Below are 56887 nucleotides of genomic sequence, written 5' to 3'. Positions count from 1 at the left end.
GATTTATAAAAACATCATAGTAAATAGAAATAATAAAAATGAAGGCTTAGAACTCACAAAGTGCGAGTTCTAAGGACAATTAGACAGTCCGCGTTGCTTCCGCTGGAGAGATATTTGCGGCTTTTAATGCTGGTTGAATAACGGCAATAAATCCAGAAGCGATCACTACTGCGCAGCCATATATCAAATACACAAAAGGTACTGGTGAAAGATCAAGATGAATAACTAATAGATTATTTGCCAGAATGGTTAATAACGTACCTATGAAAACCCCACATGAAGTTAAAAGAAGATTCTCTAATGTAAAGTATCTTATAATTTCACCACGACTTGCCCCTAAAGCACGCCTAGTTCCAATATGTTTTCTGCGTTTAAGAACTGAAAATCGAGTTTGACCAAATACACCCAACATGGTTATCAGAACAAGGCCAACGATAACAGCCTGTAAAGTTGTATACGCTGCATTTTGTGCTTGATAAGCCTCTTCTTTAAACTCTGTAATCGATTTAAGCTCATCAATCTGGCGGTGTGGATCCTGCATTAGCAACTCAACGACATCTTTCATGCTTTGTTCACGCAAACCTTCATGTGCTTTTACGAGAAAAGTAATATCCGTCATCAAAAATATCGTTGGAAAAATCATATTGTTTTTCTTGTGCTGCCAAAAACTCCATGGTCCAGCCAAATACTCTACTACCCCCCGAATAGTGTGAGGGGTTTGGTGCAAATAGATAGTGCTGCCCAATGCTTGATGCCAATCCTCAGGGAATAAACTTTGTGCAAGTGCTTTAGTAATAATTACACCTGTTACTCGTCCCAGGCCAAAATCCCTCCTCGCATCCTCATCAACCAAATCAAACCCCTCACCGGCTATTAACTTTGCGCCCATAGTATCAATCAAGTCAAAGCTACCTGTATAAATGGCGGCTTTAGTTACATACCCTGGTTCATCAGGATCCAGCCTGATATCAAAACCACCGCCTCGATTAGAGAGTGGCATAGAGTTGATAATACTCACTTGCGCAACGCTTTCAAGAGCTCTTATTGACTCTAAATCTCTGTACATGTTTGCAATTTTTTGTGATTGTTCTTCTCCTCGGTGTGGTATCTGAAAAGAAAAAAGAACATCTTCTGATAGGCCAGTGGGTGCAGTAATATCCGCATGCTTTTCAGCCATTAAATAGACCGAGTTTACTAAAACAGTAAAAGTTACCGCTATTTGTAAAATCAGTAATAATGGCGCCATTTTTGCGCGTAAAAGCGATACAATAATCGGCTTGAGATCTTTCATATTCGCTTCCTTACAGGCTCTTTAGTTGACCAGATGGCTCGATTTTACAAGCTTTGTAGATAGGGTAGAGCCCAAATAGGGTGCTTGTTACGATCGATAATAAAAGAGTCGTTATTACGATTTCCATATTCATTTTCATCAATTCAGTATTTAAATGGCTATACACTTCGGCAGTGACTAATAAGCCAATATTGGCAAGTACTAGACCCAAAATGCCTCCAATTAAACCTACCATGATCGTTTCAAGTCCAAACTGTAACGCTATATCCTGCTTACTCGCACCGATGGCGCGTCTTAACCCAACTTCGCCTCCTTTGCCATGAAACTTTGTCATCATTAAACTCATGCAATTAAGTAGGCAGGCAAATAAAAATGCTGCGGCTAACCACACCGCGACTTTACTCTCATTGCCCATTGTATTATTGCGACTTAATGATTCATTAACATTTAAAACCCGATTCATCTGCTCACGTTGAAAGCGCCCTAATGAACGCTGTTCTTGCGCATAGTTGTTCACAAAGTCCAGATATTCACTGCGACCCTCTGCGGACTCCAACTCTATCCAAAAATACAGCCACACGCACTCTGAGTTTATAACTGAATAAAAATCACTAAGCTCAAACTCTCCCCAGCAAAACATACTAGAGTCTCTGCTTGCAACCCATTCATTATTCATTTGAGTACGAAAAGGAATAAACATATCGCGTACTTCACTCAAAGCATCATATTCCTCTAAGTAAAATCTCGGGATCAATGGCCAATCATCAAACACCCCAACCACCCGATGTACAATGCCTCCAATTATTACTTCTTTACCTATGGAGTTTTGACCATCAAACAATATCTCATTGCGCTGCTTCGATAAAATAACAACCTGGGCTCCTTGCTCATCTTCTGATGCCGACCAACCGGAGCCATATAAAAAAGGCGCGTTAAACATGTCAAAAAACTCATACGTTGTTGACCTAATGCCAGTTGATATTGCTTCGTTAACTGATTGCTCACTGCTACGCGTCATTGCTTTAGAACTACCTATAATGGTTTGTTTCGATGCTTTTTGCGCATTGTATAAATTAATAGCATCTTGATAAGTAACAAAAATAGGAATGTCTTCCTTGCCATCTCGCATTCGATACATATTGTCCAAACCCCAGGAGCTCAGATGCACTGTAAATAGTCGCTCACTTTTACTTGGGATCGGATCTTTGTTCATCATATAGCTAATAGTGTAAGTAACCATGGTTGCCGCAATTCCAACAGAAATCGTTGCAATCATAAGAAAACTTAAAAGGGGAGTTCTGGTTAAACTAAAAATGGCAAGCTTTATATAGTAGTACAGCATGCTCTCTCCTAATAACTAGTCACTTTTTATATATAACAAGAAAATAAAACAGCTTCAGCAGCTGAATCCGTATTGTAAGTGGATATTGAAGTTTGATTCTGGAGCAGTTTCGTCGTATTTCCAGAGATAAGATTTGGTTTATGTAACATTATTATTGTTCCCGATAATTCCTTGATGCTTTGTTAATTAATCCATTAATCACTTATGAGTACGTTACTCTAAATTGCTCCTAACCCCAAAAAAGTAAAAAAAACATTAATTACATATTAAGTGACAAGGTTAGGAAAAAGAAAAGATACATAATAATTACTTAAAAGTCATCTCAGCAACCCCATAATTGTTAATTTCGAGTTTAAAATAATATTTTTTAAGCTAAGTAACACTCTATAAACAATACTGGGAAAGATTTAATATTGCGTAGGTAAACTATTGCGTAGGTAAACTATTGCGTAGGTAAACTATTGCGTAGGTAAACGATTCATTGCTATGCCCCATCGTCTCGCATAATGAGTAAGGCTACGCTCTTTGATAACACCATCCCTTACCTCGATAACCCGCTTACTCCGTTGAGCCAATTCCAAATTGTGTGTTGCCATTAAAATAGTTGTGCCCTGTTGGTTCAAGGTCGACAATAGTGCCATCACTTCTGCGGTACTATGTAAATCTAAATTACCTGTTGGCTCATCAGCAAGGATAACCGATGGCTCAGTCACAAGCGCACGTGCTATCGCTGCTTTTTGCTGTTGCCCACCTGATAACTGAGATGGTTTATACTTAGCAAAATCGCTTAAACCTACTTGCTCTAATAACGTCACTACCCGCTTTCTACGCATAACAGCATGCTCTCTGCTGTAGCGCAATGGCATCTCTATATTGTCGTAAATGTTGAAGTCAGGTAGTAGATGAAAACCTTGAAAAACATACCCGATATCCCGATTCCTCAAACGAGATTTTTCCTTGTCACTCAAAGCTAAAACGCGTTTTCCTGCAAAAATATAATCACCGCTACAGGGAGTCTCTAATAATCCCAATACATTGAGAAGCGTAGTTTTTCCAGAACCAGATGGGCCAATGAAGGAAATGAAATCTCCATCCTGAACTTGTAAATTAATTGGCTGCAAAGCCTGTGTAATAACGCTGCTATCTGTAAAGTTTTTTGAAACACCTATTAACTCAAGCATAAATAATTACTACCTAGATTGATTTAACTATTTAGGCCTATCACTTTTAAATTACAGCTAAATGATTATCTGCTTTACCATGTAATTTTTACCTAAAGTTTAAACTAAAATACACCAAGTCTTCTTTTAAGTACAATCAAGCTAGTTTTGCAACCACCATGAGTAAAACAATGCATTGAAGTGCGCTAAGTAAGAAAACAAAGCGCACATAAAGAATAATGATTAATTGTCATAACCTAAATTAGGAGATAACCATCGCTCGGCTTCTTCTAGAGACATATCACTTCTGCGGGCATAGTCTTCAACCTGATCTTTTTGGATTGCGGCAACGGCAAAGTACTTGGAATCAGGGTGTGAGAAATACCAACCTGAAACCGCAGCGCCCGGCCACATGGCATAAGAGCTGGTTAATTTCATATTGATACGGTTTTCAACGTCCAATAGCGCCCAGATTTTTTTCTTCTCTGTGTGCTCAGGACAAGCTGGGTAACCTGGTGCAGGACGAATACCTTGGTAATTTTCACGGATAAGCTCTTCGTTGGTCAGCGACTCATCCGCTGCAAACCCCCAGTACTCTTTTCGAACTTGTTCGTGCAAATACTCAGCAAAAGCTTCAGCTAATCTATCTGCAACCGCTTTGACCATGATCTTGTTATAATCATCTTGCTGCGCATCGAACGCATCCGCTAAGTCATCCTCTTCAAGACCCCCTGTCACCGCAAATGCGCCAAAATAGTCATCAATCCCTTTTGGCGCAACATAGTCAGCTAAACAGTAATTTGGAAAATCCGTTTTTTCTGTTTGTTGACGTAGCTGACAAGATTTTAGAATGACTTCTGAGCGAGACTCATCGGTGTAAATTTCAATATCATCCTCAACCCGGTTTGCTGGGAATAAACCAATGACGCCAAGCGGTTGTAATTTGCCTGTGTTCTCCAAGTCATCGAGCATGGCATTGGCATCAGCAAATAACTTTTTAGCCTCTTCACCGACAATGTCATCTTCTAAAATACGCGGATATTTACCCGCTAAAGACCATGTCATGAAATACGGTGTCCAATCGATATATTTGCGCAAAGTGGCTATGCTGACATCTTTAAATTCAGTAATGCCCAGCTTTTTAGGTTTTGGTGGGGTATAGTTATCCCAATCCAATTTTGTCGCATTGTCACGCGCCCGAGCAAGCGTCACCGGCTTTGAACGCGGCTTTTTACGCGCTTGTTGCTCACGTACTTTGACATATTCATTGGCTGTTTTCTCTAGGAACACAGGCTTTTGAGTATCACTTAGTAGGCTAGACACCACCCCAACAGCTCGGCTGGCATTGTTCACATAAATAACGCCTTTGTCATACTGAGGCTCAATCTTCACCGCAGTATGAGCTTTAGATGTGGTTGCCCCACCAATTAATAATGGAATATCAAAGCCGCGACGTGTCATTTCTTTCGCCACATGTACCATTTCATCCAGTGATGGAGTAATAAGGCCAGATAAGCCAATGGCATCTGCTTTTTCATCAATGGCCGTTTGCAAGATCTTTTCAGCAGGGACCATGACACCTAAATCAACCACTTCATAGTTATTACACTGCAGTACAACCCCCACAATATTCTTACCAATATCGTGAACATCGCCTTTTACGGTGGCCATAACGATTTTACCGTTACTTGCGCCCTCTTCTTTTTCCGCTTCAATAAACGGGTCAAGATAGGCCACGGCTCGCTTCATTACACGCGCTGATTTTACTACCTGAGGCAAGAACATTTTACCGGCACCAAATAAGTCACCGACCACATTCATACCATCCATCAGTGGTCCTTCGATCACTTGGATTGGCTTATCAAAGCTTACACGACACTCTTCTGTATCTTCATCGATATACTCAGTGATCCCTTTTACAAGGGCATGCTCTAGCCTTTTCGCAACCGGCCATGTGCGCCACTCTAAATCCTCTTTTTTCTCGGCTTGTGCCATACCTGAGTATTTAGGGGCAATATCTACTAAGCGCTCACCAGCACCTGGATCAGTATTGAGGATCACATCCTCAACAGCATTTCTCAATTCAAGTGGAATATCGTCATACACCGCCAATTGACTGGCGTTGACTATTCCCATATCCATACCTGCCTTGATGGCATGGTATAAAAAAACTGAGTGAATAGCTTCACGAACAGGGTTGTTGCCTCTGAACGAGAACGACACGTTCGACACACCGCCTGATACCTTACAGTGCGGTAGGTTTTGCTTTATGCGGCGCGTGCCCTCAATAAATTCAACGGCATAGTTATCATGTTCTTCAATACCGGTGGCAACAGCAAAGATATTCGGGTCAAAGATAATGTCTTCTGGCGGGAAACCAAGCTCATCCACAAGAATTTTGTACGAGCGCTGGCAAATTTCAAACTTACGATCTGCCGTTTCAGCCTGACCGACTTCGTCAAACGCCATCACAACAACAGCTGCACCAAAACGCTTTAATACCTTGGCCTGTCGTACAAAAGGCTCTCTGCCCTCTTTCAACGAGATAGAGTTTACAATGGCCTTACCCTGAATACACTTCAGGCCTGCGACGATGACATCCCACTTCGAAGAGTCAACCATAATAGGCACTTTTGAGATTTCAGGCTCAGAGGCAATCAAGTTTAAAAACTTCACCATCGCCATTTTTGAGTCCAACATGGCTTCATCCATGTTGATATCAATCACCTGCGCACCACCTTCCACCTGCTCTCTGGCAACTTCAAGCGCTGTTTCGTAATCTTCTTCTAAAATGAGGCGTTTAAATCGCGCTGACCCTGTGACATTGGTTCTTTCCCCAACGTTAGTAAATACAGCTGTAGATTGCGTCATAATGATACTTCCTAATTCAGATTACAGGCTTCAAGGCCTGATAAACGCATGCGTACTTCAAGCTCAGGGAGCTTACGCGGTGACACAGTAGCCAAGCCATCCGCAAAGGCTTTAATATGCTCAGGTGTCGTACCACAGCACCCGCCAACTATATTGATAAAGCCTTCTTTACCCCAGTCAACAATCTCTTTACTCATGTCATCGGCTTCTAAATCATACTCACCAAATTCATTCGGTAAGCCCGCATTAGGATGCACGGACGTAAAAGTTTCACATACGCGTGATAGCTCTTCAACATAAGGACGCAGTAGATCGGGCCCCAACGCGCAATTTAAACCAATAGAAATCGGTTTGATATGGCGAATAGAGTTATAAAATGCTTCTGTGGTTTGACCTGACAAAGTACGACCAGACGCATCAGTAATAGTGCCTGAAATCATTACAGGCAAGCGGATCCCCGCTTGCTCAAATGCCTCTTCTACGCCATAGGCAGCCGCTTTAGCATTAAGCGTATCAAAGATTGTTTCAATCAAGATAAGGTGCGCGCCGCCTTCAATTAAGGCAAGGGTTGATTCAATATATGCTTCCACCAGCGCATCAAAGGTCACATTACGATAACCCGGATCATTTACATCCGGAGAAATAGAACATGTTTTTGACGTCGGACCAAGTACCCCGCCTACATAACGCGGTTTACTTGGATCTTTGGCGGTAAATTCATCACAGACTTGGCGGGCTAACTTTGCTGACTCGAAATTAATTTCACGGCTTAAACTTGCCATGTCATAGTCTTCCATCGAAATGGTGGTCGAGTTGAAGGTATTAGTTTCGATAATATCAGCACCGGCTTCTAAATATTCACGGTGAATTTGCTTAATCACATCAGGCTGCGTGAGGCTCAATAAATCATTGTTGCCTTTGATCAACACATGCCAATCTTTAAAGCGCTCACCACGGTAATCTTCTTCTTCAAACTTGTGTTTTTGGATCATGGTACCCATGGCGCCATCTAAAATGACAATACGCTCTTGCATGGTTTTTTTCAGCGCTTCAGATACGGCTTGGCCATCGATAGGCTCAAATGGCACACTGTTATTCGGCATAATTGTTAGTCCTTACGTCTTGGCTAACGAGATTAATATCGTACGGAGTTGTTTGGTAAACATAATAGTTTAACCAATTTGAAAATAATAAAAAGGCGTGACTTTGCCACGTTTTCGATGGCTTGGCGTCAGCATCATTATTTGGAAAATAATTTTCAGGCATAGGGGCATCCGGACCATTTTGCAAGTCACGCAAATATTCTTTTTGCAGTGTATCAGCATCATATTCAGGGTGCCCAGTAATATACACCTGACTGCCCGTTTTATTTTTAAGCAGGTATGCCCCCACTTTATCTGAACCCGCAAGGACAACAAGGTCATCATTATTATTAATCTTATCAATGTCGATATGGCCGTAACGAGAATGCGGCACTAAAAACTCGTCATCAAACCCGCGTGTCAAAGCACCGTGATCAAAATACACTTGATGTTTAAATACACCACATAGCTTTTGCTCTTTAAGATCTCGCTTTAAACCATGATGATGATACATACCGGCATGAGCCGCCCAACAGGAAAATAAAGTTGAGGTCACGTGGTTTTCAGCCCAGTCAAAAAACGCTTGTAGTTCTTGCCAGTAGATTACATCCGTATATTCCAAATGTGCCAATGGTGCACCAGTCACAATCAAAGCATCGTAGTTTTCGTCTTTTACTTCAGAAAAGTAACGATAAAACATATTTAAGTGCTGTTCGGAGTTTTCCGAACTGCGATGCGTATCGAGACGTAATAAATCAACATTGACTTGCAGTGGGGAGTTGGCCAACAAGCGAATAAATTGAACCTCAGTTTCTACCTTATTTGGCATTAGGTTCAATATGGCTAAACGCATCGGACGGATCTCTTGAGACATGGCGCGGCTTTTTGGCATCACAAAAACATTTTCGTGACGCAGCCTCGCAATCGCGGGTAACTCGTCTTTAACAGTGATCGGCATGAGATCCTCCCCTAATTGGATAAAACTGACACTACTATAGTGGCTGACATTATGAACGAACGCCATAAAATATCAACTTCTAGATGTTCAGACGTCCAAATGAAGTTCACTCCTAAAAGGCAAAATCAGGAGGGCAGAAATAGACCGAAATCAAAGTAATAAAGAAACAGAGAGGCATGGTTCAAAAAAAGCCAATTTAAAGAAGGGGTAAGCTACATTTTGCTTAGTTGGTAGGAGGGAATTAGAAGAAAAGAATATAGGGTGCTCAAGCAATAAGCACCCTGTCATGCAAGTAGATGATCAACTGAAATAGCCATAACCTAAGACAACACTCGCTATCAACCCTGTCGCTGCAAAGATGCCATATTCAATGCCCACTTTTAAACGCTGCTCTCCTGCAAATTGCTTTGACTCCGTCATCGCCATAATGATGCATGAGATAAACATACAAAAGCCCAAAATAATTAAATTAATTTGAATTGCATCTAGGATCATTTCACTCTCCAGCACAAGGCCATAGGCCGATTTAAGCACACGACTATTTCAACGCAAATGAGTGTAACAAATTAAGTTCTGAAGTTTCAATAAAAATTGAAGCTTTATTTTTTAAGTGGGAAATGTAAAGAAAAGAATAAGGCACTTACTGGCGATTAAACTCAATTTTATTGCATATATATACAAAATAATTACAGTACCGCCACATAAATAAACAGGTAACTAAGTAACTTTGTGGGTATTGGAGAGATCGCTGCATTTTGTGCAGCTGCAGTATGGGCATTTTCGACCCTGCTCTATAAACGATTTAGTCATCATCTAAATCCATTAGAACTGAACGTTGCAAAGGGAGTTATCACGGCTGCACTAATGGTGGCCGTACTCCTTTTAACTTGGGATACGCAATTGCCATCTAGCCACACGAGCTGGGGGTGGCTAATAGCCAGTGGCATTGTCGGCATTGCCATTGGTGACAGCGCTTATTTTGCAGCACTGCGTAATATTGGTCCAGCCCGAACACTGGTGCTTGAATCACTCGCACCAGCCATCGCAGGGCTCCTAAACATCATTTTGTTAGGAGTTTACCTCTCTGCAGCAGCTTGGTTGGGTATAATTATTTCTACAATTGGCGTTATTATCGCGGTAAAACCAAACCAAAAATTGCCAAAATTAGATAAAGATAACTATCGAAAAGGGGTGCTTTTTGCACTTACTGCTGCCACTTGCCAAGCCGCCGGCCTAGTGCTTTCAAAAGGGGCACTCAATGACGACAATATCAGTAGCCTTTGGGCCGCAATGATACGGCTTGCTTCAGGCACCTTAGTCGTCGCTATGATAGTAGCCCTACTCAAACAAGCGTCACTGACTCGCTCAATTACACTTAGAGGTATTGATGGAAAAGCCTGGTTATTTGCTGCGGTGTTTTTTGGCACATTTATCGGGCTATGGCTGCAATTAATATCGGTCAACAATACAGATCCGGCAATTGCACAGACGATTTTTTCGGCAGCGCCATTAATGGTGATGACCATGAGTTTGATTCGAAAGGAGCATATTACACGTGGGATGATATTTGGTGGGATAACCGCATTGAGCGGTATTATTTTACTTTTGAGGGGATAAAAAATTAGGAAAGAGGCCATCTCAGCCGGTTTATGCATAGAGCAATGCACGTGAGCAAACCGATGAGATGGCCTTGGAGGTAGGAGGCTTGGAAGGAAAAGCACCGCATGATCAGCAGTGCGATATGAAATATTTAATATAAAAGAGGTAAAAAAGGTTATTCAGATAAGGTTTCGCATTGCAAATAGGATAAAAAGCCATGTCCATTGATGACATGCCTAACCTCTTTCACAAACCAAGATTTATCAAGCGCGCTTTGTGTGCCTTGTACTTCAACCACAGCGCCAGCCACAATATCTGGATTGCCATACACCACCATATCCGCACTCACATGTGCTCGATTAAGCTGTGCCAGCTTACTGTCAGCTGCATGTTGCGCACTTGCTTCATCTGCGTAGGTATAAGGTAAAGTTAAACTGGGTGTGCCGCCGCCTGCTGAAACCGTTTGTAACTGCGCGATATCCAAATCATGATATTTAGCCACCACTTCTTTGGTTAAGCGGTAATGCAATGTATTGAACTTCCAGTCAACAATCCATTTGGGCTCAAGGGTTACTTGTGGCAGGGGTTGTCCCGACAATGATCGCCCAGTGCCTTTTTTCATGAACACCAGGTTGCCATTGATGATTTTCATCACCGCATCATGCTGCACGGCTAGCTTACTCATCAACTGCATATCGCTTTCACTTTGCTCAATATGTGGCAAAGTGACGCTATCAAGCGCTGGGGCGATACGGGGGGTGAGCCCATACTCTTGTGCAATCTCAGAGATCAGACTGCCAAGCGTCAATGGGTTATCAGGATCGCTGGGCCAAGATTTTAACTTAGCCGCCTTTAAGTTTTGATCCCAAAACACTTTGTTACCCACTAACTCCAGCGCACGCACTGGGCCCACAATCTGATATTCACCAACTTCAAATTCACCAAGGACAACACTTGGCGCTTTTCCGTCTTCGGTGCCTTGCTTGTAGCCCATCGCGATTTCAAGCTTATCGGTCGGTTCTGGTAAGGTGATAGGCGCTTTTTCAAGGTTGTCGAATTTAACCACGCACATGTCACTTAGCAAACCTGTGCGAAGCGTCACACTGACTTCTGCGATTCTATCGCGTAGCTTTTCTGCAACTTCATTGCCATTGGCTTTTACTGAATATTGCGGCTGTAATTCCATTGCCAATTACTCCCAAATATTGATCTCGCGTTGCACTTTTGGTTTAGGTACATCCGGTAAGACAATTTTAATATTTTCAGGGTAAATCGGTCCCAAATCAGCAAGGCCATAATTGGCTTCGAGCACACGTTCAACCATTCCTGAGCTGCGACCATAATGGCGAAAGCAAATCAAATCGAGACAGTCACCATCTCGTGTAATGTAACTTACTGCACTCATTATTTATTTCCCTCATTACCATCGTAGCGTGACAAGCGCATGCTAAATTGGATCTCTCTCGGAATACCGTCATTCAAAAAGAGCGTGCGCGTCTCATTGATTGATTTAATTACCCACTTACCAAGCACACGCCCCACACTCGGGCTAGACTTACCGCTTTCTTCTACATAGGTCAGCGTTAGCGGCACACCTTGGGTTGCCTCATCACGCATAAAGTCTAACTGCTTTAAGCCGTTTTCGACCAGTTGTGGAAAGATAGTTCCATCAAGTTCTAAAGTTTGCTCACCGACCCCAATAAATTGCTTTACCGGGCTGTTTTTATCGGTTTGTGACTCAAGGTCTTTCCAGCGATATTCGGTATTAAACTGTAATTTTTGAAACGCCGCTGTACTGACAGAAAACTTATATTCGCCCAGCTGCATCATGTAATTGGCATGATTGATCTTTGCCATCGAAAGTCCTCGTATGAAAGCTTAAGGGGGCACCCCCCTTAAGCTACTTCGTTATAATATCGAGCACGATAATCGCGCATCGCTTGTTGCTGCTGTTGATCTAGCACTTGCTTCACTTGCTGTGCTATCTCATGTGCTTGCTGTTCAGACTGTGCATTCACCGTGATATTTGCATTCACAGTAATGTTGCCAGCGACATGTTGTGCTTGCACATCACTACTAATTTGCGAGTTTGATGTACCCGGCTCTGCAAGGGCCTGAGGTGTAGGCGTTGATAAAGGAGTTTTAGTCTTAGCCGCGTCCGTCTTTTGCGGTTTTTCATCACTAAACAGGTTAGCGAAGAAATCTCCTCCGACTTGAGACATCACAGCATTCGTTAAATACCCGGCAACTGGTCCTAGGAATTTGCCATATTTTGGCACCATGCCAACAAAGTGAGATACAACCTCAGAAGTCACCGCGCCGGTCGCAGTACCGCCGATAGCGCGTGCTTTTTCCTCTGTTGATAAGTCATCATTGACCGCAGCCTGATAAATAGTGTGACCATTTAATGCATGTCCGAACATTTGCCCTTGCTGAGAAGCCTTGTTCCACTTCCCATTTGGCTTACCCGAAGCTTGCTCAACCGCCGCCATAGTGCCAGTAAACATGTTGGCTTCATTGATGACATTGTCTTTGACAAATTGCAGAGGTGAATTCGCGGGCTGCGACGTATTGTCTGAAGTTTTTGCTACTGACTCTTTAAACTCAGTGTCAGCTTGGTTTTGTGCCAAAGTGTTTGATACTGAGACAGACTCATCTGCTTTGGCTGCTTCCTCTTTAGGATCATCTTCGAAGAGCCAACCGCCTAATGTATCACCAAGGGAGGAACCAAGAGATTCACCGCCAAATGCACCGATAGCACCACCAATAATACCACCGATTGCCGTACCAACAACAGGCACAACGGATCCAATCGCAGCCCCCGCAGCAGCACCAGCCAAGGCACCGCCAGCAGAACCAATAGCGCCACCTACAGCACTGGTTTTTTCACGCTTACTTAAAGAGTCATCGGTCAAAGCGGAGTAAGCATCAAAGCCACTCATTGCAATTGTTGCAGCTGCATTTAACCGACCAACACTTTTGAAGTTATTTTTCGCAAAGTTCGCTATGCCACCGCCTTTTTGACTGAAAAACTTACCCAACTTCGAGAAGACTGCATCATTAGCAGCCTTAGGCGCTTTAGATGACTTTCCAGGTTTTGACTGCTGTTTAGATTGCTTATCTTTACCTTGCTGCTTAGCGGGCTCTGTTTTACTGTCTTGGAGTTGCTGATCTGCCGGTTTTGCTTTGCCACCGTCCAAGATTTTCAATACAGGTTTAGAGCGCTTTTTACGCTTATCCTGCTTTTTCTCAGGCGTCTGATTTAGCTTCGTTTCTTTGCGGTTATCAGCAGCATCGTTATCAACGTCCGGAGTCTTACTTTGCTTACTCTTTTTATCTCGCTTAGATTTCTTTTTACGCTGTTTTTTGGTGTTTTTCTTCGATTTCTTCTTCGACTTTTTAGACTGCTCCTCTTCCTCTCCATCACCTTCAAAGAGTGACTCAAGACCTAGCTCGCCGAGACCAAACTCAGCTAATAAATCGGGAACAGCGCCAGTCAATGACGATAGGTCGCCATTTAAAATACCTTTGAAATCGAGCTTCTCAATCAGCGCAGAGTGCTTTGTGAATAAACTTGCTGCATCTTGCAGCCCAAATGCATTAAGCAGTTGCGGTGCTTGCTGCATCAATGAGCTTAAGTCACCCTCCAAAATCGCCTTGGTGTCTAGCTTTTGTAAAGCTGGTAGCGCCGCATCTAACGTTGCACCGATCTCATCTAAACCTGCCGCCTTTAATAAACCAGGCGCTGCTGACATCAAACTTGAAACATCACCATCGGCAATGCCCTTCAAATCAAGCTGCTGTAGCGCAGGCAGTGCCGCGCCTAACGTTTCGGACGCTTCATCTAGCCCTGCTGCTTTTAACAAGCCTGGTGCCGCTGACATCAAGCTTGACACATCCCCGCTGGCAATGCCTTTTAAGTCAAGTTGCTGTAGGGCAGGTAGAGCCGCTCCGAGTGTTTCGGATGCCTCATTCAAACCAACCGAGGCCAGCAAATCGGGCGCTGCTGACATCAAACTTGAAATATCACCACTGGCAATGCCTTTTAAATCAAGCTGCTGTAACGCAGGTAAAGCCGCTCCGAGTGTTTCGGATGCTTCATTCAAACCAACCGAGGCTAGCAAATCTGGCGCCGCTGACATCAAGCTTGAAATATCACCACTGGCAATGCCTTTTAAATCAAGCTGCTGTAGCGCAGGCAGCGCTGCACCTAAAGTCTCGGATGCTTCATTCAAACCAACCGAGGCTAGCAAATCTGGCGCAGCATTCATCAAACTTGAAACATCACCACTGGCAATGCCTTTTAAATCAAGCTGCTGCAATGCAGGCATGGCTGCACTGAGCGTGTTTGAAACCTGCTCAAAGCCTGCTGACTTTAATAACTCAGGCGCAATGCTCACTACTTGACTTAAGTCGCCGTCGATAACACTCGCCAAGTCCAACTGAGACAAGGCTGGAATATGCTGTGCCAAAGATTGCGTAGCCGCTGATAAATCAACCGCTTTGAGTAATTCAGGCGCCGCACTTTGCAACGTGCTTAAATCACCTTGCATCACCGCCGCGATATCGACTTGCTCAAGCGCTGGCAATGCCTGCTCTAAAGTTTGCGCGGCACTGGACATATCCAATGCATTGAGCACTTCAGGTGCCGCATCAACTAAGCTAGATAAGTCACCATTGAGTAGCTCTTTAACATTAAGCGCTTCAACAACAGGCAATGCGCCTTCGAGTGTTTTAGCTGCTTCTGATAAGTCAAACGCATTCAACAGCTCTGGCGCTGCACTTGCTAAGCTGGTTATATCGCCCTCAAAAACCTCTTTGAAATTAACCGAAGAGATGGCAGGTAACGTTTGCTTAACCACATCTCTGGCTTTATCAAAACCAAACGTTTCAAGTACCTGCGGGGCGCTTTGGATCAGCGTATTTAAATCTTCATTGAACGTCGCACTGCTGGTGCCTTGTGCAATGCCCTGGGTGGCACTGATGATATCGCCGCTCATTTGCGCAATACCCAGTGCATCAACCATAACGGGTGCAGCTTGGCGCAATGCATCAAGTTGCAAATCTAAGGTATTTTGCGCATCCGCATTTTGTACTTGCGCGGTTGCCGTGGCTAAAGACTCACTCAATGCGTTAATAGGTAAGCCATCATAAAGCTGTGGCAGTGCAGCCTGCAGCTGTGCAAGCTCATTGCTTGCTGCTGTTTGTAATTGCTGAAAATCTAACGCCGATACCTGCTCTGCCAGTGATTTAATGGCACCACTTAAACCTGTGCCATCACCAATTTTGGCATCCACTTGCGCTTTCAGCGTGTCCGCTTGTTGCTCATCTTGAGCCCCTTGCAGCAACTGTGCACTGTGCGTAACCGCATTATTTGACTTTGCTTGTGCACTGGAAAATTGCGTCAAATGGGTTGAGATTACCTGACTGGTATTGCCCAGTAATTCATTGACATTAACATTAGCTAATTGCCCTATCACAGCCTCTAATGCGCTGGTATCTAATGGCTTTTTAGCTTTAACCAAATTAGCAAGCAAACTGCCTAATTGAACATTTGGATCAACCTGATCCTGCTTAGGTAGGCGGTACTTTACTTTGTTCTTTGAACGGTCTTTTGCAGACAATCCTTGATGTTTCATAATCATACCTAGGAAGAGAAATAAGCGGGAATGTGTGGATTGCACAGCGCAACGAACGGCACTGTGCCAAGGTTGATAGCTCAAGACCCTAAAACTGCGCTTAAGTCCTTGAGCTATCAAACTTGCGCTGGTGAAAAAAAGGCGGGTTACCCCGCCTCTGTTGCTTCTTTATAATCAACCGCTGCTTCAAACCACTCGATGAGTTCGTCCTCAGTCAGCCCGTTGAGTTCTTGCAAGCCCCACCCTGTGTACTTAGCCAGGGCAATCACCATTGCTTTTAGACGCTTGGGCGGGATACGAGAAAAGCCTGGAGCGCCTCGCGTAACTTAACAAAGTCGCTCCAATCTAGCTCTTCGATGATATCTGGAGACACTTCACACAAATGCGAGAAGTAACGGATTTCACTTTCAGATTCGCTAATATCCGCTTTATCAACCATTAACCGATCGCGCACTTTAGGTCGTCTCATTTTTAGTTCTGCATACTCATGCCCATCGACCGTAACAGGGAAAGTCAGTTTAATGATTTCAGTCATAGATTAAGCTCCGATAGTCTTGCGTAGGTTAGCCATGTGATCAACACCCGCGATTTCGCGGATATCGTTGTACAGGTCAATGTTGTAGATAACTTCGTTGTTCACTTCTAACTTGTACTTTTGAACAGCGTATTGCAGCGTCATTTTCGCTTCTTCGCCGTCTTTCCAGCTACCCATGTCTACTTCTTTGAAGAAGCCATGTAATGTGACAACGACAGGCTCAGGTGCAGCACCTTGCTTTTGGATCGCGCCACGTGCAGTCAGATTAATTGTTCTACCAGTACCGCCCCAATCACCAAGTAGCTTAAGTACATCTGCGTTGTACTCTAGTAACGTGATTGAACCTTCAAGCTTTTCAAGTTGACCTACATCTAGCTCGATTGGCGCTTGGAAACCTGAAGTCACTTCACGTGTTTTAACTGTGACTTTAGGAAGCGAGATTTCGTCTGCAATGCCAAGGTAACCCTTACCATCTACAAACAGCTTTGATTTCTTTAGGATTTTAGGAGACATTGCCATTATACGATTTCCTCTAGGTAGTTGTTAGTTAAGATGCTCTTGAACGTGATGTGCTCAGCTGGTGTTGGCGGAGTGAAATCAAAGCTGAAGTACACTTTACCCGCTTGAATATTTTCAGGCGTGTTAAGGTCTTCATCAGCCCAGATTTGGCCACCTAAGATAGCGCCTTGCGCTTTTAAGCTATCAAGGTAAGCTTGAACGCTTTCTGTCACATCTTTGATGTAAGTTGACGTGATGTTGCGGTCAACAGCCCACATATGTGCACGAAGTAGCGAGTCGTTAATCATATCCGCTGTACGAACAACTGATAGGAAAGCCCATTTAGGGTCTGTCGCACAAGTACGGTTACCCCATAGTTTGAAACCGTTTTGGCGAATGATTGTAGATACTTCTTTTTCATTTAATAAGTTTGCACGCGCATTCTTATCACCAAGCTGGAAGTCTACTGGACGTGCAGTACCTACAATACCGTTCATAGCCGTGTTACTTGGACTCCACCAGAATCCACGGTCATTGTCAGATTTAGCAATCATACCAGCAACACGAGCACTTGCAGGCTCATTTACAACTGCGCCTTCTTTGAATACTTTCACCTGAGGGTCAACCACAAACACACGACGCGATGAGCAATCACCACGATATGCAATCGCATCTGCATCATTTGTATTTGGACCATCTGCAATGATCACAGCGCGAAGACGCTCTGCAATACCAACTAGCTCTGCAACAACAGGGTTAGCTGCGCCAGATGGACGCTGATGAGTAAAACCTGGAGCAACTAGAATACGAGGTGTAACACCTAATACAGACTCAGCGCCTAAGAAAGCGTATGCACCTTCATAACTGCCATCAGCAGCAACACCGCCTTGAATGTTAGTCATCACTGCATTGTCATCATCGCCGTCGACACGTACAACAACCACAACCGCACCGGCTTGATCAAATACACCATCAATCGCAGCAGGCAGTGTGCCTTGCTCACCTAACAACGCAGCTTCCGCACGTTTACCAGCAATTAAAACCGGTGTGTTAAGAGGGAACTTTTCAGCATCTGCTTGTGGAGCAGTACCAATCAGACCGATTACTGAGCTTTTTACTGTTTTAATTGGGCGCGTACCAGACTGCGCCTCGATGACTTCTACACCGTGTAGAAATTGCGACATAGATATCTCCTTTAAAGGTATGTCAATTAGCTAATAAAAAAGCCATGTAACCGAGCTTGAAAGTTCAAGTCAGTCGCATGGCTTAAGTTGATTAATTTTTTATCTGTACCAGTCAGTACAGAGTGACGTTAAGTGTGAATAGTTGACTGATATGCCAACCAATATAAATTAGAGCAAGATCCCTTCTATCGTCACCGGCTCATTGTTAATAAGGTAAAGACCTTCAATGGTAATATCGACTTTGCCTTGACCTGCTGGATGCACTGACACACCTTCTAGACGAAAGCGCGGCTCCCATCTATCTAGCGCATTGGCAATCGACATGGTGATATCACCAACTAGGTTGTGAGAAAACGGTCTATCGACGAGTTCAAATAGCCCACAGCCATAATCACGACGCATAACTCGACTACCCAGCGGCGTTGTCACAATGTCGCGAATACTTTGCTTTAAATGCTCAACGCCACCTAACGGCTTACCCGTTTGCGCGTTCATTCCAATCATCATTTATCTCCTACCGTAAAACTGCCCACACCAATCGCAATTTTACCGCCACAATCTGTGGGGTCTCCCAGTCGCGCAACCGCTTTGCCACCTATGGTAAAATTGGGGGCGCCCGCTTGCACAACCTTTCCTGAATGGTTAACTTTTGGGTCTGGCATATAAACGTGTACACTGATACTGTCTCCTTCACGAAGTACATCAATACCACCCACTGTAAATTTGGGACCTGAAGCAGAAATAACACCTGGGGCATACCCACCGTGAATATCTGTGATAGCACCATCAACTGAAATCGCGGGCATCATTTACTCCTGCGCACTGATATTTGTACCATTGAGTTTTAGCGTTGCTGAAGCAAGCACTTCAACATTGCTGCCCGTTGACGTCACGGCAACCGATTCTCCAGTCAGGTTTAACGCGCCTGAAGCAACGATATCGATATTTGCACCGCCATTCACAGACACGTTATCACCAACCGTGACATCCGCAGTGCCTGTCACATCAACTTGAGCGGCCCCACCTATCGCGACGGTGGCATTGTTACCTATTGATACATTTGCATCATTTCCAATCGTAATATTGGTATCGTTATGACACTCAACATTAATATCACCGCCAGAATAGATGTTAATCTTCGCCTGAGGGTCTGTTTGCGGCACAAAAATATCATAGGCATGATTTTCGCGGTCGTACTGTACAATAGCGCCATCTTGATAATGTGTGCGCTGCACATGTTCCCTAGATTCAGACGCAATGGCAGGTAATGCCTGCACAAGCGAACCACCTGCGCTGGTCGCATCCACCACATGGTTCATTTTAAAGTGCGGTTGCTCATGACCATTGGCATACAAACTACCCAATACAATGCCTTGTGCCATATCTCCGCTGGGCGCAAGCACTAACACTTGCTCACCCACTTCTGGGGCTTGCCATGTCATGTCTTGGGCAGCTTGATTGGCCAGCCAAGGTAATTTTGCGGTCAACCACTCACCGATACGTACTTTGACCCTCGCCAAATCATAGTCAACTTCTTCAACCGTGCCGATTGAAATCAATTTGGCAAAGCGATGCTGCATGTCAGAGGCAGCCAATTCGGACTGCTGTTGATTTGCTAACATAGTCGCTCCTAAGTTGTGGTAGGTGCTTTATTGATCAGCTTGTATTCTCCCCCTTTGGGCCCCAAATACACTTCGGTAATGGCAGGTCCAGGAGGGTCGTCTGGGTATTCCACTTGATAGTAAAAATCCCAGTAAAGCTGCGCTTTTGCCAGTGTTGAGCTGACTTGATGACTAAACGATATATCACTTTTTTGGGCGATAAAGTGCTGCCAATGGATGGGCATTTCGTCCACCATCACAAGCGCCTCACACTGGGTTATCAACTGATCAAGTCGTTGCAGCAACTGTGCGTTGTCGGCATCTTCCAACTCAATGTCTAGCTGCAACTGCAACACTCGTCTATCGAGTGAGTTTGGACTGAGGTTTTTGTTATACGACGGTCCATATGTGACACCTTTGTCGGCGCCTTTCGCCTGCAGTTCACTGGCTTGACGTTCGCCGAGCAGCTTGACTGTCAGTTGGGCTTGCTGCGTCAGATCTGGGTAAGGTTGTGCGGCTTTTAAGAGCCCCACATGTGCCACCCCTTGAAGTCCAGATGATAAGCATTCAAGCACCTTATTAATTAAGGTACATCTTTGCATGAGGTTATTTACTCTTTGAAGTTAAGACTTATGATGGTTATGACTCGAAGGAAAAGGCGAGTCGAGATGGACGAAATGCCCAAATTTAAGACAATTAGCCTAAAGTAGGCCAAACGACTTCTGAAGGCGTTGGATAATGAGTCGGTAAATCACGCAGTGCTTGGCGATAATCACTGAGCTCAGTGGGCACCGATTGCGTATTTTCCAGTGCGCGTAATACCAATAAATCTGACTCTACTAACAAATTATCACGCTTAGATCTCACCGTAACCCAGGTAACATCTTCACCGTGCGGCTCTGTTACTATGTTTTCATAGTCCATGCTTATTGCTCCCAAGAAGGCTGATTATGAGAAACCCGTTCAGCACATGGGCGGCCATTCACTGAGGTATATTCACACGTTGCGGTGAATGCTCGCTCAGAACCACAATGCGGACGAGTATCAACAAACAAAGAGACACGCGCAATACCATTACCATATCCTTTGCCTATTTGCCGGAAAAATACCGTGAGTGTTTTGCCCACATCAGCTTTAGTAATATCAATAAACCTAGGCGCTTCACCAGGTTCAGAAATAAATAACTTCAATGCAACATCATGCATAATGTGCTTCACTTCGATACGCGCAGAGACGCAATCATGAGAAGACGCCCCATGTATCACTAGGTGATCATAATAAGTTGCCATGCCTCTGTGAGACATTAAAAAGTCACATTTAAATGAATCGCCATTTGAACCAAATGAATTTCCAATGTGCTGCGCATCAAACTCAATCAAATTAACGTAATACGGGTCTTTTGGCGCTGCGCAGTACTTATAAACATCATCTGGGCCATCAGCGGCAGATGTGTAACCTCCAGCTGACAAATGCTGCTTGAATGAAAAACGCTTAGTCAAGCCTTCTTTGTAGACATTCAGTCCATTTATGCTCTCAACCATGCCAGCTTTAAAGTTTTCATACTGTGTATCAAGTTCAGCCGATTTTGATGCCAATGCATGATTAATTTGGCCCATTTGATTTTGAACGGTATCGCACAGTGCGTTCGCACGCTCAGAGACGTTAGTGAGACGTTCTGTGATAGTTAAGTTGTTACTCGACATAATGATCTCTTATTCAAATCTAAGATGCTTTAAGTACGTCTGGTTTTTGTGGCCAAACTACACTTTCAGGGCTATTGAACTCTTGTGGAATATTTCTTAACGCTGCACGATAGTCCTTAATTAGCAGCGATTCCTGATCAGAAAATGGGTGATCATTAACCTGTGTCCAATCCGTTTCTCTTAATAAGGAGTTACGAATATTTTTAATTTCTAACCATTGCTTTGCTGTAAACAGTTCATGTTCCGTCATCTTTTATACTCCTAAAATAAAATTATTCGCTGCAACATGTGGCTGAACTTCAGTGATTGGTGCCAAGAAGTAATCCGTGCTCGCAATACGTTCTACCACTTGTGTTTCTGACTCAATAATTACTGGTCCTTTGCTGTATTGACCATTTAAGTAAAACTTATAAGACCAGCCGCCGCGTAGCCAAACAGAAGATGTATACGGTGTTGACGCAGCCGCTATTTTGCCAACGAATGCTCGGTGAGAGTAAAAGTGGTGAAATTGCTTAGCAAAGGTAAAGTCGCCACCATTGGACCAGTTTTGCAACTGCACAAAATAATCCAATATGCCGCCACTAGTAATATCGTCATGCACGTATCGTTCGATACGTAAATCCAACATCTTGCAATGATGAAGTGCCACAGGGTAAAACTTTGTGTCGTCTAAATGCTTTAGGTCTACAGGAACAATGAAATCGCTTTTAGACAATGTTTTTTGGTAACGGTTATCACCCGACTCAATAAAGTCGTCCATTTTTCCTTGATACTGGCTAATCGAGCTTGCAGCTTGTGCGTCAAACTGCGCCTTTTTAGCTTGTAATGCATCCTGCTCTGCTTTTAATGTATTTTTTATGTTATTGATCTGCGCATCTACGGTATTGCACAGCTCGTTAGCCCGCGTGGCTACTTTTGCCAAGCTCTCTGTGATGGTTGTATGTTCGTTTGACATCAGTCTTCCTTAATTCCTATTGCCCGTTTTCTAAAGCGAGTAATCGTAGTTCTTGTTTTAATTGTCGGTGCATTGTATCTAGCTGCACCAAGGTTAAATCTGCAAGTTCGTTATCAAGCAATACATTAAAATTATCGATACCGGGTTTGACCTCTACACTATCTGATGGCAGCTGAGCAAGGCTCAAGGTCACGCTTTGCAGAATTTTCACATCTGGCGTGCGATAGCCCAGCGTGCGGTTTGACTCTGAATATACGCCCAGTAGCACTAAATTTTCGTCACTGCCAACCGGTTCATCAATTTGGATAAACACACCCACTTCACGAATAGCATATTCAGGTGCAGACATGGCTTTATCAAACAGTGCGACTACTGTCACTTGGTGGTTTTCATCTGTCTCGTAGTTGTCATCCCGAATTGGCTGAAGCTCTTTAAGATTGCGCAGACTCGTTTGAGTTTGCGACGGCGTATAACTTGCGTCACCAAATGCCATATGGCTGATCTGTGCTTTTTTACCATTGGCTTTCGCTGCTAACAAAGCATCTAAGCCAACTTGGGTAAACTGCAGCGTTAATGCAGACATTAAGCAGCTCCTTGTAAGTTAAAATGTTGATAAATAATTTGCCTCATAACACTGAATATCCCCTCATTCCCAGTGCTATTTGGAGGTAGAACAATGTGGTTTTTCGAATTAAAGTGGCGCGATTGATTCATTTTAGACAGACCAAATACACCATAAAGGCCTTTAATATTGCTGGGTTTTATACCGCTCCCCGCAACTTGCCAACTACATAATGTATGAGAATTAGTTGCACCAAATGAATGATATGTCCCACTAGGTTTTGGCGGCTTGACGCTCTGGCCTGCTATTGCTAAATGCCTAGCAGAACAACTTGCATTCACAGCAAAAAAAGCTGCACCACCTGTATTTCTTGGAGGGACAACTCCCTGACCGGCAATAGCTAAATGTTTGACGCCTCTGCTTTGAGCGGCTCCAAATGCCGCGTTTTTTTGCATTGCTTCATTGGGCTTCACACCACAGCCAATGGGTGCATCCATACGCTGTAAAATAGTTGACGGCATGGCGCAAATTGCGCCTAGGCGTTCGTTGTAAGAAAGCCCCAGCTGCACATCCACATGAATAGAACCCCGTTTAACCGCTTCAATAATCCGGCGCACTCGCTTTAACATTTGGGGGGTCAGCATTCCTTGCTGCTGCTCATCCAAATTACTATTGATAAGTGCCCACACTTGCACAGTGCCTCGGGGCAACGCTTCTAAATTGTCTCCTTGCCACCACTCTTTAATTTCGGTTTTGATATTTAAACTATCGAGCGCTTTTTGCAGCGCGTAAGGCGTGCCTTTCACTTGGTGTACGGCGAATGCGTCATTAATCACTTGGCGCTTTAAAGCTTCGCTCCATGCCTCATCCCACTCATCCACAGATACGGACCAGGCTAACCAAGGTAGCAATTCTGCTGGGCACAAAAAAGGGTCCCACACACTGGCAAGCAACAAGCGACTATCGTTTAGCACGCATGCTGATTTAACTTGGGCACGCTTTATGGGGTCAGCCTCATCTGGCTGCCAGTTTTTAATATTAAGCTGCTCTGCAAAATCATTGAGCTGCTGCGTATCACAAAACTCTGGGAGATCCACCAGCACTAACAACTGCTGTGTATTGCATTGCAATAAAACATCTGGATTTGCTAATACCTTATTGGGTTGCATGCCACAAAGCTTTGCTAGCCAAACTAATTGCGCATCACTTCGAGTTGAAAGCGCTAATAAAGAGATCAATAAATTACGAACAGCTTGATTGTCTGGAAATTGCCGGCTGAGTCTCTTTACCAGCTCACTGGCATTGGTTGGGATCAGTTTATCCATAGACATTTTCCATCAATACAGAAATAGACTCGCAATAAGGTGCTTCAGTCGCCTGACACACAATATCGTCAATTGGGCTCAGTAAGGTCACGTCCTCCACACCCGATTGGTGCAGGGCAGCATAAATCCCTGCCCGCGTAACTTTTTTACCAAGATAATGTCGTGAATCACAATACGCTTGTACTGCTTGCTCAGCCGCGGCAACAAGCGCACTGCCGGATGGACCATGCAAAATAGAGAGCTCCGCTTTCACCGAAAATGGTTTTATTTGTGCCTTATGCACCGTCACTCTATCCCCTAATGGGCGCACTTTCGATGCCACTTTGTCGATACCAACTTGCTCATTGTCTTTTGCAGAAAAGTAATCCTTCACCTTATCAATTAACCCGTCCTTCGGCTGTCCGGTATCAAGGTGACTCAAAATAGTCAGTTCAATATCGCAAGGCGCTGGACTAAGTACTGCGACATCTTTTATCTGTGGATCGCATGACATTGAGTGATAAATGTATGACTCACGACTGCCAGCCGTATTAAGGCCATCAAATGCCAATTGTATACGCTGCCTAAAAGCAGTATCAGACTCATCTGGAGAGGTTTTGCGTGACAGGTTATACCTTGCTGCAATGGCATCTAAATCATGCCCTTGTGCTGAGGCCAACATAGTGCCCTTTACTGCATCATTGAGCTTTTGTTTTTGTAATACTTGTTGATACGCTAAGGTTTGCAACAAAAGTGCAACCGGGTCACTTTCTAAGGATAAAGCCGCTTGATACTGTGGGTTTTGCAATAAAAATTGGGCTTTGAGTTGCTCATACTCTTGTTCATAATCAAGCGTTGCAATAACGTCTGGAACAGGGACTTTCGATAAGTCTAATTTAGTAAAGCCACTCATAATCTTCCTATCTAAAATAAAAAACCCGCACTCATAGAAGTACGGGTTTTGATTCATGGGATAACTGTGTAAAGCTCTTTCAAGCTTAAGGTCATTTTACTGATTTTAAGGGGTTGAAACAGGTCATTTATGACCGCCTTAAAACCGCTAAATTTGTGCTTTATACAAAAAACGCCAAGTGCTCATTTATCTTAATAAAAAAGCGACATGGCGTTGAAACTGTTGGGCCTTTGTCAGCTTAGTAGCAATCATAAGCTGTTTAAGCTTTTCTCAAGCTTAGGTGTATTTTACTGATTTTAAGGGATTGAAACAGGTCATTTATGACCGCCTGAAAACAGCTAAATTTATGCCTAACGCAAAAACGCCACGTGCTCATTTATCGAAATAAAAAAGCGACATGGCGTTGAAAATGTTGGTTTTTTGTCAGCTTAGTAGCAATCATAAGCCGTTTAAGCTTTTCTCAAGCTTAGGTGTATTTTACTGATTTTAAGGGATTGAAACAGGTCATTTATGACCGCCTGAAAACAGCTAAATTTATGCCTAACGCAAAAACGCCACGTGCTCATTTATCTTAATAAAAAAGCGACATGGCGTTGGAACTGTTGGGTCTTTTGTCAGCTTAGTAGCAATCATAAGCCGTTTAAGCTTTTCTCAAGCTTAGGTATATTTTACTGATTTTAAGGTTTTGAAACAGGTCATTTATGACCGTCTTAAAACCGCTAAATTTATGTCTAACGCAAAAACGCCACGTGCTCATTTATCGTAATAAAAAAGCGATATGGCGTTAAAACTGTTGGGTCTTTTGTCAGCTTAGTCGCAATCATAAGCTGTTTAAGCTTTTCTCAAGCTTAGGTATATTTTACTGATTTTAAGGCTTTGGAACAGGTCATTTATGACCGTCTTAAAACCGCTAAATTTATGCCTAACGCAAAAACGCCACGAGCTCATTTATTGTAATAAAAAAGCGACACGGCGTTGAAACTGCTGGGTCTTTTGTCAGCTTAGTAGCAATCATAAGCTGTTTAAGCTTTTTTCAAGCTTAGGTGTATTTTACTGATTTTAAGGCTTTGGAACAGGTCATTTATGACCGCCTAAAAACCGCTAAATTTGTGCTTCATACAAAAAACACCAGATGCTCATTTGTCGTAATAACAAAGCGACATGGCGTTGAAACTGTTGGCTCTTTTTCAACTAGATGTGAATTATAAGCTGTTTAAACTTTTCTCAAGCATAGGTGTATTTTACTGATTTTAAGGGATTAAAACAGGTCATTCCTGCCCTAATAGCAATAAATTAAATACGCACTTAAAACTCAATAAAAGAAACCCGCTCGGCACGGCTAAGCGGGTTTAGGTTGTGGAATAACAAGTCTGTTGCTTTCGCAAGCAACTATGATACTAACCCGTTTATTGGGAATAAAACGGGTCATTGCATCAAGTTTATAATGAAATATTTACATCAAAGGTAAATTCTTCCAATTCTTCGGATGTTGAGATATCCGCAAGAGTTTGCTCTGCCTTATCACTTGCTAAACGTAGCTGCTCACGCTGTGACAATAATTCTGCCAAATGCGCCTTGCTTAAGCCTATCTCGGCCTGATCGCCCGCAAGCTCAGCCATCAATAGATGCTCTTGTGCTTTTTGCACACGCCACTGCTCATCATTAAGCTTATTAAATACCGCCTCTTTTATCGTAGCAAGTTGATCAGCCTTTTCAGATTCCAACCTTTCTTGTGCCAGCAAGATTTGTTGCGCTTCATACGCTTTTTTGTAATCCTCAATCGAAGTGCTATTCCAGGCAACACCTGTTTGAGGGTGAACCAACCAATAGTTTCCATCAATTTTCATGCCTTTATCGGCAAAATATTCACAACTCATGTTTTCTCCTTAAAATGCGCGACAAGTACGGCCAAGGCCATAATGATTATAGGTATAGTGCTCGTTGAGAATTCCAGCACCTGAGTAAGGGTTAATACAGCTAATTGCACCACCTAAAATACCGCTATCATAACCGGCATGGTAAGGCCTAGCTCTGTACGAATACATACCTAATATTTCACCAGACATACTTTCCAATACAACTTTCACTTCCGCGCCAGAAGAATATGCACCGGCAGAACTAGGAGTTCTATAATGACCAGTACTACAATTGAAGAAGAAATTTACCGGCTCCAATCGACGTTCATGGGTAAAACGATAATGCGCACTATATTTGTGCTCACCCATTTTTGTCACACCATTGTAACGACCGAAAAAGCCATAGTAGCTAACTCCATGACCATTCATTATTGACTCTGATTGGTTATAATTATGGTAACCATGGGTATGCTGAATATTGTGATAAATAAACTTAACAACTGTAAAGTCGCCTGCATCTACATAGGCTTGTAACTCTTCTGCATTTGCAATAGCGGTATTCGTGACGATATTACCATCACGATACTTCTCTACTAATACTGAAGTTCCCTCATCCACCATCACCAAGCAATGCTTATTATTATCGTATAAAACACCGACCTCATTATAGTTATGAGATGTAGATGTGCTTATGCCATATTGATCCGTTGCATCTAAATTTTGCTTCGGCTTAGTAATAGAGGTAAAACCTGATGATTTACAGAACACGCCACCATAGTTTGCCACTGCCGTCGTTTGAGAGTCTTGCGTGCTATAAACAATTTCATATTGAATATCAGCTGCGTTATTTTTACTCGCAAGCGGCAAATAAGCACTTGTACCATAGTAATAAATCTTACTGGCGGGGTTTTGCTCAAAAGCATTAGAGTAAATAAAGCTCGTATGCGTCGTCGTTTTTTCAGCACCATTGGCATTGAGTTTTAAATACTCTAGTCGACACTGCTCAGTATCTGCATTATGAGTAAAACCTGTTCTAACTAAATAAGTCTCGCCACTATTATCATACACGGCGAATACGCCAGTCGCCCTTCTGTGCGTTGCGTTAGAGCTTGGCGTATCAATCGGTGTCATTGGAAATATAGGTCGAACTTGTAATGCATTATTAGTAGCCTGTAAAGATTCTACGCGGTTTAAGTTTGGCGCCATCGAATCTAACAAATCTAATTTACTAGACTTTGTATCGAGTGTTGTACTGGTTTGCGTCAGAGAGTTCGTTGCCGTCTGTAATGCTGCACCAGTAGATTGCGAAACTTGCTGTAGTGTCGATGTGGCATCATTAATATGTGACTCTGCAACTGCGACAACTGCTTGCTCAAGCTTTGCATTATCGGTCAGTTTGGTAATAGCATTACTTACTAATGCTTGTTCTTCGGCTGTAAGCGGCTGGCTGCCTTCCATATCGGCAACTAGCTTATCTACCATGACTTGCACGGCATTTTGAATACTCGCCATAATATCCTCTTATAAAGTTAATAGTGGTTCGCCAAGTAACTGGTTAAGCTTGACTCGTCTAAGTTTCTCGTTCAGCAGCGTATCTTGCTGCTGGTCAAGATTGGTTTGCATATAGAGCAACTGGTCAATGTCGATAATCGCTTGTCGAATTCGCTCTACATCTTGCTGTAATAAATTGTCTGGGTGTGGGAGAGGTAATGCATAAGAAAGGGTTTTATCGTCTATCATACCCCCTCCTAAATTGAGAAGGTTCTGAGAGAACGTACGCGAGGCCTGTCTATGTGTGTACCAGATAACACCAGCTTCACGCGCGCTTGTGATTCACTCAGGTTAGAAAACTCGTAATTGCACAATAACCAACCATCTCCCTGTGGCTGAGTTGTTTTCTGCGGTATGTTTACCCATTGACCTTGTTGCTGAATAAACACATCCACTTTGGCCGTACCGGGCAGCTGCCCTTCGAAACTCACTTTCAAACTGCCACCGATTTGGCATGGAATGGCACGGGTTACATAATCAGCTTCATTACTCACTTTACCCAATGCAGTTTGCACACTATCGAATAACACCGGCGTTTGCGTTTCGGTTCCCGTTAATCTCGCGCTCACCTGCAAAGGCTCCTTCACCTTGTTGGCCAAACGCAGTGCTTGCCACTCTTGCAGATTAAATTGACCTAATTGCGCACCGCTGAATTCAAAATGCAGTTGAGTTTCACTGCTTGGACGCTCAATCACTGCCATTGCTAAAATATCGCTGTGTTCATCCAGCTCAACTTGACCAAGGGGGACTGTCTGCGTTGTTTGTGTAAAACGAGCCGCTTTTAACCTAAAGGTTAAATCTCTATTTTGATGTGGTGTCCAGGTAGACGCGTTACTTGATGAAAGTAATACGCCAACTTGATATGGCTGTGTGGTCACCCAGCCACTTTCACTATCAAACTTACCGAGTTCAGCAATCGCCACTTCATGATCGGGGTCGTCCGTTAACACCACAATGGCATATTCTTGCCCCGCATTAAGCGAGACCGGATCAAACTCAAATAAGGTTGGCTCACCATTCACTTTAAACATAGAGCGCTCAAGTGATGCTTCCGCCAAAACGGTCTGATTGGGAATACCCACTTCGGTTTCTCTAATCTGAACGCGAACGGGTTTATCACCCCCTATTTTTTTAAACCACAGCTCAACACCCGCAATAAAGCGTCTTTGTGGCAACGTAAATGTTTGCGCTAAAGGGTCAAAGCGTACCGTTGTAATTGTGGTAATACGGCGTGCTGTTTCACTCACGATGGTGCCACTACCAGTGTAAGTTGCCTCACCGAATGAGCCTTTTTCTCCCTCAAACCTCACTGTTTTACTGCCAACAGGAATGTTTGCGGGAATATAAAAACGGCCGCTTAAGCGGCCGTTTGGATCTGCGTTAATCATTATGTCTCCTCTGGTGTCACCACAATGCCATCAAAAATTACCCGTTTCAGTGCTTCACCTTCGCCAAAACCAGACAAGGAGAAGTTCACCCAACGGCGGCGTAATAGTTCAGCACTTCGCGTTGTGCGGCCAATCACCTGTGTTTGCGTTGATTGCGTGGTACGAGTGCGCCATCCTCCACCTCGAGTAAACCGTTGCGTAATCGGGCTCGTCCAACTGCGCTGCGTTTGTGTCCAGTGGTCAAGACTCGGTGTCAAAGTAATCGTGGCAGGGATAGGCTCAACGGCTTGATAAGGGTTTATTTTCATACTGCCCGTTTGCTTGGGCTGCTCGAGCACATTTTCTAACTCATAGGGTAAGGTCAGTAACCCATCGTTTGGTACTGGCAAATCTGCAATATCCGCACTGAGGGGGAGTACTAACTCGCCATCAACAATGGCAGCCGTTTGTACGATGCCCGCATCTCGCATATCGTCATCGATGAACGGATCTACAAACACGCCATATTTACTGGCTGGGTCTTGGCTATTGGCATCATTGCGAAGACGCTCAATTGCCAGCAATTGGTAAAGGTCACCAATTTGATTTTGCATTTGCTCAAGCTGTGACATAGAAACCGCGCGTACAGCTAAGTTTTCAATCGCAGGCGCTTGTTCACTTAACCAAGATTGGGTAACTTGCGCCAAAGCTAAATGATGCGCAGGCGCTTTAGGCGCAATAGGAAATTGATGTGCTGCCTGCCCTTTAATCCGCTTTATTTGGCCAAAGCGATCAAGCACAATTAAATCAATGCGTGGACGGTGCCACTGGTAGTCAATTGTCACTAAGGTGTTATCGACAATTACGCCACCATCAACCAACTGCCTATCAAGATTAAAACCGTATTCATCAAAGTCGAGCATAAGCTGCTTTCTATAACGGTACGTTACCTCATATTGACTGCCGCCAGCGGGTTCCTCGCCACTGAGCTGCCAACTGATGTGGTTTCGCAAAAAGATAAAATCCGTTCCTTGAATATACGTCGTACTCTCTTGAGAGTTTGTATCGCCTTGCGTGATGCTTAAGATTTCTAAAACAGAATCGTCCGGTAGTAGATCTTCACCACCAGCCAGTTGACCCCGGGTAAGCTGAGTCGTTTTTTCGACAGTCACATTGACTTCTTCTATCTGTTTAACAGGGAAAAAGTCCGTATCAATACGCATGATACCTTGGCCATCGGATTGGAAAGTTTTCGGCTCTTCTTTGACCTCACCTACATCAGGATCATAATCAAATTCAGCCGTTCTCGAGGTTGCAAACGCCACTTCATAGCCTTCGATATGGGCTTTACCCTCTTCTAGACTAAAGCTCTGAACGGTTTGATCTGCACCTCGATAACTTAAAGACATCCCTTCAACCACATAGCTTCCGCCGTTTGACTCTCTGTCATAACGTGCAAGCGCTTGTGTAACCGCATCAAGCTGCGGTGGCGGTTGTTTTATGATTAACGTGCCCTGCTCTATTTTATGCACAGGGTAAAATGCATCATCAGGGCCAATCGCATCACTGAGTAGCCCCCATTGGCAAACTTGTTGCAAACGTGCGGCGCCAGGTTCATCAAAGTTAATTGCATCAACAGCAGGGTCTCTTAGGCTTGGATCTTGCTCCTCAGTCACCACATTATGCGTGAGCCACACACCAACATCGACACTGCCAGCCATATCGATAGGTACAGCGCTACTTGATACCGGCCTTACTTGCCCGGCAATGTACACTTCACCGTCTGTTACTAAAGCAGTGGCCAACTTTGCATCAATGATCACTTCGCCACCTTTGACCAAATCACCATCTTTTAAGAGTACATCCGCAACCCCCTTTATTTGGTGATTGACTTGTGACTGTAAATCATTGAGCTCTCTGCTTTGCAGTCCCTTACCGGCCCTGAACAGTAATCGTTCATAACCCGAGTCCGCATGAAATTTTTCATAATAATCGTCAAGCATAAACACCTCTAAAAGCTGACAACAAATTCGAAGCTTTCTCGCACGCCCTGCTCACGAATAAGCGGAGCACGATGTTCAAGAAGCAATAAAGTGCCAGGGTTAGCTACCTGTTCCGGCGTCAAATATACCAAGCCATCGGGGAGCTGAGCATCTGCTTGCAAGCCTGACATTAAGCCAAGTTCGCGCACGGTTTCTCCTGCGCCATCAGTAAAATCAAAGGTAAATTCACAATAAATATGCTGAGTTGGCTCAGAGGATAAGCTAAAGCGACCACCTTGAATAAAGATGTCACCTTGATCATCGGGATAACAAAATCCGACTTTTTTTGCTTTACGATAACCTATAGGATCAGCAAGACTTGTCGCGGCAATAGGTTCGGCAGGTGGCGTTTGCCACTGAGACGCGCCGCGTCCCCAAGCCAAATAAATAGGAGTTTGTGCAATTGTTTGAGCGAGCATAGTTCGCCCTGCACGGGTAAGAATAGCCAAAATATTTCCTTATCGTCCTTCACTCGGCCCATGTACCGCATTAACTCATTTACCAAGTGTCTCAACGCGCCTTCCTAGGCATGACATAACTATCCTTGCAAACACTCATGAAGAGTTGCATAAAACCAAGCTCAAGATTTGTTAATATTTGAAAAAGTTAACGATTTTGCTGGTGTGCAATAATCACTTGAGGTGATTGAATTGCGGACCAACTGCTCGCTTGCCAATGACCAAACCACTGCGCTTGGTCAAGAGTATAAGCACGACTCGACTGACGACTGTGCACCGAAGTCGCCCCAAATTGATTTATAAGCGGCTCACTAAGACGTAAAACGCCTAAAATTTCAGAGGAGTAACTCTGCCAAGCGCTATTATGTTTGCGAGTTAAACCACTACTGTGCGTATCACTGCTAAAGCTATAGTGTTCTGGGTGCGTACGCTTAGTGCTTATTCGCAGTAGCTTGCCATTTTTGAGGTGATGCCTAAATCCGGAGTGATCACTTAACAGCGAGCCAAAAGGTTTTGCTGATAAAGTCAGTTCTCGGATATCAAATTGATAGGTGACACGGGTCAGCTCACTTCTTGCGGGTGCACTAAGCTCAGCCAGTTGAGACATGCGTTCAACATCATTTAAGTTGGGCAATTGCTCAAGGTGACATTGGTAGCGGTAAAAGTGACGATAGGATGTTGACTCTTCAACATCTTTAAGTGAAAAGCCAAGCCATCCATACGCCATTTCAAGACTTTTTCGCGTCCCTCGGATCCGCTGCCAAGTCAGGCCTTGTTGTAGTACTTGGTCAAGGTCATCTAAGTAAGGCACCAAAGCACCTAAACCATATTCCCAAATGAGCCAAGGTAACAAAGATTGTTGAGGGTGAGATTTAAAGCCACGTAATAGCGATATGCCCTCACCCAGCATCAACTCTAACTGCCCGTGCTTAACAACAGCAGCTTGCAGTTCACTGTGGTTGTAAGGCAGTAATGCATCGCTATTTTTATCTAGGTGATCAGACATAATTGAATTTGCCCTAACTGAGCATATTGATTGGACTCGATATTGATCAAGCTATCTGGTGTATGTATTTCAACATGCTTTACCCCTTCGACATGCAGTTGAGCACTCAGCCAACTGGGGGTCATCGCAACGCCAAGCGCCATGGCGTCTTGCCAAGCAGCGCGGAGCTTTTCTTCTAACTGTGTAAATACCCAATTAGGTACATTGTGTTGCAGATAAATATCCGCTTTCACATCAACAGGCACTTCTTCTGCATGATTGACTTCTACCTGATCCGTTAAAACCTTAACTTGATCGCTCAGTACGTATTCTCGTACTTGCTGTAAAAGCGCATCGGCAGAGTCTGTATCTTGAAATAATATCGACACGCGAACACGTCCGGAGGCAGGGCTATCCACTTCTACATCACGAATAGCATTGGGGGCAGCGGTGAGCGCTGCATTACGGTAATGATCTTTGCTACCAGCGGTACTGGAAGCCAGAGTTTTCTGCCGAATGCGAAGACGGTAATTACCGTCTTCTTCACCCTCGGCACGCCCAAGACCATAAAATACACCAAGCTGATCTAAATCGCCGCCTTGCGCTGTCGCTAACAAATTAGCATACGCCGCTTCGTTGATACGCTGGCGCAATAGCAGCTCTCGATAGCTTTCCACTTGCAGGCAGACTGTCAATGGGTCACTTTCAAGCTCTAATGCATCAGCATATTGCGGCGCAATGGATTTAAACCTGTCTTTGCGGGCTTGGTAAATACGTTCATAGTCCAGTGGCTCAATGATATCTGGCGCTGGGAGCGCAGAAAAATCAAAGTACTGGGAGTTCATAGAGGATCTCTAGGGAAGGAATTGTTCAATTATTACTTAATAATATCAGTAACACCTTGTGCACGCGCTTCAATCTCAGCAAGCACGGTTTCAGTTCCTTTATGCTGATACGGAAAAGTCAATTGATCTGCATTTTGCTTATCCACTATCGATGTAAACAAGTTCGCAGATTGTAACGCTGCCGATTTGACTTCATCAAGAGAAGCTGCAGTTGAAATTGCCTGTGTTAGTTTGGCAAACTCAACCAAGAGCAAATGAGCAGTATCAGAGGTCGTGCCTATCAGCGAATCAGCATCTGCAACTTCATAGTGAATACGTGAGCGCTGCTCAGCTTTAACATGATTTAAACTAGTATCTTTGTAATCAAAAAAGTTTATCTCAGACATACATCACCTATTCTGGAATTCTAGGGTAATTAACTACACGATCAATTGAGAAGTTGCAGTTGCCGCCAAACTGTAAAACATTCTGTGGCAGCAAGCCTTGACGATCAGATGCGCCACTTGCTACTCCGTTCACTAACCTTACGAATAAACAACTGTATGGATGTAAGCCTGTGATATTCATACACGGAATATCTTTCACTAAAGAGCCGTTCCACCAGCCCCCCATTTGTGATTGACCTACGTTAACACCTTGAGACGCTATATTGTCATTTATCTGCTCGCTGGTCGCACTTTCATTGGTTAATATAAACTGCATAAATGTGGTGCTCCAGTCAGTTACATACTGCTCAGGTGATTCAGAATAACCTGGCGCATATGAATAACCCGACACTGTATGGACCTTAGTGAGCGCTTTAGCTGCTGGGTATGTATTGTGCCCACTCCATGCACCTCCATTTGGCACTCTTATCCAATTAGATCGAGATTCATCATTTGGATCCAGCACCAGACCATTGTCTTCAATCAGTGTACGTTTACTATGTAACTTACGGTCATAGTAGTTAATGCGCATATCTGCATGGCTTTGTGCCAAATCATTAATGGCTTTTTGAATACGACTGTCTCCAGCAGCAATTGCAGCACTCACATCCGCTTGCGCTTTTGCCACGGCCGCATCAATTTCACCTGTTTTATTAACCACTGTATTGGTTAAATCATTATTCGCTGTGATTAATTCACCATTGGTTGTATGTAGCTCTGTGATGAGCTGCTCAAGCGTTTTAGCTTGTGTAGACATAAATATTGTCCTCAATTTAATTTTAAATATAGATAAGTAATAAGAAGGGAAAAGTCGTTAGATTAGCTGCTTGTAGCAACTGGTGGCGCAATATGATTTAACCCTGTCACTTTGGAGATCAAGTAGCACCCTGCAGCCAATTCCACACCGGGGTTAGACAATTGATTGCAATGCATATCAACGTTATTAAATACTGCCAGTACGGCACCACCCACAGGAGCGGTATCCAAGCGGATATGTGGCATAGGCTCATAAACTGTCTCACCGGCAATATTAGAAATATGCGAGGCAAACGTGACATTGCTCATCGTCAGCAAGCCAACTTTGCTAAACTTGGCATAATTTGCCGCTACAAAGTAAGGAAAAAATTGCCCTGTCGTATTGCGATGAAACACCACCACAGGAAAGCTAGCACTGTCACTGGCTAGTGAATAAGCAGCCTTGCCTAAGTTTTCAAATAAGCGATTACCTGCCATCAACATGGTTTTTTGGAACTCTCCAAACAACTCAAGTGAAATTGATGCATTATCGCCTCGTGTATTGAACGCTATTGAGCCGGTAAAACGCATTTTTAAACCAATAGCCTGCCAACTATCCTCTGTATACGTATTAAAAATAACTGAGCAATCAGGGACCGTAATAGTTGCACAAACATGCTCAACATCGTTTGCAGCAAGCATAATGCGAGCAAAGCAGCCAGGTACCAGCTTAGCCGCCGCAGCTTTTATCGTCTTTAGTGGCGTTTGTGGGCTGAGACCATCGTTGCTGTCGCTGCCAACCGCTTGATCAGCATTCACATACAAGACTTGCTCAAATGTGTTTTTAATTTCGCCACTCACTTTGGAAAAAGCAGTATCAACCTTAGTATCCACATTGAGTAGTAACTGATTAATATCATCCGTCAGCTCACTGCATTGCTGGGTCAAATTCGCATTATGATTGGCCAGTTCTGCTACGCTCTTAGATAAACTAGACATTATCCTAGCCCTCCAAGTTTAAAAGTCGGTCATTGAAGTAAATTTGCCTCAAGTTAGACTGAATTTGCGCTGTGAGCGCTTTAGTTTGTGCAATCGTCAGTGCAGCAAACTCATCGGCATAATATAAACTTAAATCGCCCGATACATTAAAGTCTAAACTGTCAGGCGGAACCGCCGTTAAAAGCAAATCGAACCCTTGTACAATCTTTGCAATCGGTGTTTGAAAAAAAAGCACATTTTCAGGGTGGGACCAAACAGCAAACAAGGTTCGTTGGCTTTCGTCTTCATGATCATTAAGGTAAAAACCAACTTCTTTAACCGCATACTGCTTATCATCCGTAAACTCTGCAGTCACGTGAAATTGACCATTCCCTACTACTTCAGCACCTGACACAGGAGCCGTATTTTTTGGGCTTTTTAAAGCCGTTTGATTTCTGTCAGGTGTATAGCCCGAATCGCCCACAGCAATATGGCCAATTTGAATTTTAACCCCTTGCTCAAGGGCACTGACCGCTGCGTTTATTCCCTGTTGCGTCACAACAGGTGTATATACATTCATATATGTACCTCAGATTATAAATTAAGCGTGATATTTTGAATTGAAACGGTGTAAGCACCGCTTGTTAGTGAACTCTTTGATATATGGTGAGAGTTTGGGGCATCTTTTAAAAAAGCATTAGATAATGGTATCGCGACTGCGTTGGATGTCACACAAGTACCTGCACTAAAATATGCAGTTGCTTTATCTTCAAACGACTGTGTTCCAACATGACTAGATGTAGTCATCGAAGCCACATGCATTGAACTTAAGTTAAAATCAAAACTCGGTTTATCTTGAAGAGATTGCATTCCAATATGATTAGATGCGCTCATCGAAGTTACATGTATTGAACTCAAGTTAAAATCAAAACTCGGGTTATCTGCTAATTTTGATACATGCATACTGCCGGTTTGAGCTGCTGCAAAATGACCGACCATGACTGGTGAAAAATTAAAGATCGGCTCGTCACGATGTACAGCGACCTGCACCGATGCGCTTTGCCCGCCACCTGCCGCCTGTATGCCTGCGTTTACCTCTATGCCAATATCAAATTCGATGCTGGTTCGCATGGGCTTTGTGGCGACCACTGATTGCCACATTTGTGCCTGTAGTTTAGGAGTTAAAAGTGAGCTACCTTTGCTGTCCAAATTGTCATTACCAATGGCCAGCAGCTTAACACTGTGCGGCACCTTGCTATATTGCCACCACTCTTGCAACTCAACCTTCGTATTGAGTACTTTTAATGCATTGTTGACTGCACTGGTAGTCCCTTTATATCTATGCCTTGGCACACTATCTGCAATAACTTTGCGCTGTACATGCTCAGGCCATGCACTATCCCAAACATCCACACTTAACGCATCGGCAAGCCAAGGTAGAAACCGTGCAGGGCATGTCCATGGGTCCCACAACTGCTTATGGGATACTGGGATATTAAGTATACGGTCACTGCAATGTTCAAGCGCCAACTCCAAATCAGAAGTATTCCCCTGCAACGTGAAGTTAGACATGCTCGTCTCCCACTGAGATAGTCGCTCGAGAGCAAAACGCAGCCTGATGCGCCTGCACGGCAATATCCCATTGCGGTGCCAGTAGCTCAACTCGCTGCACCCCCTCTCGATGTAATACCGCATATAAACCAGACAGAGAAATGTCATGACCCAGTTTATGGTGTTCAGCCAACCACGCAGCTAAACTTGCTTTGGCTTCCTCAACCAGTGCAGGCCCATCCATACCTGGATAAATATGTAATACCGCATCTAGTTCAAACTCGATGATATCTGCAGATTTAATGTGTACTCTGTCAGTCAATGGCCTTACATTTTCCTTGTTTAACTGCGTTCGAACTTGCTCCATTACGTCGGTCGTTGCGTGACCATTTCCTTGACTTGTAAGCAACGTCACCACCACATCCCCAGGAGCGGGCTCTGACGGCTCAGCGCCTGACAATACTTCTGGCGTTAAACCTGCGTCATATGTACACACCAATAGCCGTGCACTTGGTGGTAGTAAACTCGATACTTGCTCCGGCAGGTCGACATACGCAAACTCGGGCGCATCTACAAACACGTCTTTGACATATTGCGAGCCCTTCAGCGCATGAAATGCATATGCGCCTGCTGGGCCCGCAGTGCTGAATCCTTCCAGCGCAAGTGCAATACGTTCACGATACCGCTCATCACTTTCATAAACAGCTAGTTTTGGAGGTATCTGTGTATTGTCAGCAGGCTCTAATATTACACGTTCAACTTCAAAGCGATTGCCCAAGTAATCAAGCTCGCTGCTTGTAGCATGTGCAAGTAATACCGCATGTGCACTGTCATTAATGCGCTGACGCAACAGTAACTCTCTGTAAGCAAATGACTCCACTAACTTAATAACAGGGTCACTGATTAGGTTAAGCTCTGCTTCGGGGAAGCGCGTTTTAAAATCATCTAAAATCTCAGCCCTAATCTTTTCAAAGCTTAGTGACTCAATGAGGTTTGGCGCCGGCAAACGGCTGAGATCTATGGCGCTAAAGTTTGTCAATGACATAACTAAGCCCAAGATTAAAGTTATGAGAAGTGCCCGGTTAACGCAAAGACAGGCACATAAGGGGGGTTAACAAGCTATGATTTAGGAAAACTTGCTTTAACATTGGCTCTGGCATCTAACCATACGCGCTTTGCGTCAATGGTTTTTTGCGCAGTGTCGCCAAATTCAGTCAGGCTTGCCATGTAATCTATGAAGAGATGGTCACAGACATGAGCATATCGTTCTCGACGATTTTCTTGAACTTCTTGCTCGGAGAAAATGAGCTGATAATCCCCTTCATCAACTCCGGCATTTTTTGCTATTTTCTGAGCGCTTTCTGGTGTAGTTAGTCCACCTGCCACAATGCGACCTGTTGAGATTTGTTTCAATAATGCCATGTTTATACTCCTACATATCCAGCTGCGTCAGTATGTGTATAAGGGAAACCTACACTATCTGCCCAAATCATATTATCGCCATGATTACCCGTACCAACATAAGGCAGGCACATTGCCACTTTCATTCTCCCCATGCCGATAAACAAAGGCTGATGACACCCACCCCAACCTTGTCGAACGGCGTGCTTGTACTGCCAGCCTTTACCGACATCCGTGTGATCACATGTAATGTGAGCAGAGCGGTTTGAAGATGGATGAAATCTTATCGTGCCTGAACTTTCCAACACATTTATCCAGCAACTGGCTTGCGTTAAAAACTCTCCTTTACTCCATCCAACATGCGTATCACAGCCTTGTGATAACACGAAGAAATAACCATTATCTGCATCGTTAGTGCGGCCTTTGGTAATTTCAATGTCCATCAGTAAAACACGATAATTAGAGCCATAATAATGCTCTCCACCATGGTTTTTTGACCCAATACCACGGCTCTGAAAATCCTGATTTGGTGTCAGGCCATATTCGTCCAATTTATCTAGTGTTAAGCGAGTAACAGTACCACTGCCTTCTGTTCCATCGTGCAAAAAAGACGTCCAAGGCGCTTTGTGTGCCGTCAATATATCTGTTGGGGTATTGTTAGCTTCACAAATAGAATTAAAATATTTTGAGTCCACAAGAGTGTTAGGTGCCAGTGGTAACGCCCTTTGAAACGCTTGTATTTTGGCATCAACCGCTTGCTCTTTCGCTGTTAAGCGGCTTTCAACCGCCGCATTTTTTTGATCAATCTCAATGGCCTTTTGTGCCACGCGGTTATCGATATCTTCAATTTTGGTATCGACGATATCACTTAACTTTTCCGCCGCTTCAACGACGCGTGTAATGTCTTGCTCTAAAGACATATGTTTACCTCCATTTTAAAAATAAAAAACCCACCGAATAGGTGGGCTGGGTTTGTTGATCGTTCTATTTGCCACTTAGCAAACTAAACCAATTTATTTCAATAGACTGCTGACGCCGTGGGCACGTACAACCGCTTCTTCTAAAGCGGCTTCCTGACCTTTTACTTGATAAGGTAACTCAACCTCACCACTGGCCACTTTCCCTTCAATTGCACCTATCGCATTTTTCAAAGACTCTGTTGAAGCGCGCATGTCTGCCAAAGAGTTGGCCGTTGATAGCTTATTTATAAATATGCTCAGTTCATGAAGGAGGATATGAGAAATATCCGATGTGGAGCCTAACAAACTCCCCTCGTCTGCCACTCGATTTGTAATTTTTTGCCTTCTCGACATCCTTTCATTTCTGGTAATAATCTGTCTCTCGTGATCAGTCGATAATTGCTCTGCTATCATTTTATCCATCATTATTTTCCTTATAGTTCTAATTCGGTACTCTCAATCACAGCGATATCGCCGGGTTTTAGCACCATGCCATTACCCACATACATAGAATCAACACTGAGATTTAAATAATATTTATCTTCGATAGTCAGACGCAAATAGACATGGTTATCACTGCCAACATATGAAAATGGTTCATGTGTACCCAGCTCTTGCTTAAAGCCAAGTATGTTGCCTTGGTTGTAACAATACCCAGCAAATGTTGTATCTACGATCTTGCCTTTATGAAACTCATACCCACTTACCTTGATATGGTACATTCGGTTGTCTCGATCTAATCGGTAGGGTAGCTTTAGATGAATATAAGTAGCACCAACAGTAGCTGTAAAAAAACGAGCGATATCAATACTTCTGGTTCCCCTGCCACCATCACCCAGTATTTGTTTATTCTCTAAGGCAGTATCAACACGCTGCACTTGCTGAGAAATTGTCGTATCAATTTCATGCGTTTTTACAGCAACTTGCGAGTTCATCTGGGCAACTTTGCCATTCACTGTGCTGTTAATATCTTCAATTTTTGTATCTACGATGCCAGTTAGCTGCTCTGCTGCACTGACTACATGTGCAATGTCTTGCTCTAAAGACATAATTTACCTCCAATTTAAAATAAAAAAGCCCACCAAATGGTGGGCTTCACGTTTGCGTTTGTTAACTCTGCATCAACACGGTGTGCTCAGAACCGTGTTATGCCTGACTTACTTTGCTTTAATAACAGTATCAACGCCGTTTGCACGTGTCATAATATCTGCCATCACCGCATCTTGGCCTTTGGTCTGATAAGGAAAGCTCAGCTCACCTGCTGAAACTTTTGTTTCAATATCGCCAATTGCCGCTTTAAGTGATGTGGTAGCAGTGCGCATCTCCGCTAAGGTGGATGCATCGCTTAATTTATTGACAAAGCCACTTAGCTCATTAAGTAACATATGTACTGTGTCTGACGTTGTACCCAGCAAAGACTCGGTATCAGCCACTTGCTGCTCAATAGATAAACGAACATCATCACGGCTTTTTTGCTGTGCTTCCTCTACAGATAATTCAACGGAGAACGTGCTGTCTTTACCAAAGTTTTCTTCAACCAGTTGAGCTACCGCGTACTGCTGCATATTGGCATCAAAAAACTGCTCGACCACCTGCCCATTTACGATTAATTTAGCCATTTAATTTATCTCCTTATCTTATGCAATCACGTCGTATGCACCGTCACCGATGTAAGCAAACTGACCCCAAGATTTATCCAAAGGCACATGACCTGTCACAACCGCTGGCAATGCAACCTGAATAACACCCGTTTGATCAGCCGGTAAGTTTCTGCCTGGCACATAAGGGTGGCAATGCGTATAGTGATTTCGACTATTATGTTGAATATGAAGTCCACATACTTTGGCAGGCTCTCCGGCTTTTAGGCCATGACACCAAAAGTTTGTTGGCACGGGTCCACGAATATGCTTAACAACGGCACCTGCTGTAATGTGCGTCGGCCTTCTTAAATACTGGTACATTAAATAGGCATCGACATGGCTGTTATCTCCGCCTCGGTTCGGCGCATATTCCAGTTCCCAAATATTAAAGTTCTGAGCAAACCACTTTGTGTCTGAATTAATGGCTTTTAAAAACTCTCTTGCCAGTGGCGTACGCTGAGTAGGCTCAACATTGGTTTCAACTTTTTCTAGCACTGTTGCTTTTGTTACAAAACCGCCAGCCCAAGCTTCTGGGAAGGTGCCCGCTTGGTTCGCCACCAAGGCTTGGTTTTTTGTCACTCGAAAGTGCGACTGACGCTCTTCATAAGAATTAAGTAAGGCATCAGCGCTGGCTAGATGGGCATCCACCTTGGTTTTCGTCTCAGCCACCGCGGTGTTTAATTTGTTCGTGATTTCACTGATCTGATTATCGACGGTTGCAGTCAACCCTTCAGTGGCCTCAACAACGCGTGTGATATCTTGTTCTAAAGACATTTACGTTCTCCATTTATGCAAAAAGCCCGCTAAAAGCGGGCTTTTTAAAATCTGTTTTGAATTATTTTCCATGAAATTTTGGATAACGCGCCTGCACAGACTTTCTTGAATGGAGCCACGCCTGTTTAGCATCACATGCTTGCTGGCTATGTTCACCATGCTCGGCTTTCGCCGCTAAATATTTAAAGGCCAAACCATCACTTTGTTGTTGATAGCCCAAAATGCGAGCCGCCTGACATTGCGCTTGTTGCTGCAATACTTTTGCTTCTTGCATCAACTTAAGGGCTTCCTCTGCTAATGTTTGTGCACGCTGGTTATCTACTTTTTTCATGAAATTTCCTTACAAAATACCTTTGTCAATTAATGCAAACTTTTGTTTTAAATGACGATACATATTCATGATCTGTGAACGCGCCATTTTGGCAAGCTCAGGGGCTATCAAGATATTAAAGTCGACCCCTTTATCAATAATGGTGATAGCATCGCCAGGCACACCTGTCAGTGTCAGGTCAAACGCCAATAACAGATCAATATCATTTGATTTATACGCAATCGGATCTGTTGCTGAATACACAGCAAATAACACATGACGTATTTGTCCGTTTACTTCTTCTTCAGTATAAAAACCGACCTCGTTGACAAAAAACCCGTCATCCGCCACTTTAGAGTCGTCGCGTACGGTTAAGTGAAGCTGTTTATTTGCTTCATCATATTCTGCACAGTCAATATCCAGACGATATCGCTCTGCTTTCAGATTGGTGGTGTTTTCATCCACTTGATGCACACCTGAGCCAATCCCGATTTTGGTGATTTTGGCTTTAAAGCCATTTTGCTGTGCTCTGAACACAGCAGCCAGTCCCGCTGACGTGATCACCGGTTGTAAAATCGTGCTCACTATTGCACTCCTTGTTTATCAAAATTTACGATGCAGACACTGCATTGAAGTACAAACGACAGACTGTCGTTTGCTTTGCGCTGTTTGACATAGCGCCCGTAAGACGGCTGCTAAATTCAATCAAACGCGAAGGCATGGTTTGATCACTGCGTATATAGGTCCTAACCACTTGGCCTGACCCAGTAGAAAGTGCCGCGCCAAACCCGAGTTTGGCACCCGCTCTTAACTTTCGCTCACTGGCAGTATTGATGCGCTGGCGACTAACCAAAGGCACCTTTTTTCTAATAACAAGGGCGCAGCCTGGTTGAGCTGATGATGTGATCTTGCGCTCAGAAGAAGAGGCTGCGTAATAGCGAGAAGAGGCTGTGCGATGCCCAGAAATAGCACCAGCGAGTGAAAGTGTATTACTGCCAGCACGCTCTTTAGTGTGCGGCATAACCTTGGCATAAAGTCGACTTGAGGCAAAACCGTGACCACTGGTGGCCGCAGCAATTTGCGACGACATCTTCATGCCAACTAAAAAATCAAAATGTGCCCGTTGAGGCTTGGTTTGGTTAGTCACACGATTTATTGCATCATACAGCTTTTGGTCAAGCACCACCGCGCGACTGGTATAAGGCACTGCGTTTGCCCACGCAATAAACGTAAACGTATGTGGCTCGCCACTGTGATGTGGCGCTATATAGACATCATCGATATCTTCAAACCATTCAAAAAATTCTATTTCGAGACCGAGCGATGCCAGCGCGCGTTTAACCGCGCCCACCGTCCCTTTGTGCTTATGCACAGATACCGAGTTAGCTATCATTGCCCGCTTGGTTTCTACAGGCCAATCTTCTTTCCATTCATCAACCGACAGCGCCCATGCTAACCATGGCAACAAAGCTTCAGGGCAAGTCAACGGGTCCCACTGCGAGCCAATATAATCCGGGATCACAGTGGTAGTATTAAATTGCTCACGAGTATGAGATAACTGCTGCTCAATTGTTTTTTCTAATTGAGTCGTATTGCGAGGCAAGAGTGACTTTTCGCTCATAGTTAAGCCTCATCTGGAAATTGTAAATTAATATCCAAGCTATATGCTTGATTAACCGCAGGCTGTAAGTCTTCCGTGGGCGTCAGTAACTTCACTTTTCGCACTCCTGGCTGATGCAATGCATCAATGATACCCGAGTGAGGGATCTCTGAGCCTAACTTACAATGCTCGGCAATAAAAGCGTCGAGTGCCTGCATAATCGCCAGTTCAACTTGTTGCTTATTAGCGCCTATATTTAAATAAATTTGTGCACTAAGCGTCTCAATTGTTGGCATTACCCACTGGGTGACAACTTTGTCTGTAATGGGTCTAATATCTTCGTCATTAAGCCTGTCATCAATATCGGCTTTAATTTCGTTGGCTTGCGATTGTGTCATGGTATCTATCAACGCGTATATATTTACATAGCCAGGACTATCCGAGTCTACATAAACATCTCTAACTTTATCGTTGGCAGAGAAGGTGTGATATTCATATGCTCCCTTAGTACCAGCCATGCTATAGCTTTCTAACGATAGAGGGATTCTTTGGCGATAGCGTTCATCACCTTCATTTTCAGCGCGTCCAATGCCAAACAAAGCACCTAAATTATCTAAGTCGCTGCCTTGCGAAAACGCCAGCATCACAGATTTTGCCGCGTCATTAATCCTTTGTCTGAGTAAAAGTTCGCGATACGACGCAACTTCAATTAATTTGATCGCTGGATCAGAGGCCAATAAAGCATGATCCGGCAACTTGTCGAGCAGAGCCTGCTCCATTTGCTTATAAATCTCATCATAACTAAGCGCTTCAATGACCTGAGGTGGTGGCAATTTAGCTAATTCGATGGCTGTACTCACAATTCGTCTCCTGATAATACGTTTGCGCACGAACGCACATGCAATCTCATAGCTTGTGCACATGGATTTAAGTGATTAATTACAAAAAAGGGATTTTTAAACAGTGGCCAGATAAGGCCTTATGGGTTAGAGCGCTTTGCGCTCAATAGCGCGTCCAATTTTTTATCAATTGAATCTAGGCGCTTTTCAATCCGTTTTTGATCTTCCTTGCGGATCTGTTTTAAGTGAGCTAACTCTTGAGAGTTAGTAGTAATGCGTTTATCTAAATCGCTTAGATACAAGATGCTTGATACAACCAAGGCAATCGTTGTAAGAATGTGGGCTAAACTCAATTCCTTTTTCATTTGCCAGTTTTCAGGTTGTCTCACTTTGCCACTCCTTTCAACTTTTCAATGGTGCGAAGGCCTGCTAGCCCCAACATACCTAAAGTCAATTCCAGCATCACTTCAAGTGGCAAAACGGGTACCCCTTGCTCTGGAAACAACCACTGTAAAATTGGGTTGATCACAAAAGCAAACAAAAATCCCAGTCCACATACCCACATCAAAAATGGTCTAGCACCCGCAACAAATCGACTTCGATGGCTTGCCTGTACTGAATTTATATGTGCTTGTATTTCACTTTGCTTATTAAGTAGCCTTGCTTTTATTACATGCTGTTCGAGTACTTCTTCTTCACTCGTATACAATTCATCTATAATTTCACCGACTACTTGCAGTGGCTCTCTCACACTGCCAGTGAACAAATTTGTAAGCCAGTTCATGATTGCCACTCCCCACTTAACATTTGCTGCGCCAATTCCTGTGCTCGGCTTGGCACTTGGTTTGCCCAACGACTATCAAGCATTTCAACCGCGGCACTTTCAAACTCTCCTTGTTGAACGTGTTCAAGCATCCTTTTGAACCCCATCAGTCCTTGTAAGCCAATATTGAATGCCATATTTGTCAGCACGGCTACGCGCGCTTCATTGCAATGAGATATATCAATGCGACGCTTTACGCCTGCTAGCGCATTTTTAATATCTTGTGCAAGTAAATACTCAGCTTCTTCTTTATCCACTCCTTTACTATCTATATTTCTGCCATAACCTATCGTTAATTTGCCTCCCGTACAGTAATACGGAAAGCGTCGATAGCCCTCATGTTTCTTGATTTGCTCAACCGTATTCATGATCGACATCTATTTTCCTACTCGTTAGTAGCTCAGCTCCAACATGAGTGTTTTTTCGGCCTTAACTAACCAAAACTCTGCGGAGCGCTTTGTATCAAAACCAAGCATTTTTGCCGCTTGGCTTAGTTCAACATCCAACAAATACTTTGCGCGTATTGCTCGGATGCATTCTGGTCGCAGTTTGCTGATTAACTGCCCCAGTAATTCAATTTCTTCCGGTACATTCATCATGTCACTGGAGAAGTAATTAGTATGGCCCCCTCCAGTTTGCTCTGTTATTGCTTGGCGACTGAAGCCCTTGCCCTGCTCTCGCTGTCGCCAATATTTGCCCCAGCGCCTCAAGGCACTGCGAATTTGTTTAATGGTTATTTGTGTCGCAATCATTGAGCTTTCCTATTACTTCTATAATATCGAGTGAATAAACGTCTTCCACTAAACCCACCACATCGTTCCACTTTGGGCTATATTCCCTATTTTCCCAACGCCTCAGCGTTCGCTCTTCAATGCCATAGTTAGCGGCTGACTCCGCTTGAGTGAAACCACGCATACGCCTTGCAAAACGGAGAATTTCCGCGCCAAGTGGTGTACGTTTATCTTTAAAAATTCTGTTTGATGAGTAACTTGACTGTGTCATTGCGATCCTTACTGATTGTGCAGTTAAGCTTCGTGGTGATATGGAGTTATGTTCAGCTTACAGTGAGTGATCGGAGCCATAAGCTGTGAAGTTATCTATGACTAGATTGTGAGGTGATTAAGTAAACCACCTTTTTCAGCCCCCCCTTTCTAAAGGCGGTATTCATACTCATACGGACCATGAGTGTTTTATTCTTGCTCTGAATAGCATCAAGAAAGTTAACAGCATTCCTGTATAGCTTTGCTGAGCATAGGTAAATAATACCTTTTTTTAGGATTTCAAACAGGTCAAAAATGCCCTAACAATAAAGACTTAAAAAAAATGTGTTTTTTCATACCGAAAAAGAAGATTCTCTGAGTTTCATTTTATTTTCATATGTAAACAAAGTTACAAAGCAAACCTATTGCTTAAAAAAGCGAGTAACTGGTGGTTTTATATACCGCCATAGAGTTGCGAGCAAAAAACAGTCAATTATCTAGAGAAACTAAATCAAACCATATTCCGTTTATCTGATCACTTACATTGAATGCGCCGTAAGTTGTAACTACAATAGCGGAAATAAAAAATAAGTCGGACTATATTCATGGCTCAATATATTTATACAATGTCGCGGGTGAGCAAAGTTGTGCCACCAAAGCGTACTATTCTTAAAGATATCTCTTTATGTTTTTTCCCAGGAGCAAAAATTGGTGTACTTGGTCTAAATGGTGCGGGTAAGTCAACATTACTACGTATTATGGCAGGCGTTGATACCGAATTTGAAGGTGAGGCACGCCCACAACCTGGCACAAAAATTGGCTACCTACCACAGGAGCCTGTGTTAGATGAAAGCAAAACCGTACGTGAAACCATTGAAGAAGCGGTAAGTGAAGTAAAAAATGCACTCACTCGTTTAGACGAAGTCTATGCGGAGTACGCGATGGACGGTGCTGATTTTGACGCACTTGCAAAAGAGCAAGGCGAATTAGAAGCTATTATCCAAGCACATGATGGTCATAACCTGGACAACGCGCTTGAGCGTGCAGCTGATGCACTGCGTTTACCTGAGTGGGACGCCAAGATTGAGCACCTCTCTGGTGGTGAAAGACGCCGAGTTGCAATTTGTCGTCTATTGCTTGAAAAACCAGATATGCTATTACTGGACGAACCGACCAACCACCTTGATGCTGAGTCTGTGGCTTGGCTTGAACGCTTCCTACATGATTACGAAGGAACAGTGGTTGCAATCACCCACGACCGTTACTTCTTAGATAATGTTGCTGGCTGGATCTTAGAACTAGACCGTGGCCATGGTATTCCATGGGAAGGTAACTATACGTCTTGGCTTGAACAAAAAGATGCGCGTCTTAAGCAAGAAGAGAAATCTGAAAAGGCACGTCAAAAATCAATCGAGAAAGAACTTGAGTGGGTCCGCTCAAACCCTAAAGGTCGTCAAGCAAAATCAAAAGCGCGTATGGCACAGTTTACTGAGCTACAGCAGTCTGATTACCAAAAACGTAATGAGACCAACGAACTATTTATTCCACCAGGTCCACGTCTGGGCGATCAAGTTATCGAAGTCAATAATCTGAAAAAAGGCTTTGGCGATCGTGTCTTAATCGATGATTTAAGCTTCGCAATGCCAAAAGGTGCGATTGTCGGCATCATCGGTGCCAATGGTGCTGGTAAATCAACACTATTTAGAATGTTAAGCGGTGAAGAGCAGCCAGATAGCGGTGAGATCAAACTCGGTGACACGGTTGAACTAGCTACTGTTGAGCAGTTCCGTGACAATATGGATGATGGCAATACTGTTTTCCAAGAGATTTCTAATGGCCAAGATATTTTAAAGATCGGCAATTTCGAAATCCCAAGCCGTGCCTATGTGGGCCGCTTCAACTTCAAAGGCAACGATCAGCAGAAGTTTGTAAAAGAACTTTCAGGTGGTGAGCGCAACCGCTTGCATCTAGCTAAGTTACTTAAAGCGGGTGGTAACGTTATCCTACTGGATGAGCCAACCAATGACCTTGACGTAGAAACGCTTCGCGCACTGGAAAATGCGATTTTAGAGTTTCCAGGCTGTGTCATGTGTATCTCGCACGACCGTTGGTTCCTTGACCGCATCGCCACGCATATCTTAGATTACCGTGATGAAGGAAAGATTAACTTCTTCGATGGTAACTACACAGAATATGAAGAATGGCTAAAGAAAACGTTTGGTGCAGAGGCTGCTGAACCTAAGCGCATCAAATACAAAAAAATTGGTTAACTTTATAATCAAATAAATTAAAAGCCCTGAAAACTTCAGGGCTTTTTTATAGCTGGTTAGTCAGTCAAATAATGACTAAACTTGGATATATCCATATGACGAGATCGACTTATGACAGAACGCAGAAAGTTTTCCAGAATCTTATTCTCTAATACCGCCTTTTTAATGACAACAACTGGCGATTACCAGTGTGAAATTATCGATTTATCCCTAAATGGTGCACTTATCACACTACCAACTGGGCTAACGCCTCTCAAGGGACAACCTGCGAGTTTAAAATTTCATTTACCCGGTAGTGAGATAGAAATAAACATGGAAGTAGAAATTCGCCATATTGAAGAAGCACATTTAGGCCTGCATTGTGCGCAAATTGACATAGACAGTGTTACCCACCTCAAACGTTTGATAGAATTAAATATTGGAGATGATGATATACTCCATCGAGAATTGGAGCACCTACTGCTTCACGAATAATAACACCTAAGGCAAGCATCATAATGATTTTGGAATCTTTACAGGGATTTATTCCATTTATTTTATATTTTCTAATTGGCTATTTGCTAATACTGTCCTTTTTATACGTCTATACGAAAATTACGCCGCATTGCGAATGGAAACTGGTTAAGGAGGATAACCCCTCAGCTGCCGCAGCTTTCGGCGGTACACTCATTGGGTTTACCCTGCCAATCGCCAGCGCTGCGGTTAATGCAGTATCACTGGTAGATTTTGCTATTTGGGGCATTATTGCCGGTGTGATGCAGTTACTGACTTTCTTTTTAGTACGACTTTATATGCCAAAGTTGTCGGAAAAAATAGAAAATAACCATATTAGCGCAGGCCTTTTCTTAGGTGGAGCGTCATTGGCTACGGGCATTCTTAATGCAGCCTGCATGACCTACTAAGGAGTGAGTATGAAACGCAGTAAGCAAATCAAACTCACCCTAATGATGGGTACTTCGGCTGGTTTGATCGGGTGCTCAGATTCTGAAGAGTCAGCATTACTTTTTAAAGATGTAGATGAGTGTACCTCGTTTGGTGTAGAAACTGAATCATGCCTATTTCATTACGAGCAAGCAAAAGATCAGCATTTATCTGAAGCACCTAGATATGCCACAGAGCAACTGTGTGAAAGCGACTTTGGCTATGAACGCTGTGAAAACAATGGTGGTTTATGGCGACCTGTTATGGCCGGCTTTATGGTTGCACTGCTCGCAGAGGCCGTTGACGAAGGCCTAGATGCGATGAAAAAGCGCAAGAAAAGGAAAGCCGCTTTTTTGAGTGGCAAGTACTATTCAGGTGCGAAACCACTCTACCGCAGTAAAGATGATTATTTTAAGTATCGTAATGCGCAAAACAGTGTCGTTGCCAGTGTGAATTCTGCTGGTACCACCACAGTTAAAAGCAAAGTAGTTAACTATAAGCCAAAACCGAGCAAAACAATCACCCGTACCAAAAGTCGCGGTGGATTTGGTCGTAGTGCCAGTTCAAAAAGTTGGGGCGGTTAAAGCCCCCTATACAACATCGCAAGGTACCATGATTAGAGTCCCTATTAAGCCAAGAGCTGACTGGCAAGCTCAAGCCAATGCCCTTGGTTTCAAATTTCATACTATGCACGGCGCCCCTTATTGGGACGAAAGCGCGTTTTACCAATTCACCCTGTCACAAATTGAACGAGATATCGAACAGCCAACGCAAGAGTTGCATGACATGCTGTTATACCTTGTAGACAAGATATGTGATGATGACGAATTAATGCGGCGATTTGCTATTCCTGAGCCCTACTGGCACATGATAAGACGTTCATGGCTACGCAAAGACCCTCACCTATATGGACGTTTCGACTTTTGTTATGATGGCGTGTCAGCAGCTAAACTCTTAGAAGCAAACTATGATACGCCTACTTCTCTATTTGAATCAGCATACTGGCAATGGATGTGGTTAGAACAGCAAGTCAATACTGGAGCACTTCCACCGCACAGCGACCAATTTAATAGTATTCAAGAGCAGCTAATTGCGCGATTTTTACATATTCATAAATTTAACCGCGCTAAAACACTGCACTTTAGCTGCTGTAAAGAAACAGAAGAAGATAAAGGCACTGTAGATTACTTGAGAAGCTGTGCATTAGATGCTGGTATTCCCTGTCAATTTACCTTTATCGAAGACATTGGTATCAATACTTTGCAGCAATTTGTTGACTTGAATGATAAAAAAATTGACTGGTGCTTTAAGCTCTACCCGTGGGAGTTTATGTTTGATGACGAATACGGCCAGTCGCTCAACAACATGTCTACTCAATGGCTAGAGCCTGCATGGAAATCTCTGCTCTCAAACAAAGCCATCTTAGCGTTGCTATGGCAATACTTTCCAAATCACCCCAATTTGTTACCCGCTTATTTTGACGATCAAAAGCACTTACTCGATAAGAATACTGGTATAGTAAAAAAGCCTATTTTCTCTCGTGAGGGGGCAAGTATAGAAATCATCAAAGCAGGTAAATTACTCGCCAAATCGAGTGGAGAATATGGTGAAGAGGGCTTTATCTACCAAGCATTTAAAGCACTGCCTAAATTTGCTAATGAACATGTTGTGGTAGGAAGTTGGGTGGTCGGTAATAGACCTGCCGGTATGGGGTTACGTGCAGATCCTAGCCTGATCACGCAAGACCTCAGTCGCTTTGTGCCACACATAATTCTAAACTAACAAAAAAGCAGCCTGTCGGCTGCTTTTCAATTTAAGATTTTTTTTGGTAGATGATCCCAGGGTTACACCTGAGCATTTCAAAATCATCACTTAACCCAGCCATTGACTCCGAAGCACCTAAAAATAGGTAACCATTTGGATTCAATGCTTGTGCAAACTGAGAAATAATTTTTGCTTTTACCTCAGGCGAGAAGTATATCAGCACATTCCGGCAGAATATCACATCAAATTTACCCAATAAGGCATAGGAGTCCAGCAAGTTCAAATGACGGAAATTCACCATTTTTCGGATCGGGTCAACGACTCTAGCCATGCCATTGCCACTGTCAATAAAGAACTTTTTGCGTCTCTCCGGCGATAAGCCACGGGCCAATGCCAATGCGTCATACTCTGCATTTTTACACATATCCAACATTGTGTTGGAAATATCTGTGCCCACAACCTGAGCCCCCATTTTCATGGCGCCAGGATTCAAGGATTGATACTCACTCGTTGACATGGCGATTGAATAAGGCTCTTGTCCTGATGAACTTGCCGCTGACCAGATTTTCACAGGCCTACGTAAATCTTTAAATTCTGGATAAATTTTCTTTTTTAGTAACTCAAACGGATACTGATCTCTGAACCACAATGTCTCGTTTGTCGTCATCGCATCGACAACTGCTGCACGTAGCTGCCTTTCATGCGGACTCAAAGTTTTTGTCACTAACGATGATAAAGAATCGACATTAAATCGAGACATCAAAGGCGCGAGGCGGCTTTTCACCAAATAAAGCTTATTGTCACCAAGTACTATGCCACACTGCTGCTCTAAAAAGGTGCGAAACTGATCGTACTCGCTCTGCTCTAAATGTTTATTTTCCAATGTTTACCACCAGTTATTAATCACAATGGACCCACTTTTTCACTGCCGAAGCCAGTTCATCAGGGTTAAATTTAGCAATAAAATCATCTGCACCTACTTTTTCAATCATGGCTTGATTGAATACACCACTAAGGGATGTGTGTAAGATGACATGCAAAGGTGCAAGTTTTGGATCAGCCTTAATCTCTGCGGTTAACGTATAACCATCCATCTCAGGCATTTCAACATCTGAGATAAGCAAGCCGACACGCTCTGTTATGTCATTTTGGCAGTCAACTTCTGCAATCTCTTTCAATCGAATTAGCGCTTCTTTACCGTTTTTAGCTAACTCTGTTTGCACGCCCAACGGTTCAAGTGCACGTTTGACCTGATTTCTCGCAACCGCAGAGTCATCAGCGATAAATACGATTCGCTCACCAAGATCTTTTTGCATTTCGCCGTCAGCGACGATCTCTTCACTGACCTCGGTGTTGATGGGACAAATTTCGTTCAAGATTTTTTCAACATCCAAAATCTCAACTAGCTCTTCTTCAATCTCTGTCACTGCCGTCACATAAGAGTATCTGCCTGCGCCCGATGGCGGTGGCATAATTCGCTCCCAATTCATATTGACAATTCTTTCTACAGCACCCACCAAGAAACCTTGTACTGAACGGTTGTACTCAGCAATGATCACAAAGCAGTTCTTAATGTCTTCAATTGGAGGACCGCCCACGGCAAGAGACATATCGATAACAGAAATAGTTTGCCCGCGGATATGCGCGACACCGCGCACATATGAATTTGATTTTGGCATAGCAGTAAGAGGTGGACACTGAAGTACTTCTCTTACTTTAAAAACATTGATACCGAAGCGTTGCCGCCCCTTCAAACGAAAGAGTAATAGTTCAAGTCGGTTTTGACCCACCAACTGAGTTCGTTGGTTAACTGAGTCTAAAATACCTGCCATTTCATTCTCCTACTCAAAATACAGCTTATCGGAACAATGTTTGCTTGTTATATAGCATTCAAAGTTGCCCTTGAAGCGGTGAAGCAATTCACGCAAAATCTTTATACCTTGTTTCACCCAATAAGCATAGTCGAAACATCATGAGTTTGTTAAAAAATACAATTGCAGTTCAATTCTTTCTCACTCTGGCTTACTTTTTAGCCAACCAGCCTGTATATGCTCAGACCTATGAGCCATCAAAAGTTCAGGAACTCGCAATAAAGTATGTCGAAGAACACAGCACTGAAGACCCCAAAGGGGTACTTAATATATCCGCACTGCCACTCGACGCGAGGATCCCGAGTCGCCCATGCAAATCCCCTTTAGAGATCTCCAGTAAGGCAAGACCCCCATTTAATCGCCAAGTCACGATACAAGTAAGGTGCACAGACAGAAGAACATGGGTACAGTTTGTGCATGTAAAAATCGAAACCTTGTATCCCGTTATTGTAACTACACAACAGCTTGATAAAGGAACGGTGTTACAAGCTGAAGATTTAAAGGTCGCTATGCGCCCCAAGCATTTTGTTCGCGCATCCAATATAGACAGCATTGACATGTTAGTTGGGAGCAAAACGAAACGCCGCATACAAGCAGAAAAAGCGATTAACCTTCGTCAGATATGCATGGTATGTAAGGGAGACTCTGTCATTATTTTGGCAGGGAACAAGAATTTTGCGATTAAAACCCAAGGTATCGCCTTACAAGATGGTAACTTGGGGGAGCAAATCAGGGTTAAAAACGTGAAATCTGGAAAAACTATCAGAGCAAGAGTAAAAGATGTTGATTCCGTTGCAGTCAATATTTAAAATTTTTGCTAAAGTTAGTAGTGAAATGGTCGATATAAAGACTGAAACAACTATTTATACGGGTCACTATCATGGTTAATAACATTAACGGTCAAAATCAGCCGAACAATGTTGCTAATAATATTAAGCAACAACGTGCTGAATTGCAAAGAAATGATGCTAATAATGCAGCAGCTAAACCTGCCGCTCAGCAAAAAGCAGCAGCTGACTCTGTCAGTTTGACACCACAAGCGCAGCAATTGAAAGGACTGCAAGATAAGGCGCAACAAGCACCAGCCTTCGATAGCAAAAAAGTCGAAGAGCTTAAAAAAGCGATTGCAGAAGGAAAGTATCAGGTTGATGCTGAAAAGCTCGCAAAAAACATAGCCGCATTTGAATTTGATTTATATGGATAAAGCACTTGAGCTGTGTGTACAGCAGTTAACAACACAAATATCTTCACTGGAAGCTTTGACCCTGCTTCTCGATGAAGAGCTGACGGCCTTAAGCACCAGAAATGGAGATGGACTCAAGGACATTGCACGGCAAAAAATTACCTTTTTGAATAACATTCAAAAAACAGATAAAGAACTATCTAGTTACCCAAAAGAGTTGTTTCAAAACCCCGATGTTGCCCCTTTGACCGAGCAAATAGATTTACTGCTGATAAAATGTAAAAATCAAAATGAAGTCAATGCAAAAGCTGCACACTTGGCACATATGACAGTACGTGAGTTAAAAGAGATCCTCATAGGTAGACCCACATCTACAACCTATACTGAAGATGGCAGTGTCGTAGAAAATGTTGGTGAGATTGTAAAAAACTTAAAAGCTTAAGCTTTTAATTTGTACAAAAAGCACAGCTGAAGCCGTGCTTTTTGCTTTGGACTAATAGTAAGTAACTCTTTGAATTTTTTTAGGCTTAACTTGGCCGATATACAAGTCATACACCGTCTTCATGTCTAACTCTAGTTCAGTTGTGTAAATGTCACCGACGGCATACGATTTAAGTACACGCGCACCTCTTATTACGCCTTGGACCTGACTGCGTAGACCATCGTTTTGAGCAACAACACCCCGTACTGTTGTTGTGGCATTCAATTGATGACCATACACTTGCTCTGCTAGCTCTCGGTAAGCCTCTAGCTTAGAAACCTTAATTGCCATCAACATTTTCTCACTGTCTGTTACCCCTGGTTGCGCATCTAAAGGTGCATAACCAATCGCTTTTAATACAGGGTAATTATCAGGTTGCACATGACTATATTCCACATGTTTGTCGATAATTGAACTACAGCCTGCGAGACCAACAACTACACTGATGGCTAAAATTTTGCTAACTTTAAGTAACCTACGCATACGTTACCGACTCCTAATTACATAAGTTTGCTTCTGTGCTTGATCACATGCACAAATTAAGCCAATACGATTGGCATAGGACTTGCTGAGATAGATATAAGATAGACTAAGTTTTGAAACGGTATTAAACGATGAAAAGAGCGAGTATTACAGCCATCACTGCCTGTTTGTTAAGCTTTGGTGCCAAAGCTGAATGGTTTGAAGTAACCGGGTACGCAAATGCTTATACCGCTGACCGCGCAGCTGCACGACAAGAAGCTGTGCAAGATGCAATAACACAAGCGCTAATTTTCTCTGGTGCTACCGTTTCTAGTGTGCAAACACTGGCTAATGGTGTGCTTGCTCAAGATCACATCAAAATAAAAAGCCATGGCGAAATACAAGAAATCAACTTAGTATCTGAAAATACCAAAGATGGTGTGATGAGTGTCACTTTGCACCTAGATATTTTTCCTAAACAGCAGCAGTGTCCAGAAGAGTCCTTCAATAAACAGATCACTATTACACAAAGCCAGCTTATGCAGCCGCATCAAGCGAGACTTGGTCAAATTTTTGACATACATAAATCAGCCAGTGAACGCATGTATCAAACCTTGAT

The 56887-nt window shown here is 43.4% G+C and carries 68 protein-coding genes (1 of these 68 running past the window's edge); 10 read left to right on the top strand and 58 right to left on the bottom strand.

The genetic code is table 11. From position 1 onward, the window contains the following. Window positions 1-79: 79 nt before the first annotated feature. The 7 genes from L1077_RS01890 to L1077_RS01860 form a co-directional block, all read right to left on the bottom strand. Window positions 80-1291, bottom strand: a complete 1212-nt coding sequence (locus tag L1077_RS01890; RefSeq protein WP_237135360.1) for an ABC transporter permease — start codon at window positions 1289-1291, stop codon at window positions 80-82. Window positions 1292-1301: 10 nt separating this feature from the next. Continuing rightward, window positions 1302-2567, bottom strand: coding sequence for an ABC transporter permease (locus tag L1077_RS01885; RefSeq protein ID WP_237135359.1), 1266 nt, complete (start codon window positions 2565-2567; stop codon window positions 1302-1304). A gap of 524 nt (window positions 2568-3091) precedes the next feature. Then, the gene (locus tag L1077_RS01880) at window positions 3092-3814 is read right to left on the bottom strand and encodes an ABC transporter ATP-binding protein (protein WP_237135358.1); all 723 of its coding nucleotides are present in this window, start codon (window positions 3812-3814) and stop codon (window positions 3092-3094) included. 222 nt (window positions 3815-4036) lie between these two features. Further along, window positions 4037-6664 (bottom strand): methionine synthase, encoded by a 2628-nt coding sequence (gene metH / locus L1077_RS01875; RefSeq protein WP_237135357.1) that lies wholly within the window; start codon window positions 6662-6664, stop codon window positions 4037-4039. Window positions 6665-6675: 11 nt separating this feature from the next. Continuing rightward, window positions 6676-7698, bottom strand: a complete 1023-nt coding sequence (locus L1077_RS01870; protein WP_440589530.1) for a homocysteine S-methyltransferase family protein — start codon at window positions 7696-7698, stop codon at window positions 6676-6678. Window positions 7699-7756: 58 nt separating this feature from the next. Next, on the bottom strand, window positions 7757-8704 hold the full coding sequence (locus tag L1077_RS01865) for a homoserine O-succinyltransferase (RefSeq protein WP_237135355.1): 948 nt from the start codon (window positions 8702-8704) through the stop codon (window positions 7757-7759). 300 nt (window positions 8705-9004) lie between these two features. After that, window positions 9005-9199, bottom strand: coding sequence for a hypothetical protein (locus tag L1077_RS01860; protein WP_063362053.1), 195 nt, complete (start codon window positions 9197-9199; stop codon window positions 9005-9007). Window positions 9200-9433: 234 nt separating this feature from the next. Between L1077_RS01860 and L1077_RS27540 the strand changes: the two genes are divergently transcribed. Continuing rightward, window positions 9434-10321: a DMT family transporter gene (locus tag L1077_RS27540; RefSeq protein WP_237135354.1), complete on the top strand. Its 888-nt coding sequence runs from the start codon at window positions 9434-9436 to the stop codon at window positions 10319-10321. A gap of 157 nt (window positions 10322-10478) precedes the next feature. On the opposite strand, the gene L1077_RS01850 is transcribed toward L1077_RS27540, so the two are convergent. The 48 genes from L1077_RS01850 to L1077_RS01620 all read right to left on the bottom strand — a co-directional run bounded on the left by L1077_RS01850 (window position 10479) and on the right by L1077_RS01620 (window position 47338). Beyond that, the gene (locus L1077_RS01850) at window positions 10479-11489 is read right to left on the bottom strand and encodes a phage late control D family protein (RefSeq protein WP_237135353.1); all 1011 of its coding nucleotides are present in this window, start codon (window positions 11487-11489) and stop codon (window positions 10479-10481) included. A 6-nt stretch (window positions 11490-11495) separates the two neighbouring features. After that, a complete protein-coding gene (locus L1077_RS01845; protein ID WP_039608581.1) occupies window positions 11496-11708 on the bottom strand; it encodes a tail protein X in 213 nt (70 codons plus the stop codon). Continuing rightward, window positions 11708-12160, bottom strand: coding sequence for a phage tail protein (locus tag L1077_RS01840; protein ID WP_237135352.1), 453 nt, complete (start codon window positions 12158-12160; stop codon window positions 11708-11710). The genes L1077_RS01845 and L1077_RS01840 overlap by 1 nt, the downstream gene beginning before the upstream one ends. Window positions 12161-12198: 38 nt before the next feature. Beyond that, window positions 12199-15942 (bottom strand): phage tail protein, encoded by a 3744-nt coding sequence (locus tag L1077_RS01835; protein WP_237135351.1) that lies wholly within the window; start codon window positions 15940-15942, stop codon window positions 12199-12201. A gap of 146 nt (window positions 15943-16088) precedes the next feature. Beyond that, window positions 16089-16214: a hypothetical protein gene (locus tag L1077_RS27395; RefSeq protein WP_256370531.1), complete on the bottom strand. Its 126-nt coding sequence runs from the start codon at window positions 16212-16214 to the stop codon at window positions 16089-16091. Window positions 16215-16219: 5 nt separating this feature from the next. Continuing rightward, window positions 16220-16477, bottom strand: coding sequence for a phage tail assembly protein (locus tag L1077_RS01830; RefSeq protein ID WP_039608579.1), 258 nt, complete (start codon window positions 16475-16477; stop codon window positions 16220-16222). A 3-nt stretch (window positions 16478-16480) separates the two neighbouring features. Then, complete coding sequence (locus tag L1077_RS01825) at window positions 16481-16996, bottom strand: phage major tail tube protein (RefSeq protein ID WP_023397066.1); 516 nt, start codon at window positions 16994-16996, stop codon at window positions 16481-16483. After that, window positions 16996-18159, bottom strand: a complete 1164-nt coding sequence (locus tag L1077_RS01820; protein ID WP_237135350.1) for a phage tail sheath subtilisin-like domain-containing protein — start codon at window positions 18157-18159, stop codon at window positions 16996-16998. Before L1077_RS01820 ends, L1077_RS01825 begins: the two co-directional genes overlap by 1 nt. 168 nt (window positions 18160-18327) lie before the next feature. Next, window positions 18328-18666 carry a GPW/gp25 family protein gene (locus L1077_RS01815; protein WP_237135349.1) on the bottom strand — a complete coding sequence of 113 codons (339 nt, stop codon included), beginning with the start codon at window positions 18664-18666 and terminating at the stop codon, window positions 18328-18330. Beyond that, complete coding sequence (locus tag L1077_RS01810; RefSeq protein ID WP_237135348.1) at window positions 18663-18968, bottom strand: PAAR domain-containing protein; 306 nt, start codon at window positions 18966-18968, stop codon at window positions 18663-18665. The genes L1077_RS01815 and L1077_RS01810 overlap by 4 nt, the downstream gene beginning before the upstream one ends. Then, complete coding sequence (locus tag L1077_RS01805) at window positions 18969-19781, bottom strand: phage baseplate assembly protein V (protein WP_237135347.1); 813 nt, start codon at window positions 19779-19781, stop codon at window positions 18969-18971. An 8-nt stretch (window positions 19782-19789) separates the two neighbouring features. Beyond that, window positions 19790-20362 carry a hypothetical protein gene (locus L1077_RS01800; RefSeq protein WP_039608574.1) on the bottom strand — a complete coding sequence of 191 codons (573 nt, stop codon included), beginning with the start codon at window positions 20360-20362 and terminating at the stop codon, window positions 19790-19792. A 94-nt stretch (window positions 20363-20456) separates the two neighbouring features. After that, on the bottom strand, window positions 20457-20684 hold the full coding sequence (locus L1077_RS01795) for a phage tail assembly chaperone (RefSeq protein WP_237135346.1): 228 nt from the start codon (window positions 20682-20684) through the stop codon (window positions 20457-20459). Window positions 20685-20686: 2 nt separating this feature from the next. Continuing rightward, window positions 20687-21463: a hypothetical protein gene (locus L1077_RS01790; RefSeq protein ID WP_237135345.1), complete on the bottom strand. Its 777-nt coding sequence runs from the start codon at window positions 21461-21463 to the stop codon at window positions 20687-20689. 19 nt (window positions 21464-21482) lie between these two features. Beyond that, entirely contained in the window at window positions 21483-21713 is a 231-nt protein-coding gene (locus L1077_RS01785) for a tail fiber assembly protein (protein ID WP_237135344.1), read from the bottom strand. A gap of 3 nt (window positions 21714-21716) precedes the next feature. Next, window positions 21717-22418, bottom strand: coding sequence for a hypothetical protein (locus L1077_RS01780; protein ID WP_237135343.1), 702 nt, complete (start codon window positions 22416-22418; stop codon window positions 21717-21719). Between the two features lie 16 nt (window positions 22419-22434). Next, a complete protein-coding gene (locus tag L1077_RS01775) occupies window positions 22435-23001 on the bottom strand; it encodes a phage tail-collar fiber domain-containing protein (RefSeq protein ID WP_237135342.1) in 567 nt (188 codons plus the stop codon). Further along, a complete protein-coding gene (locus tag L1077_RS01770) occupies window positions 23001-24305 on the bottom strand; it encodes a phage tail protein I (RefSeq protein WP_237135341.1) in 1305 nt (434 codons plus the stop codon). The genes L1077_RS01775 and L1077_RS01770 overlap by 1 nt, the downstream gene beginning before the upstream one ends. Continuing rightward, window positions 24298-25197 carry a baseplate assembly protein gene (locus L1077_RS01765; protein WP_237135340.1) on the bottom strand — a complete coding sequence of 300 codons (900 nt, stop codon included), beginning with the start codon at window positions 25195-25197 and terminating at the stop codon, window positions 24298-24300. Before L1077_RS01765 ends, L1077_RS01770 begins: the two co-directional genes overlap by 8 nt. Window positions 25198-26636: 1439 nt before the next feature. Then, on the bottom strand, window positions 26637-27074 hold the full coding sequence (locus L1077_RS01760; protein ID WP_237135339.1) for a hypothetical protein: 438 nt from the start codon (window positions 27072-27074) through the stop codon (window positions 26637-26639). A gap of 9 nt (window positions 27075-27083) precedes the next feature. Continuing rightward, window positions 27084-28565, bottom strand: a complete 1482-nt coding sequence (locus L1077_RS01755) for a hypothetical protein (protein ID WP_237135338.1) — start codon at window positions 28563-28565, stop codon at window positions 27084-27086. A 9-nt stretch (window positions 28566-28574) separates the two neighbouring features. After that, window positions 28575-28793: a hypothetical protein gene (locus tag L1077_RS01750; RefSeq protein ID WP_237135337.1), complete on the bottom strand. Its 219-nt coding sequence runs from the start codon at window positions 28791-28793 to the stop codon at window positions 28575-28577. 8 nt (window positions 28794-28801) lie between these two features. Further along, on the bottom strand, window positions 28802-29992 hold the full coding sequence (locus L1077_RS01745; protein ID WP_039608564.1) for a hypothetical protein: 1191 nt from the start codon (window positions 29990-29992) through the stop codon (window positions 28802-28804). Further along, complete coding sequence (locus L1077_RS01740) at window positions 29992-31974, bottom strand: DUF4815 domain-containing protein (RefSeq protein WP_237135336.1); 1983 nt, start codon at window positions 31972-31974, stop codon at window positions 29992-29994. The genes L1077_RS01745 and L1077_RS01740 overlap by 1 nt, the downstream gene beginning before the upstream one ends. 8 nt (window positions 31975-31982) lie before the next feature. Beyond that, window positions 31983-32462: a hypothetical protein gene (locus L1077_RS01735; RefSeq protein ID WP_237135335.1), complete on the bottom strand. Its 480-nt coding sequence runs from the start codon at window positions 32460-32462 to the stop codon at window positions 31983-31985. Window positions 32463-32619: 157 nt separating this feature from the next. Continuing rightward, window positions 32620-33477 (bottom strand): phage tail protein, encoded by an 858-nt coding sequence (locus tag L1077_RS01730; RefSeq protein WP_237135334.1) that lies wholly within the window; start codon window positions 33475-33477, stop codon window positions 32620-32622. After that, the gene (locus L1077_RS01725; RefSeq protein ID WP_211036916.1) at window positions 33462-34301 is read right to left on the bottom strand and encodes a baseplate assembly protein; all 840 of its coding nucleotides are present in this window, start codon (window positions 34299-34301) and stop codon (window positions 33462-33464) included. Before L1077_RS01725 ends, L1077_RS01730 begins: the two co-directional genes overlap by 16 nt. A 32-nt stretch (window positions 34302-34333) precedes the next feature. After that, window positions 34334-34687 (bottom strand): hypothetical protein, encoded by a 354-nt coding sequence (locus L1077_RS01720; RefSeq protein ID WP_237135333.1) that lies wholly within the window; start codon window positions 34685-34687, stop codon window positions 34334-34336. Between the two features lie 7 nt (window positions 34688-34694). Beyond that, window positions 34695-35483 carry a hypothetical protein gene (locus L1077_RS01715; RefSeq protein WP_237135332.1) on the bottom strand — a complete coding sequence of 263 codons (789 nt, stop codon included), beginning with the start codon at window positions 35481-35483 and terminating at the stop codon, window positions 34695-34697. Window positions 35484-35545: 62 nt separating this feature from the next. After that, entirely contained in the window at window positions 35546-36460 is a 915-nt protein-coding gene (locus L1077_RS01710) for a hypothetical protein (protein ID WP_237135331.1), read from the bottom strand. Window positions 36461-36464: 4 nt separating this feature from the next. Then, window positions 36465-37019: a phage tail-collar fiber domain-containing protein gene (locus L1077_RS01705; protein WP_063360336.1), complete on the bottom strand. Its 555-nt coding sequence runs from the start codon at window positions 37017-37019 to the stop codon at window positions 36465-36467. A gap of 14 nt (window positions 37020-37033) precedes the next feature. Next, complete coding sequence (locus L1077_RS01700) at window positions 37034-38011, bottom strand: phage tail protein I (protein WP_237135330.1); 978 nt, start codon at window positions 38009-38011, stop codon at window positions 37034-37036. Beyond that, window positions 38004-39035, bottom strand: a complete 1032-nt coding sequence (locus L1077_RS01695) for a baseplate assembly protein (RefSeq protein ID WP_237135329.1) — start codon at window positions 39033-39035, stop codon at window positions 38004-38006. Before L1077_RS01695 ends, L1077_RS01700 begins: the two co-directional genes overlap by 8 nt. A 74-nt stretch (window positions 39036-39109) precedes the next feature. After that, a complete protein-coding gene (locus L1077_RS01690; RefSeq protein ID WP_046358351.1) occupies window positions 39110-39412 on the bottom strand; it encodes a hypothetical protein in 303 nt (100 codons plus the stop codon). 2 nt (window positions 39413-39414) lie between these two features. After that, window positions 39415-40311 (bottom strand): hypothetical protein, encoded by an 897-nt coding sequence (locus L1077_RS01685; RefSeq protein ID WP_237135328.1) that lies wholly within the window; start codon window positions 40309-40311, stop codon window positions 39415-39417. A 93-nt stretch (window positions 40312-40404) separates the two neighbouring features. Next, complete coding sequence (locus tag L1077_RS01680; RefSeq protein ID WP_237135327.1) at window positions 40405-40776, bottom strand: hypothetical protein; 372 nt, start codon at window positions 40774-40776, stop codon at window positions 40405-40407. 8 nt (window positions 40777-40784) lie between these two features. Further along, a complete protein-coding gene (locus L1077_RS01675) occupies window positions 40785-41399 on the bottom strand; it encodes a hypothetical protein (protein WP_237135326.1) in 615 nt (204 codons plus the stop codon). A 108-nt stretch (window positions 41400-41507) separates the two neighbouring features. Further along, window positions 41508-41969, bottom strand: coding sequence for a hypothetical protein (locus L1077_RS01670; protein ID WP_237135325.1), 462 nt, complete (start codon window positions 41967-41969; stop codon window positions 41508-41510). An 18-nt stretch (window positions 41970-41987) separates the two neighbouring features. Further along, a complete protein-coding gene (locus tag L1077_RS01665) occupies window positions 41988-42764 on the bottom strand; it encodes a hypothetical protein (RefSeq protein ID WP_237135324.1) in 777 nt (258 codons plus the stop codon). 61 nt (window positions 42765-42825) lie between these two features. Continuing rightward, window positions 42826-43095 (bottom strand): hypothetical protein, encoded by a 270-nt coding sequence (locus L1077_RS01660; protein ID WP_237135323.1) that lies wholly within the window; start codon window positions 43093-43095, stop codon window positions 42826-42828. A 9-nt stretch (window positions 43096-43104) separates the two neighbouring features. Then, complete coding sequence (locus tag L1077_RS01655) at window positions 43105-43659, bottom strand: phage tail-collar fiber domain-containing protein (protein ID WP_063360345.1); 555 nt, start codon at window positions 43657-43659, stop codon at window positions 43105-43107. Window positions 43660-43684: 25 nt separating this feature from the next. Further along, entirely contained in the window at window positions 43685-44695 is a 1011-nt protein-coding gene (locus tag L1077_RS01650) for a phage tail protein I (RefSeq protein ID WP_237135322.1), read from the bottom strand. A 2-nt stretch (window positions 44696-44697) separates the two neighbouring features. After that, a complete protein-coding gene (locus L1077_RS01645) occupies window positions 44698-45534 on the bottom strand; it encodes a baseplate assembly protein (protein WP_237135321.1) in 837 nt (278 codons plus the stop codon). Between the two features lie 119 nt (window positions 45535-45653). Next, complete coding sequence (locus L1077_RS01640; RefSeq protein WP_155731861.1) at window positions 45654-45902, bottom strand: hypothetical protein; 249 nt, start codon at window positions 45900-45902, stop codon at window positions 45654-45656. Continuing rightward, the gene (locus L1077_RS01635; protein WP_063360348.1) at window positions 45899-46297 is read right to left on the bottom strand and encodes a 3TM-type holin; all 399 of its coding nucleotides are present in this window, start codon (window positions 46295-46297) and stop codon (window positions 45899-45901) included. Before L1077_RS01635 ends, L1077_RS01640 begins: the two co-directional genes overlap by 4 nt. Beyond that, a complete protein-coding gene (locus tag L1077_RS01630; protein ID WP_063360349.1) occupies window positions 46294-46713 on the bottom strand; it encodes a glycoside hydrolase family protein in 420 nt (139 codons plus the stop codon). Before L1077_RS01630 ends, L1077_RS01635 begins: the two co-directional genes overlap by 4 nt. Before the next feature lie 15 nt (window positions 46714-46728). Further along, the gene (locus L1077_RS01625) at window positions 46729-47088 is read right to left on the bottom strand and encodes a hypothetical protein (RefSeq protein WP_237135320.1); all 360 of its coding nucleotides are present in this window, start codon (window positions 47086-47088) and stop codon (window positions 46729-46731) included. Next, on the bottom strand, window positions 47063-47338 hold the full coding sequence (locus tag L1077_RS01620; RefSeq protein ID WP_063360351.1) for a helix-turn-helix domain-containing protein: 276 nt from the start codon (window positions 47336-47338) through the stop codon (window positions 47063-47065). The genes L1077_RS01625 and L1077_RS01620 overlap by 26 nt, the downstream gene beginning before the upstream one ends. Window positions 47339-47921: 583 nt before the next feature. Here L1077_RS01620 and ettA point away from each other — a divergent pair. From ettA to L1077_RS01595, 5 genes are all read left to right on the top strand, one after another. Next, a complete protein-coding gene (gene ettA, locus L1077_RS01615) occupies window positions 47922-49586 on the top strand; it encodes an energy-dependent translational throttle protein EttA (RefSeq protein ID WP_237135319.1) in 1665 nt (554 codons plus the stop codon). Between the two features lie 111 nt (window positions 49587-49697). Beyond that, on the top strand, window positions 49698-50060 hold the full coding sequence (locus L1077_RS01610; RefSeq protein WP_237135318.1) for a PilZ domain-containing protein: 363 nt from the start codon (window positions 49698-49700) through the stop codon (window positions 50058-50060). 23 nt (window positions 50061-50083) lie between these two features. Next, entirely contained in the window at window positions 50084-50488 is a 405-nt protein-coding gene (locus L1077_RS01605; RefSeq protein ID WP_063360354.1) for a DUF350 domain-containing protein, read from the top strand. A gap of 9 nt (window positions 50489-50497) precedes the next feature. Continuing rightward, window positions 50498-51091, top strand: coding sequence for a DUF1190 domain-containing protein (locus L1077_RS01600; protein ID WP_237135317.1), 594 nt, complete (start codon window positions 50498-50500; stop codon window positions 51089-51091). 28 nt (window positions 51092-51119) lie between these two features. Next, on the top strand, window positions 51120-52289 hold the full coding sequence (locus L1077_RS01595) for a glutathionylspermidine synthase family protein (RefSeq protein ID WP_237135503.1): 1170 nt from the start codon (window positions 51120-51122) through the stop codon (window positions 52287-52289). 31 nt (window positions 52290-52320) lie between these two features. Here L1077_RS01595 and L1077_RS01590 read toward each other — a convergent pair whose 3' ends face one another. Beyond that, window positions 52321-53154, bottom strand: a complete 834-nt coding sequence (locus L1077_RS01590; RefSeq protein WP_237135316.1) for a CheR family methyltransferase — start codon at window positions 53152-53154, stop codon at window positions 52321-52323. A 16-nt stretch (window positions 53155-53170) separates the two neighbouring features. Then, window positions 53171-54103, bottom strand: coding sequence for a chemotaxis protein CheV (locus tag L1077_RS01585; RefSeq protein WP_039608536.1), 933 nt, complete (start codon window positions 54101-54103; stop codon window positions 53171-53173). 140 nt (window positions 54104-54243) lie between these two features. Here L1077_RS01585 and flgA point away from each other — a divergent pair, with 140 nt between their 5' ends. The 3 genes from flgA (at window position 54244) to flgN (ending at window position 55767) form a co-directional block, all read left to right on the top strand. Next, window positions 54244-54951 carry a flagellar basal body P-ring formation chaperone FlgA gene (gene flgA, locus L1077_RS01580; RefSeq protein ID WP_237135315.1) on the top strand — a complete coding sequence of 236 codons (708 nt, stop codon included), beginning with the start codon at window positions 54244-54246 and terminating at the stop codon, window positions 54949-54951. Window positions 54952-55022: 71 nt separating this feature from the next. Further along, on the top strand, window positions 55023-55346 hold the full coding sequence (gene flgM, locus L1077_RS01575) for a flagellar biosynthesis anti-sigma factor FlgM (protein ID WP_237135314.1): 324 nt from the start codon (window positions 55023-55025) through the stop codon (window positions 55344-55346). After that, window positions 55339-55767, top strand: coding sequence for a flagellar export chaperone FlgN (gene flgN / locus L1077_RS01570; RefSeq protein WP_237135313.1), 429 nt, complete (start codon window positions 55339-55341; stop codon window positions 55765-55767). The genes flgM and flgN overlap by 8 nt, the downstream gene beginning before the upstream one ends. Window positions 55768-55818: 51 nt before the next feature. Here flgN and L1077_RS01565 read toward each other — a convergent pair whose 3' ends face one another. Further along, window positions 55819-56289 carry an LPP20 family lipoprotein gene (locus L1077_RS01565; RefSeq protein WP_237135312.1) on the bottom strand — a complete coding sequence of 157 codons (471 nt, stop codon included), beginning with the start codon at window positions 56287-56289 and terminating at the stop codon, window positions 55819-55821. A gap of 131 nt (window positions 56290-56420) precedes the next feature. On the opposite strand from L1077_RS01565, the gene L1077_RS01560 reads away from it, so the two are divergent. Beyond that, a protein-coding gene (locus tag L1077_RS01560) for a flagellar assembly protein T N-terminal domain-containing protein (RefSeq protein ID WP_237135311.1) crosses the window boundary here: on the top strand, window positions 56421-56887 show its 5' portion. It continues 724 nt past the right edge of the window; 467 of the gene's 1191 nt are visible here — the first part of the coding sequence; its start codon is at window positions 56421-56423; its stop codon lies beyond the right edge, outside the window.

Origin of the sequence: Pseudoalteromonas luteoviolacea (genome assembly GCF_021654285.1) — a bacterium.
Classification (GTDB): Bacteria; Pseudomonadota; Gammaproteobacteria; order Enterobacterales; family Alteromonadaceae; genus Pseudoalteromonas; species Pseudoalteromonas luteoviolacea_J.
This window is presented reverse-complemented; position numbering and strand designations above follow the sequence as displayed.

Excerpts from the sequence above, each read along its gene's own strand:
- L1077_RS01565 (WP_237135312.1), bottom strand. The coding sequence starts at position 56,289 with ATGCGTAGGTTACTTAAAGTTAGCAAAATTTTAGCCATCAGTGTAGTT.
- L1077_RS01770 (WP_237135341.1), bottom strand. The coding sequence starts at position 24,305 with ATGGATAAACTGATCCCAACCAATGCCAGTGAGCTGGTAAAGAGACTC.
- L1077_RS01860 (WP_063362053.1), bottom strand. The coding sequence starts at position 9,199 with ATGATCCTAGATGCAATTCAAATTAATTTAATTATTTTGGGCTTTTGT.
- L1077_RS01870 (WP_440589530.1), bottom strand. The coding sequence starts at position 7,698 with ATGCAAGAGCGTATTGTCATTTTAGATGGCGCCATGGGTACCATGATC.
- L1077_RS01635 (WP_063360348.1), bottom strand. The coding sequence starts at position 46,297 with ATGAACTGGCTTACAAATTTGTTCACTGGCAGTGTGAGAGAGCCACTG.
- L1077_RS01695 (WP_237135329.1), bottom strand. The coding sequence starts at position 39,035 with ATGTCATTGACAAACTTTAGCGCCATAGATCTCAGCCGTTTGCCGGCG.
- L1077_RS01690 (WP_046358351.1), bottom strand. The coding sequence starts at position 39,412 with ATGGCATTATTGAAACAAATCTCAACAGGTCGCATTGTGGCAGGTGGA.
- L1077_RS01785 (WP_237135344.1), bottom strand. The coding sequence starts at position 21,713 with ATGACGGAACATGAACTGTTTACAGCAAAGCAATGGTTAGAAATTAAA.
- L1077_RS01795 (WP_237135346.1), bottom strand. The coding sequence starts at position 20,684 with ATGGACTATGAAAACATAGTAACAGAGCCGCACGGTGAAGATGTTACC.
- flgM (WP_237135314.1), top strand. The coding sequence starts at position 55,023 with ATGGTTAATAACATTAACGGTCAAAATCAGCCGAACAATGTTGCTAAT.
- L1077_RS01790 (WP_237135345.1), bottom strand. The coding sequence starts at position 21,463 with ATGTCGAGTAACAACTTAACTATCACAGAACGTCTCACTAACGTCTCT.
- L1077_RS01880 (WP_237135358.1), bottom strand. The coding sequence starts at position 3,814 with ATGCTTGAGTTAATAGGTGTTTCAAAAAACTTTACAGATAGCAGCGTT.
- L1077_RS01705 (WP_063360336.1), bottom strand. The coding sequence starts at position 37,019 with ATGAATGTATATACACCTGTTGTGACGCAACAGGGAATAAACGCAGCG.
- L1077_RS01765 (WP_237135340.1), bottom strand. The coding sequence starts at position 25,197 with ATGAGTGGCTTTACTAAATTAGACTTATCGAAAGTCCCTGTTCCAGAC.
- flgA (WP_237135315.1), top strand. The coding sequence starts at position 54,244 with ATGAGTTTGTTAAAAAATACAATTGCAGTTCAATTCTTTCTCACTCTG.
- metH (WP_237135357.1), bottom strand. The coding sequence starts at position 6,664 with ATGACGCAATCTACAGCTGTATTTACTAACGTTGGGGAAAGAACCAAT.
- L1077_RS01850 (WP_237135353.1), bottom strand. The coding sequence starts at position 11,489 with ATGGAATTACAGCCGCAATATTCAGTAAAAGCCAATGGCAATGAAGTT.
- L1077_RS01890 (WP_237135360.1), bottom strand. The coding sequence starts at position 1,291 with ATGAAAGATCTCAAGCCGATTATTGTATCGCTTTTACGCGCAAAAATG.
- L1077_RS01680 (WP_237135327.1), bottom strand. The coding sequence starts at position 40,776 with ATGATGGATAAAATGATAGCAGAGCAATTATCGACTGATCACGAGAGA.
- L1077_RS01605 (WP_063360354.1), top strand. The coding sequence starts at position 50,084 with ATGATTTTGGAATCTTTACAGGGATTTATTCCATTTATTTTATATTTT.
- L1077_RS01725 (WP_211036916.1), bottom strand. The coding sequence starts at position 34,301 with ATGAACTCCCAGTACTTTGATTTTTCTGCGCTCCCAGCGCCAGATATC.
- L1077_RS01740 (WP_237135336.1), bottom strand. The coding sequence starts at position 31,974 with ATGCTTGACGATTATTATGAAAAATTTCATGCGGACTCGGGTTATGAA.
- L1077_RS01780 (WP_237135343.1), bottom strand. The coding sequence starts at position 22,418 with ATGTCAAACGAACATACAACCATCACAGAGAGCTTGGCAAAAGTAGCC.
- L1077_RS01585 (WP_039608536.1), bottom strand. The coding sequence starts at position 54,103 with ATGGCAGGTATTTTAGACTCAGTTAACCAACGAACTCAGTTGGTGGGT.
- L1077_RS01600 (WP_237135317.1), top strand. The coding sequence starts at position 50,498 with ATGAAACGCAGTAAGCAAATCAAACTCACCCTAATGATGGGTACTTCG.
- L1077_RS01830 (WP_039608579.1), bottom strand. The coding sequence starts at position 16,477 with ATGACTGAAATCATTAAACTGACTTTCCCTGTTACGGTCGATGGGCAT.
- L1077_RS01595 (WP_237135503.1), top strand. The coding sequence starts at position 51,120 with ATGATTAGAGTCCCTATTAAGCCAAGAGCTGACTGGCAAGCTCAAGCC.
- L1077_RS01845 (WP_039608581.1), bottom strand. The coding sequence starts at position 11,708 with ATGAGTGCAGTAAGTTACATTACACGAGATGGTGACTGTCTCGATTTG.
- L1077_RS01750 (WP_237135337.1), bottom strand. The coding sequence starts at position 28,793 with ATGATAGACGATAAAACCCTTTCTTATGCATTACCTCTCCCACACCCA.
- L1077_RS01825 (WP_023397066.1), bottom strand. The coding sequence starts at position 16,996 with ATGGCAATGTCTCCTAAAATCCTAAAGAAATCAAAGCTGTTTGTAGAT.
- L1077_RS01835 (WP_237135351.1), bottom strand. The coding sequence starts at position 15,942 with ATGAAACATCAAGGATTGTCTGCAAAAGACCGTTCAAAGAACAAAGTA.
- L1077_RS01710 (WP_237135331.1), bottom strand. The coding sequence starts at position 36,460 with ATGTCTAGTTTATCTAAGAGCGTAGCAGAACTGGCCAATCATAATGCG.
- L1077_RS01610 (WP_237135318.1), top strand. The coding sequence starts at position 49,698 with ATGACAGAACGCAGAAAGTTTTCCAGAATCTTATTCTCTAATACCGCC.
- L1077_RS01840 (WP_237135352.1), bottom strand. The coding sequence starts at position 12,160 with ATGGCAAAGATCAATCATGCCAATTACATGATGCAGCTGGGCGAATAT.
- L1077_RS01755 (WP_237135338.1), bottom strand. The coding sequence starts at position 28,565 with ATGGCGAGTATTCAAAATGCCGTGCAAGTCATGGTAGATAAGCTAGTT.
- L1077_RS01625 (WP_237135320.1), bottom strand. The coding sequence starts at position 47,088 with ATGATTGCGACACAAATAACCATTAAACAAATTCGCAGTGCCTTGAGG.
- L1077_RS01760 (WP_237135339.1), bottom strand. The coding sequence starts at position 27,074 with ATGAGTTGTGAATATTTTGCCGATAAAGGCATGAAAATTGATGGAAAC.
- L1077_RS01745 (WP_039608564.1), bottom strand. The coding sequence starts at position 29,992 with ATGATTAACGCAGATCCAAACGGCCGCTTAAGCGGCCGTTTTTATATT.
- L1077_RS01815 (WP_237135349.1), bottom strand. The coding sequence starts at position 18,666 with ATGATGATTGGAATGAACGCGCAAACGGGTAAGCCGTTAGGTGGCGTT.
- L1077_RS01775 (WP_237135342.1), bottom strand. The coding sequence starts at position 23,001 with ATGTCTGCATTAACGCTGCAGTTTACCCAAGTTGGCTTAGATGCTTTG.
- L1077_RS01630 (WP_063360349.1), bottom strand. The coding sequence starts at position 46,713 with ATGTCGATCATGAATACGGTTGAGCAAATCAAGAAACATGAGGGCTAT.
- L1077_RS01720 (WP_237135333.1), bottom strand. The coding sequence starts at position 34,687 with ATGTCTGAGATAAACTTTTTTGATTACAAAGATACTAGTTTAAATCAT.
- L1077_RS01885 (WP_237135359.1), bottom strand. The coding sequence starts at position 2,567 with ATGATTGCAACGATTTCTGTTGGAATTGCGGCAACCATGGTTACTTAC.
- L1077_RS01715 (WP_237135332.1), bottom strand. The coding sequence starts at position 35,483 with ATGTCTACACAAGCTAAAACGCTTGAGCAGCTCATCACAGAGCTACAT.
- L1077_RS01650 (WP_237135322.1), bottom strand. The coding sequence starts at position 44,695 with ATGAGCGAAAAGTCACTCTTGCCTCGCAATACGACTCAATTAGAAAAA.
- L1077_RS01665 (WP_237135324.1), bottom strand. The coding sequence starts at position 42,764 with ATGTCTTTAGAACAAGATATCACACGCGTTGTTGAGGCCACTGAAGGG.
- L1077_RS01865 (WP_237135355.1), bottom strand. The coding sequence starts at position 8,704 with ATGCCGATCACTGTTAAAGACGAGTTACCCGCGATTGCGAGGCTGCGT.
- L1077_RS01700 (WP_237135330.1), bottom strand. The coding sequence starts at position 38,011 with ATGTCTAACTTCACGTTGCAGGGGAATACTTCTGATTTGGAGTTGGCG.
- L1077_RS01660 (WP_237135323.1), bottom strand. The coding sequence starts at position 43,095 with ATGAAAAAAGTAGATAACCAGCGTGCACAAACATTAGCAGAGGAAGCC.
- ettA (WP_237135319.1), top strand. The coding sequence starts at position 47,922 with ATGGCTCAATATATTTATACAATGTCGCGGGTGAGCAAAGTTGTGCCA.
- L1077_RS01730 (WP_237135334.1), bottom strand. The coding sequence starts at position 33,477 with ATGTCTGATCACCTAGATAAAAATAGCGATGCATTACTGCCTTACAAC.
- L1077_RS01685 (WP_237135328.1), bottom strand. The coding sequence starts at position 40,311 with ATGTCTTTAGAGCAAGACATTACACGCGTCGTTGAAGCGGCGGAAAAG.
- L1077_RS01810 (WP_237135348.1), bottom strand. The coding sequence starts at position 18,968 with ATGATGCCCGCGATTTCAGTTGATGGTGCTATCACAGATATTCACGGT.
- L1077_RS01670 (WP_237135325.1), bottom strand. The coding sequence starts at position 41,969 with ATGGCTAAATTAATCGTAAATGGGCAGGTGGTCGAGCAGTTTTTTGAT.
- L1077_RS01620 (WP_063360351.1), bottom strand. The coding sequence starts at position 47,338 with ATGACACAGTCAAGTTACTCATCAAACAGAATTTTTAAAGATAAACGT.
- L1077_RS01675 (WP_237135326.1), bottom strand. The coding sequence starts at position 41,399 with ATGTCTTTAGAGCAAGACATTGCACATGTAGTCAGTGCAGCAGAGCAG.
- L1077_RS01820 (WP_237135350.1), bottom strand. The coding sequence starts at position 18,159 with ATGTCGCAATTTCTACACGGTGTAGAAGTCATCGAGGCGCAGTCTGGT.
- flgN (WP_237135313.1), top strand. The coding sequence starts at position 55,339 with ATGGATAAAGCACTTGAGCTGTGTGTACAGCAGTTAACAACACAAATA.
- L1077_RS27395 (WP_256370531.1), bottom strand. The coding sequence starts at position 16,214 with ATGGTGATTGCCCTGGCTAAGTACACAGGGTGGGGCTTGCAAGAACTC.
- L1077_RS01805 (WP_237135347.1), bottom strand. The coding sequence starts at position 19,781 with ATGTTAGCAAATCAACAGCAGTCCGAATTGGCTGCCTCTGACATGCAG.
- L1077_RS01800 (WP_039608574.1), bottom strand. The coding sequence starts at position 20,362 with ATGCAAAGATGTACCTTAATTAATAAGGTGCTTGAATGCTTATCATCT.